This is a genomic window from Sphaerisporangium rhizosphaerae (assembly GCF_042665155.1).
Taxonomy (GTDB): Bacteria; Actinomycetota; Actinomycetes; order Streptosporangiales; family Streptosporangiaceae; genus Sphaerisporangium; species Sphaerisporangium rhizosphaerae.
In genome coordinates this window covers 1-55,788 of the sequence record NZ_JBHTCG010000044.1, presented here as the reverse complement: position 1 = coordinate 55,788, position 55,788 = coordinate 1, and the positions used below count along the sequence as shown (strand labels likewise).

Below are 55,788 nucleotides of genomic sequence, written 5' to 3'. Positions count from 1 at the left end.
TCTCAGGCCGCCGCCCGCGTGCGTGGCCGACCGGCGCGCGGCCGTCCACACGGTCGTCCGCGGCGCGCCGGGTGCGCTCCGGGTCGTCACCGCCGCGGCGTCGGCCGCGGCGACCGAGGAGCCGCGGCCGGGGCCGCCCGGCGCGCCGGGCCGGAGGGGACGGCGCGGACCTGCGCCGATCGTGCCGCCGGACCGGGCAGAGAGCCTGCGGCGGGACGCCGCCAGGCTCTCTGCCGGGCACCGGCGGACCGAGCGGCCCCCGCCCCAGTGGCGGACCGCGGGCGGCCCCGCCCCGGGCCGGCCGGTGCCGCGACCGGCCCCTCCCGCTCCGAAGGCGTCCCCGTACGCCGCCCCGCTCCCGTTCCCGGGCGACCCGCCGTCCCCGCGGCGTGCGGCAGGCGACGGGGACGGGCCGGGCGCGCCGCCGGCCATCGACGTGGAACGGCTCACCGACGACGTGGTGCGCCGCATAGATCGGCGCATCGTCGCCCACAGGGAACGCCTCGGGCTCATCTGACCGGACTCACGAAGGGAGGTACGCCATGCCGCAGCAGGCGCTGACCATCACGCCGCTCGACGCCGCCGGGCGCGAACGCACCGACCGCAAGGTCACCGTGGCCTACAACCCCGAAGAGTTCACACTCGGCAAGGACAACAACTTCGCGGTGCAGGGCATCCCCGGGCTGGGCGCGCCGCTGGTGCAGTTCGTGAACGGCAACCAGCGCACGCTGGAGGTCGAGCTGCTGTTCGACACCTACGACACCGCGGAGATGCCGAAGCAGGATGTGCGCCGGCAGACAGGGCCGCTGGCCCGGTTCATGGAGTTGGACTCCGACCTGCACGCGCCGCCGATCCTGATCGTGGCCATGGCGGGGTTCCGGTTCCGCTGCGTGCTGACGCGGATCAGCCAGAAGTTCGTCCTGCTCATGCCGGACGGCACCCCGGTGCGTGCCAAGGTGGGCTGCACCTTCGCCGAATGCCTCGATCTGGAGCAGGAGGCCAAGGCGGCGAACCTGCAGACCGCCGACTTCACCAAGGCGCACGTGGTCCTCGCCGGGGAGACCATCAGCTCGATCGCCGCCGAGCTGTACGGCGACCCGCGCATGTGGCGGCCGATCGCGCTGGCCAACGGGCTGGCCGACCCGCGTCTCATCGCGCCGGGCGACACGCTGCTGGTCCCCGCCCTGCCTTACACCAACCCGGCGACGCTGGAGGTGGAGACGTGACCGGCCGCTATGCCCCCGCGTACGCTCTGACCGTCGACGGCGAGCCGCTGCCGCTCCCCCTGCGCGCGTGCGTGACCGGCGTCCGCTACGCCGACGCTCTGGAGGGCGCGAACCGGGTCGAGATCACCCTGGCCGACCAGCGGCCGGGCCTGCTGGACCACCCGCTGCTGCGCGTCGACGCCCGCCTGGAGCTCGCGCTGGGATACGCGCCGGACCCGCTGGAACCCATGTTCACCGGCGAGATCACCGGCGTTGACGCGTCTTTCCCCTCCGGCGGCGTGCCGACGATCACCGTGGTCGCCCACGACTTCATGCAGCGGCTCACCATCGGCGCGAAGGACCGCGCGTTCGCGCTGAGCCTGCCGTGCATCGGCCGGTTCCCGCTGCCCGACCCGGTCATCGCCGCGGCGGTCGGCGCGACGAACCTGCTGGTCCCGGTCGTCGACCCCGTCGGGGCGGCCCTGTCGTTCCTCGCTCTGCTCGCGACGTACGCGATCGACCCGGCCGACGCCAAGCGCTCGATCCGCATCCAGCAGGGGCAGAGCGACTTCGAGCTGCTGACCGGCGTGGCCAGGGACAACGGCTGGGACATGTACGTCGACCACACCGCCGAGCCGCGGGGGTACGTGCTCCGCTTCCAGTTCCCCGGCGGTCACGCGGCGCCCGCGGCCGTGCTCAAGTGGGGGGAATCCCTCATCGACTTCAACCCCCGGATCACCACCGTGGGGCAGGTGGCGTCGGTCGCGACCCGGATCTGGGTGTCGGCGATCAACGCGGAGTTCGTGATCGCCCTCGCGTGGGACTACGACCGGGGCGCGTTCGATCTGCAGGTCTACCCGGGGCTCGGCGACCTCGACGCGATCGGCGCGGGACTCGGCGACGGCGGCGGCGGCCGCGGAACGCTGATCGTGGAGGCCGACGGGCCCGCGACCGCGCCCCGGCGCGTTCTCGGCGAGCTGCTGCCCCGGCTGAACAACCGGCTGACCGCGAGCGGGACGACGGTCGGCGACCCTCGGCTGAGGGCGGGGCGGGTGATCGCCGTCGAGGGCCTCGGTCCGCGGTTCGGCGGTCTCTACCGGCTCACCTCGGTCACCCACACCATCGACGGCAGCGGCTACCGCTCCGCCTTCGAGGTGCGCAAAGAGGTGTGGTTCACCTCGCCCGTCCCCGGCCTGCGCGCGCAGGGCGTCCGGATCTTCTGAGAGAGGCGACCATGACGATACGGCTGTACGACTCGGGAGAACGCCGGTACCCGAGGTCCCCGAGCCGGCTGCTGTCCGGCGTCGTGGTCAACGACCTGGAGCTGGCCACGCACGGCAACATCCTGGTCCGGGTGCCGGCGCTGCATCTGGAGGTCTGGGCCCGGCTGGTGTCGGCCGGGGGCGGGCAGGGCACCGGCATCTTCTTCCAGCCGCGGGTCGGCGACGAGGTGCTGGTGGCGCTGAGCGGCGAGGACGCCTTCGTCATCGGCGGAATGCACAGCCCCTCGAAGTCGCCTCCCGTGAGCGACCCGCTGGAGGCGAAGACCAAGCGGGTCATCCAGACAGGGCTGGCCGGCGGCGTCCCCGGGCACCGCGTCGAGTTCGACGACGCCGAGCAGACCATCACGATCGAGAGCTCCACCAGACAGAAGATCACCGTCAGCCCGACCTCGATCGAGCTGGCCAACACCGCCGGGACCCTCGTCATCTCCATGTCGAACACCGATCAGACCATCTCCATCACCGGGGTGAACGTCGAGATCACGGCGCGCGCCCGGCTGAGCCTGTCCGGCCGGATGGTCGAGATCGCGGGAACCGGGCCCGTCACCATCTCCTCCGCGGCCCCGTGCACGGTCAAGGGCAAGCCCATCCAGCTCAATCCCCCTGTCTGAGGAGCCCGCCATGCCCGCAGCGGCCACGATCGGCGACCCCACCTCGCACGGCACCCCACTGGCGCCGAGCGCCCCGCCCGCCGGAAGTCCCGACGTGTTCATCGGGGGACGGCCCGCTTGGCGTGCCCTGAACGGCCCGCACGCCTGCCCGCTCACCACGCCCGCCGCGCACACCGGCGGCGTGGTCGTGGGCGGCAGTTCGACGGTCTACGTGAACGGCATGCCGGCCGTACGGCAGGGCGACAAGATCGTGGAGGCGGCCGGGCCGCCCAACGTCGTCATCGGCGGCCGGCCCGACGTCCAGATCGGGGGCTGACCGTGTCCTCCCCTGCTGACGGCCGCCCCTTCCTCGGGATCGGCTGGGCGTTCCCGCCGCGGGTGACCGCCGAGGGGCGGCTCGCCGAGGCGGCCTACGCCGAGGACGTCCGCCAGGCCGTGCTGATCGTGCTGGGCACCTCACCGGGCGAGCGGGTGATGCGGCCGGACTTCGGGGCCGGGCTGTCGGCGTTCGTCTTCGACGTGATCAACGCGGCCACGCTCGCACGGATCGAGAACCGCGTCCGCGACGCGCTGGTCACCTGGGAACCCCGGATCGACGTGGAGTCCGTACGGGTGGACGCCGCGGACCGGCGGGAGGGACGGCTGCTCGTGGAACTGGACTACCGGGTGCGCGCGACCAACACCCGGCACAACCTCGTCTACCCCTTCTACGTCCGGGAGGGCGCGTGACACCGGCAGAGCGGACGGCATCGGGCGGGCGCGGCGACTTCGTCGCGGAGTTGCTCGCCCGTGCCGCCGGGTTCGTACCGGAATGGCGGCCCGCACCGACCGGTCCCGACGCGGCCATCCTGGAGGTCGCCGCCCGCTACCTCGGCACGATCGCCCACCGGCTGGACCAGGCTCCCGACAAGGGCTTCGCGGCCTTCGCCGGCCTGCTCGGTCTGGCGCTCACCCCGCCGCGCCCGGCCAGGACCGTGGTGTGCTTCCAGCTTGCGGAGCGCTCCCCCGCCGTACGGCTGCCCGCCGGGACCAGGGTCGCGGCGCCCCCGCCGCCCGGCCGCGACGGCCAGATCTCGTTCGAGACCGAGCACACCGCCGGCGTCGGCGCGGCCAGGCTCACCGACGTCGTCGCCCTGTGGCCGGGACGCGACCAGTACGCCGTGCTCACCGGCGCCGCCCCGATGCGGCCCTTCGACCGAAGCGGGCTGGGCGACACCCCGCACGTGCTCTATCTCGCCCACGACCGGCTGCTCGCGCTGCGAGGAGACGCCGAGATCGTCGTGAGCCTTGAGCTGACCACACCCGGCAGTGACCCGCTCGGGGTCCGCTGGGAGTACTGGGATGGCACACTGTGGCGGGAGTTCGACGGCGACGACGGCACCGCCGGGCTGCGCCACAGCGGCAGCTACCTGCTGCGCGCGGGATGCGCGCGGACCAGGCCGGTGACGGTCGGCGGCACCGAGGCCCACTGGATCCGCGGCCGTCTCGACGAAACCCTGCCCCCGGATCCGGCCCGCGTCCTGCCCGAGGTGGACGCCGTGCGGCTCAGCACCACCGTCGACCGCGCCTACACCTCGATCTGGACCGTGGCCGCCGCCTCCGGCCCCGGTCCGGGCGTCGACGTCAACGTCCGCGACGCCACCGGCCTCGGCCTGGGCGGCGTCCAGGTCACCCTCGAGGAAGCGGGATCGACCCAGCCGACGGACGCGGAGGGCCTCGCCCGGTTCGCGGGGGCACGGCCAGGCGACACCGTCTCGGTCGCGCTCGGCGCGACCCGGCAGGCCGAACGCCTGACCGAGGGCACCGCGGGGCTCACCTTCACCCTCGCCATGCCCGCCGCCGACCAGGCCGTCGCCGAGGCGGCCCCGGTGGACCTGACGCGGCCGTTCCAACCGCTCGGCGGGCAGCCGCAGCCCGGCGCCGCCCTGTACCTGAGCGGCGAGGACGCCCTGGAGCGGCCCGGCGCGCGGCTGCGCGTGTACATCCAGCCCGCGGCGGTCGAGACCGTGACCGGCGGGGACATCCTGTCGCACACCGTGAGCTGGGAGTACTTCAACGGCCGGAACTGGGTGTCGATGCTCACCGCGGGCATGGACGAACCAGGCGCGTTCGACCGCCTCGGCGTGCTCGACCTCGTGGTGCCGGACGACCTCGAACCGGCCGAGGTCGGCGGCGTTCAGGGGCGCTGGCTGCGCGCGCGGCTGACCGCGGGCGCCTACGCGTCCCGGCACACCGTCAACGGCGTCACCTACCTGGTGCCCCGCCCGCCGATCCTGGCCGACATCCGGCTCGGCCACCTGTGGCAGGACGGCCCGGTGGCGGCCGAACGGGTGCTCGCCTGGAACGACTTCACCTACACCGACCGCACGGAAGAGGCGGCCTGGCCAGGCGGGGCGTTCCTTCCGTACTCGCCGGTCGGCGACCCCTCGCCGGCGCTGTACCTCGGGTTCGACGGCCCCTTTCCCGAGGATCGGCTCGGCATCCACCTGGAGGTCACCGAGGTCCCCGACGACCCGCGAGGCCCGGCGCTTATCTGGGAGTACTGGAACGCCGCCGGCTGGCGGCGGCTGCCGGCGGAGGACGAGACGGCCGGGCTGCGCCGGCCGGGGCTGGTGTCGCTGGCCGTCCCCGCCGACAGCGCGCCGCTCGCCCGCTTCGCCGGACCGCGCCACTGGCTGCGGGCCCGGCTCACGCAGGACGGCCCGCCCGGCGACCCCGAGATCCTCCAGATCCGCCCGTACGCGGCGTGGGCCGTCCAGCGGGAGACCATCACAGGTGAGCCGCTCGGAACGGCGGACGGCACGCCGGGCCAGGCCCTCGCCTTCCGCCGCATCCCCGTGTTGTCCGGCCCCGCCGTCGAGGTGCGCGAGCTGGCGGGCATGCGGGCGGAGGTTGAGTGGCGGCTGACGGCCGCCGCCGTGCTCGGCGCCGCCGCGCTGCCCGGCCTCGACGCCCGCCTCGGCGAGAGCCGCGGCGACGTCGCGCAGGGCCCGCTGCGGCTGGTGCGCGACCGTGACGGGCGCGTGCGCGAGGTGTGGGTGCGCTGGGATGAGCGAAGCGACCTGTACGGCTCGGGTCCCGGCGACCGCCACTACCTGCTGGAGCCCGTCCGCGGGCTGATGGTGTTCGGAGACGGGCGGCACGGCCGGATGCCGCCCCCCGGCGCGGCCGTGGTAGCCGCGCTGTACCGGACGGGGGGCGGGCGCGCGGGTAACGTCGCCGCCGGGGCCGTCACCCAGGTCCTCGGCACGGCGGCGGCGATCGAGCAGGTCACCAACCCCCGGCCTGCCACTGGGGGCACCGAGGCCGAGACCCTCCGCGCGCTGCTGGCCCGCGCGCCGGGGACGATCAGGGCGCACGGCCGGGCCGTCACCGGAGACGACTACGCGGTCCTCGCCGCCGCGGCCTCTCCCGCGGTCGCCCGGGCGTGGCCGGTCCCCGGGCCACCTGGGTCGGTGACCGTCGCGGTCGTCCCGTACGGCGAGCCGCTGCCTTCCCCGGGGCTGTGCGAGACCGTCCGCCGTCACCTCGCCGCCCACGCGCCCGCCTGGGTGCGGATCGCGGTGACCGGACCCGCGTACCTCTCCGTCGGCGTCACCGCCACGCTCGTCCCGGCCGACCCCGACCTGGCCGGTGAGGTCGAGGCGGCGGCCAGATGGGCGATCACCCGCTTCTTGGACCCGGTGAGCGGCGGCCCCGGGCGTCAGGGCCTCGCGCCCGGCGCGGACCTGCACCTGTCCGATGTGGCCGCCGCGCTCGCCGCCGTGCCCGGCCTCGAGCAGGTCACCGGTCTCGCCTTCCTGCCCTGGGGCGACGCCGTACCGGGGCGGCCCGGCCGGGTCCCGGCCGCCGGCGAGATCCGCCTAGAAGTGTCCGGAGGCTAGCCATGGTCCTCACTCCGCCCCGCCTGGACGACCGCCGCTGGGACGACCTGGTCGAGGAGGCACGCGCGCTGATCGTGCAGTACGCCCCCGGCTGGACCGACCACAACGCCTCCGATCCCGGCATCACCGTCATCGAATTGCTGGCCTGGCTGACCGAGATGGAGATCTTCCAACTCGACCAGGTGTCGGACCGGCACCGGCGGGCCTTCCTGCGGCTGGCCGGGGTGCCGACCGCGCCGCCACGGCCGGCCCGGGTGATCGTCCGCCTGGACTCCCCGGTGACCTTGCCCGCCACGACGGAGTTCGGCGACTCCATCAGGTTCCGCTCGCTGCGGCGGCTGACCGGCACGGGAGCGCGGATCACCCACGCCCCCGGCTGGCGGCTGCCGTTCGGCGACGACCCGCGGCCGGGCGCCGCCCTGACCCTGAGCGTCTCGGGCGCGGTGCCCGCCGGGACGACGTTGTCCCTGGCCGTCGCGACCGGCACGCCGCCGGGCCCCGAACCCGCCGAGCACCATTCGGCACGTACGGTCTGGGAGCACGCCACGGCGTCCGGCCTGTGGCGCCCGCTGCCGGCGGTGGACACGACCCGGGCGCTGACCCGGGACGGCACCGTGGAGCTGACCGCTCCGGCGGGCGGCCTGTCCCGAGTGCGATGCCGCCTCGCGAGCGGCCGTCATGACGCGGCGCCCGAGCTCACGGCCCTGGTCGCGGACGGCGTGTGGGCCGCGCAGTCGCCACCGCTCGGCACGCTGACCTGGGCCGTCCGCCCGGACGCGCGGATCGCCGGCTCGATCAGGCCAGGCCGCAGGACCTTCCTGCGCGTGGAGGTCGGTGACGACGGCGCGATCACCGCGCTCGTCGCCACCGGCGCCGGGGAAGGCCCGTCACTCTACGTGTACGGTTACACGCCCCCCGGACCTGGGTGGGGTGAGCTGTCGGTCGAGGCCGCCGCGCTGGGCGTCGCGGACGGCCGGCCCGAACTGCGGCTCACGGCGCCTTCCGCGCCCGTCGAGCGGCTGCGGCTGTGGACGCTGGAGGAAGGCGGCCGGTGGCGGCGCTGGTGGCTCCGTCCGGACCTGGCCGCCTCCGGGCCGGCCGACGCCCACGCGGTGCTGGACCGGGAGAGCGGCGCGCTGTCCTTCGGTGACGGCGCGAACGGGCTGGTCCCGCCGCAGGGCGCCCACGTCGTCGCGGTGGCCCGCACCACGGCCGGCGAGGCGGGCAACATCCCCGCGGGTGCCCTCACCGCCGTCGCCGACTCCCCCCACAACCGTGCCCTCCTCACGAGCGGCGGGCCCGTCCCGCCGTACGCGGTGAGCAATCCGGTGACGGCGGCCGGAGGGGCGCCAGGGGAGACGACGGCGCAAGGCGAGCGCCGGATGGCGGACCTGCTCGGCCAGACCACCCGGGCGGTCACCGCCGCCGACATCGAGGCACTGGCCCTGTCCACCCCCGGCACGCGGGTGGCCCGCGCCGTCGCGCTGCCGGGCGTCCATCCGCGCATGCCCTGCGTCGTGGCGGAGGGCGTCGTCACGGTCGTGGTCGTCCCCCACCTGCCGAAGGGCCGGCCGGAGCCGTCGGCGGAACTGCTGCGGACGATCGCCGCCCGGCTGTGCCGCCAACGGCTCGTCGGCACCGCGATCGAGGTCGCCGGTCCCGTCTACACGCGCGTCACCGTACGCGCGAAGGTCCGCGCCGAGGCGACCCACCAGGGCGCGGAGGTCTCCCTGCGGGCCGCCGAGGCACTACGGGCCTTCTTCGACCCGCTCACCGGAGGGCGTGACGGGCGCGGGTGGCCGCTCGGCCGCGACGTCTCCCGGGCCGAGGTGCTGGGAGTGGTCGCCGCCGTCCCCGGCGTGGCCTACGTGACCGGCCTGGAGGTGACCGCCGCCGGCTGCCGCGGCGCATGCGGCGACGTCCGCGTCGGACCGCTCGGCCTGGTCGAGCCGGCCGTACACGAGATCGAGGTGCTCCCATGACCGACCCCAGGTTCCGGCTGCGGTACGCGCGCGGGCAGCGGATACTCGCGCGGGACCTGCGCGACCAGGCCGCGTTCGACGCCCAGATGCGCTGGTGGCACAACCGCGCCGCGCACCACGCGGGCGGCGTGGCATCCGGCCTTGAGGTCAGGCTGGCGGGCGGGACGGCCGAGATCGAGCCGGGGGTGGCGTACGACAGGCGCGGACGGGAACTGGTGGTCGGCGCCGTCCGGACGGTTTCGCTTCCCGCCGGCCTCGGCCCTGCCTGTCTGGTCCTCTACCTGTGTGCGGGCCGCCCCGAACTGGCCTGGGAGGCCGGCGACGGGACGGCACACCACCACGACGGCGTGACGCTGGCGCGGCTCGGCGTGGACGAGCAGGGCGAGCCTCACCTGGTGGTCGCCGGCGCGAGGAGCAGGCGCACGCCGTACATGGCACTCGGCGGCACTCCGCCCGGCGCCACCGACTGGCGGCCGTGGAAACCCGCCGCCACGGGGTTCCTCGAACGCCCGCTCGGCGTGCAGGTGACCGTGGACACCACGGCGGCGGGATTCGGCGGCGTCCCGTGCTACTTCGCCTGGCCGGTGTGGCCGGATCCGGCCGCGCGGCCCCCGCACTGGCTGGCCTGGGCACTGCCGAACGTCGTCGAGCCGGGGCCCACCCGGTTCGTGTTCCGCCTGGCCATGCCCCAGATCTCCAGGGCCGAGCGGGCCGCGGATCTCGACACGACCGTGGTCCGCCTCGTCCAGGCGCAGGCCATGTGCGTCCGGTGGATCGGCATCGGCCCGGACACTCTCGGAGGTTCATGATGGATCCGTTGTTCGACACCCGCTACGTGGAACGGCTGCGGTTCTTCGACGGGCAGCCACTGGACGCCGAGGATCTGCAGAGCCTGGAGGAGTTCAACCGCGAGCTGCGCTGGCTGCACAACCGCAGCCTGCACCAGCCGGGAATCGGCAACGGCCTCGCGGCGCGTGGGGACAAGGGAGATCGGCAGGTGCTCGTCCAGGCCGGCTACGCGCTCAACGCGGCCGGGCAGGAACTCGTGCTGACCGGCACGCACCACCAGCCGGTGCCGTCGGTGGGCGGCGACGAGGACGGCGGGCCCGCCGTCTTCGACCTGGTGATCTCCTATCCGCCGGACGAGGACCTCGACGAGGCGGAGGTCAGAGACGGGATCTGCGCGCCACGCGGCGCCGTGCGGCTACGGGAACGGCCGCGCTTCGACTGGGTCAGATTGCGCCGCGACCCCGCGGGAGGGCTGCGGCCGGTCGACGACGCCGAGCGGCAGGCCGTCCAGGCGGGTGAGCTGATCGTCCTCGCCCGCGCGCAGGTGCGTGACTGCGCGCTCGCGGCGCCGCTGTCCGTCGTCCCGCGAAGGAGCGCCCGCCCACCGCAGCGTCCGCGCGTCGTGTGCGGAACCGTCGCGGCTGAATGGCGCTGGTCGCCCTCCCCGCCCGCCGCCGAAGCCTCGTTCGCGTGGATCGAGACCCGGATCGACACGCGTGCCGCCGGGTTCGCACGCACGCCGTGCTACCAGGCGCGGCTCGCGGGCCCCCGGCCGCTGCTCGCGACCTGGCAGGTCGCCTTCGAGACCACGGCCACCCTCGCCCTGATGGACGGCGTGGCGTACGTGCAGGAGCCGGCGGTGGCCGGTTTCCGGTGCCGTGTCCCGCTTCTCACGATCGGCGGCGGGTTCACCACCGACGCCCTGCAGCCGGTGCTGGACGCGGCGAAGGCGACGCTCGGCGTGACCTGGCTGGGAATCGAGGACTGAGCCGTGCGCGAGTACCGCTATCTCAACGTCGAGGGTCGCTGGCGCGGCATGCACCTGTCCGGGCTCGACCTCGGCGCGGACGGCTCGCTGCGCCTGGCGTCCCTCCCCCTCGCGCCGGAGGTGACGGTCATCCCGGGCGACGCCGCGAGGACGGCGCCCGCCGGGATCGTGGTCCTGCCGGATGGCGACGTCCTTTTCACCGATCCGGAGCGGAACCGGCTGCTGTGCGTGCGCGGACGCGAAGGCGCACCGTACCCGCTGGTCTACGGGACACCGCGCACCCCGCGCGGGCTCGCCTACCATCCTGCGCGCCGCGCCGTGCTCGTGGCGGACGCGGGCAGCGGTCGCATCGTGCTGCTGGACGCCCGTACCAGGCAGGTCTCGGAGGTCTGGGAACGGTTCGCCGCGCCGGTCTCCCTGGCGGCGGGCCCGGCGGGGGCGGTGGCGGTCGTGGACGACGGCCGCGTGCGGCTGCTGGACCAGTGGGGCCGTGAGGCCGGCCGCGTGGACGGCCCGGCGGCGACCGCGGTGGCCGCCGCGCCGGGCGGGCTTCTCGTGCTGCGCGCGAGCGGGCTGGTGCAGTCCGCTGACTGGACGGGAGCGATCACCTCCGAGTGGGACACCGGTCTCGCGCGGGCCACGGCCCTGTGCTTCACCGGGCACCGGGTCCTGGTCGGGGACGGCGAGCGCGGCCTGCTCGCCGTGTACGAGGACGATGGGCGCCTGGTGGGCACGGCTGCCGGGTTCCGCGGACCCGTCGCGGCGATCGCGGCCGACGACCGGCTCGGCATCCTGCTCAACACCGGTGCGGGCGAGCCGCCGGCGCGTCTCACCCCGGCCGGGGCGTGCCGCACCAGCGGCTCGCTGTGGGGCGGGCCGTACCGGGACCCGCTCGGCCGCCGCGACCGGCCCCGGCTGGTGCGCGCCCACGTGGCCGGGACCGGATACACGCTCCACGTGACGGGATCCCCGCCCGCCGGTCCACCGGGGACCGACCCGGCCTGGACGGCGCTTCCCCCGGACACCGGCCACACCCTCCTCACCGCGTCGTCCTTGCCGGGACCGGACCTGTGGGTGGGAGTCTCCTTCTCCTCCACCGGGACGGCCGGTCCCGTGCTGTCCCAGATACGCGTCGACTTCGGGCCGGAGGGCTATCTGCGCCACCTGCCCGCCGTCTACGGCGAGCCGGGAGCCGCCGGGGGGCCCGCGGACTTCATGGCGCGATGGCTGGCGGTGTTCGAGAGCACGTTCGGCGACCTGCACGAGGAGATCGAGGACCTGCCTGCGCTGTTCGATCCGTCGGCGAGCCCCGATCCGGGACGGCTCGCCGGGTGGCTCGGCCTCGAAGCGGGCGCTGGCCGGGAAGCGATCCGCGACGCGTTCGCGGCGCACGCCCGCCGGGGGACCCCCGGCGGGCTGCGCGCGGCCCTGGAGGCGGCGGGCGCGGACGCCGTCGTCGAGGAGTCCGCGCGGTCCTGCGGATGGTGGTCGCTTCCCGAGGGGCCGGAGGCAGGAGCCCTCGTCCAGCGCCTCGGGGTGGGAACGGTGCTCGGCGCGATCGAACCGCCCGTGCTCGGGAGGGGCGCGACGCTCGACGCGTCGGTGCTGGGGTCCGCGCCCTACCGGATGCCACCGACGGCGGAGACCGCCCACCGGTTCACCGTCCGGGTGCGGCGGGGTCCGGGCTTCCACGACGGCCTGCCCGGACGCGTGCGGGCCGTGGTGGAACGGGAGAAGCCGGCCCACACGGCGGCGCACGTGTGCGTGGTCGAGCCTCGGATGCGGGTGGGCGTCCAGGCCATCCTCGGGGTGGACACGGTCCTCGGCGGGCCGCGGGCGGCCACCGCGCTGGGCGACCTCGGTCCCGGAGGGCTCGTGCTCGGCGGCGAGCCGCCCCCGCGACTCGGCGGCACTTCGGTCGCCGGGCACGCGCAGATCTGATGCACCTGTTCACCGGACCGTCCCATAGAGCGGCTCCGGGCCGACACTCGGGAAATTCGCGAAGCTGAGGAGCGACGGCGATGGATCTGGAGATCCCCACCAGGAACAACTACTTCTACGGCCGTCTGCTCGGGGTCGACACGTTCAAGGCCGAGACGGGCTACTTCCTGCAGCAGAGCCGCCGGTACGCCCGGCTGGCCGCCGGGCACGGCGTGGTGTGCGGGCTCGATGTCACCCTCACCAAGGACGGCGGAGGCCTGCGGATCAGTCCGGGGCTGGCCGTGGACGGATGGGGGAGGCAGGTCGTGGTGCCCGAGCGGTCGCCGCGGATCGAGGTCCCGCAGGACACCATGGCCGCCGTCGTGGACCGGGCGGCCGGCTGCGCCGACGACGCGAGGATTCGCGTCGTCCTGCGCTACCACGAGTGCCTGGGCGACCCCGTCCCGGTGTACGCCGGCAACTGTGACGACCCCGATCCGTGCCTGCCCGGCACGGTCAGGGAGGGGTACCGGATCGAGTTCCGCGAGGAGGCGCCGCGACCGCCGGCGTCACGGCCGCCGCACGACCTGGTCAGGCACGGCCGCGTCGACCATGCGGCGCTGGCCCGCTGGGTCACCAGGGACTGCCGGGCGCGGCCGCACGACCCGTGCGTGCCGCTGGCCGATGTCCAGGTCACCGACGATCTGCGCTGCGCCCCGGATGGCGTGGACATCACGGTGCGCCCGATCGCACCCACCAATCGGGTGCTGCTGGCCCTGCTCACCGCGCTCGTCGACGATCTCGCCGACTGACCTGACGGCACATGACGAAAGACCACTACATATCCGGCAACGCGCAGAGAAGGTGCTGTGGTGAACCACGTCGACCGCGACCCGCTCGGTGAGCTCATGGAACGGCCCCGTTATTTTCCCCGGCAGCTCGTCACCCACGCGGAGCTCAACCAGGGGGACGGCTACCTGCTGGAGCGGATGCGCCGCCACAACCGCATGCTGCACGGCTGGGGTGTCGTGTGCGGCGCGCTGGTGTGCCGCACGGGCGAGCCGTGGCACATCCGGATCACACCCGGGTACCTCCTCTCCCCTTACGGCGACGAGGTGTCGATCCCGTCCGAGCGGGTCGTCGACGTGCGATCCGACGGGGTGAGCGTGGATCCCGGCGACGCCTTCGGCGGGACGCCCGACCCGTGGTGCGACGACCCTCCGGAGGAGCCGAGGACCGGACGCATGTGGGTGGCCGTCCGGTACGAAGAGCTCGCCGTGCGGCCGGTGCGGGTGCACCCCGCCGGATGCGGCTGCGACTCCCCGTGCGAGTACTCCCGCTGGCGGGACGGTTACGCGATCGGCCTGCTCACCACCTGCCCCGCCTCGCACCAAGGCGAGCCTCCGCCGTTCCCGCCCTCCGCGCCCGCGGTCGGCCCGTGCCCGTCGCCGCCCGCCGATCCGTGGGTCGTGCTCGCCTCGATCGAGGTCGCGGAGGACGGCACGATCACCGAGATCGACAACCGTTCCTGCCGGCGCCTGGTCCTCTCGCTCGCCGACGCCTGGCTGCGCTGCCCGCCCTCCCCCATGACGATCAAGACGGTGTCCGTGACGCCCTCCGGCCCGCAGGCGCCGGGCACCGCGGGTGTGACGGTCACCGCCACGGCGGGCGGCCTGGCCGGCGGCGTCCGTGCCGACCTCGGCCTCGGCGTCCGGGTCGACGCGACGGAACTGAAGGCGGACGGCACGACGCTGATGTTGACCGTCCACGTGCTGAACAGCGCCGCGCCGGGCCCGCGGGCCCTGGTCCTGACCAACCCCGACCACTCCACCTCGACCTACCCCGACGCGCTGACCGTGTCGTGACCCCGTGACCTCCCACGATCGCAAGGCCGAGCCGGGGCGGCGGAGGAAGCCCTCCAAGGCGGGGTCGGAGCCCTCCTCGGCCCGCGAGGAGAAGCGCCGGTTGAAAGCCATCGCCGAGCGGACACGCCGCCGCGGGCGCGACATCCTGGACGTCTTCACGGCGGTGGAGCACCGGCAGGACCGGCTGGACATGAAGGCCGAGTTCGGCGAGGAACACGCCGGCGGGCACGAGGTGGTGTCGCGATACTGGCCGGGCAACCGGAGAGAACCGGACCAGGCGGCGGCGGGACGCTTCGTCCACTCGTACGCGCGCGAGATCATCCTGGGCACGCTGAACTGGGCGCCGCCCGGCTCCAAGGAGCGCGCCGACCTCGCCCGGACCTTCGCCCTCACCTGGCCTGCGGACGTGGTGCCCAACGAGGGCCCCGGCCGTATGGTCATCACCCTGCCCGACGGCACCAGGAGGATCCCCGACGGCGTGGCCACGGAAAAGGGGATCATGGTGGAACTCAAGCCGAAGGGGAGCGAGAGAACCGGCCGCAGGCAGGCCCGCCTGTACGCCGCCTACGCCGACCTCCACTACCCGCTCGGGGAGGGCCGGAAGTGGAAATGGATGGTGGTCACCTACGACAACCGGGCCGCCGTCGAGAAGCTGGTCGCCATGGGGTACCTCCCGCCGGCGAAACGGTCCTGGCGCGGACAGCGGGCGGCCGGGCTGAAGGCGTACGGGGAGACGGGCTTCCGCGCGGTCCAGAGTGAACCCGCCGCCCCCGAGAAGCGGGCGGCCGCCGAAAAGCCTCCGCTGGCGCAGGAGCCTCCGGCCACGCAGAAACCTCCGGCCACGCGGGAGCCTGCGGCCACGGGGAAGCCTCCGGCGGCCGAGAAGCCGGTCGCCCCGTCTCCGACGGTCACGGTGGAGCATCCCGCCTCGCGACCCGCCGAGTACGCGCGTCAGCGTGGGCTCGACGGGATCGCGGAAAGCGCCCGGGGACCGGTCGGCGCCGTGGAAGGGGTCGGCAGGGCGTGGCAGTCCCGCAACATCGGCGTCATGCAGAACGAGGAACTGGCCAAGGCCGCCCGGTCCGTGGCGCGGCTCCAGCCCGAGATCGACAGAAGGCGCGCCGAAGGCGACTGGGTCGTGGTCGTCGCGGTGTTCGACGAGCCGTCGATCTTCGATTTCTTCGCCAGACTGATCGACTGGCGGGAGGAGCGGGACGTGAAGCGGTTCGTCACGTCCTATCTCCGGTACGGCCCGACCAAAGAGGACGCCTACGCGAACCGGGGCGCCCCCGCGCACGCCGCCATCTCGGCGGACGAGCCCTCCGCACGGTACAAGCCCCCCACCCCCCTCCCCGAGAAACGGCCCGGCCGGAGGTGGGTCGAGGCCGAATGGGACGTGCTTCCGCCGCACCCGGTCGTGCGGCCCTTCCAGCCGACCGTGCGGGACGTCACAGGCAGATGGCGCACCGTCGTCGACGGCCAGGAGGCGGTGCTGGACCTCGACGCCGGATCCGGCCAGGTCCGGGCGGACCTGCGATGGCCCGGCCGCCACGTCCAGGTCGAGCGGGCCGCCTGGGAACCGGAGACCCGCACGCTGCGGATGGTCGTCAGCGACGGCGGCCGCACGTGGATCCGCTCATGCACCTTCCGGTTCATCGGTCCCGATCTGCTGGCCGGGTCCTTCACCGCACACGGCCCCGCGGCCCCGGACCGTGGGACCGGCGTGTCCGGAATCACCGGCTGGTGGCGGCAGGGCACTCCCCTGGCGGGCACTGGGGGCCTCACCGGCCCGAACGGGCCACGGCCGTGAGGAGGAGACATGCGGTTCGTCGTCGACATCTACTACCACGACGGTGACGTGTCCGGCCTGCTGACGCCCGAGGGCGGCGCGACGCAGGCGTTCGACGGCTGGCTCGACCTGCTCCGGTTGCTCGAGGAGCCGTGAACCTATTGACCGGCGGGGCCGCGGACGGCAGCGTGTTAGAGGCTGCGGACGTCCTCCCCACCAGGTGAGCCGACCATGTCATCAGGCCTTGACCCCGCCTTCGTCGGCCGGCGACGCGAACTCGCGACGCTCGGCGAACTTCTGCACCAGGCCGACGGCGGCACACCTCGCCTGCATCTCATCCAGGGCCCGGCCGGCATCGGCAAGACGGCACTCGTACGGCGGTTCCTCCACGACGCGAAACGGCCGCATGTGCTGTACGCGAGCGGTGACGAGGCGGAGACCGCCCTGCCGTACGGTCTGCTGAGCCGGCTCGTCGTGCTGCCCGACCACTTCGCCGATCCGTTCGCCGCGGGCGCGTCGCTCCTCGCCGCCCTCGGCCAGGCACAGGACGGGACGCCGGTGGTGGCGGTCGTCGACGACGCGCAGTGGGGCGACCCGCCGTCCCTCCAGGCGATCGCGTTCGCGCTGCGGCGGCTGCGCCACGACCGGGTGCTCGCGATCGTGGTGACCCGTGACCTGGACGATCTCCCGGAAGGACTGCTGCGCGCGCTGGACGGGCCGCAGGCCGGCCGTACGGCACTGACCGGGCTCGATTCAGGGGAACTGGCGCGGTTCAGCGCCCAGCTCGGCGGGCCCCGGCTCGGCCGCAGGGCCGCACAGCGGCTGCACGCCCACACCAGCGGCAACCCGCTGCACGTGCGCACCCTCCTGGAAGAGGTTCCGGAGCGGGCGCTGACCGACGCGGAAGGGCCGCTGCCCGCGCCGCGGTCCTACGCTCTGCTGGTGCTGAGGCGCCTGGCCAAGTGCGGCCCGCAGGCGCAGTCGCTCGTGCAGGCCGCAGCGGTACTCGGCACCTCGTGCCCTCTCCACCTCGCCGCCGACCTCGCGGAGCTGAGGGCTCCTCTCCCCCTGCTCGAACAGGCGTGCACCGCCGGCCTGCTCGCCCATCGGCCCGGCCCCGACGGCCTCGCCGTCGAGTTCGCCCATCCCTTGGTGCACGCGTCGATCTACCAGAGCCTCCTGCTCGACCACCGTCGCCGCTTGCACCTGGCCGCGGCCGGGCTGGTACGCGACGAGAACCTTAGGCTCGCGCACCGGGTGCGGGCCGCCGACCGTCCCGACGCCGATCTGGCGCGCGATCTCGCCCACCATGGGCGCGGCCAGGCCGCTCGCGGGCTTTGGTCCAGCGCCGCCACCCACCTGGTCAACGCCGCCCGATCCAGTGAACACCCGGGCGACCAAGCCCTGCTCGCGACCGAGGCGGTGACGCCACTGCTGATGGCCGGCCGGATCGAGGAGGCGCAGGACCTCGCGGCCTCGATCCCGGCCGCCGCCCCCGCAGGGCTTCGCTCCTACGCTCTGGGCCATGTGGCCTCCGTCGAGGGGGACACGATCGGGGCGCTCGCGCTGCTGGACCAGGCGTGGAAGGAGATCGATCCAGACTGTGAACCGCAGTTGTCCGCGCGTACGGCGCAGCAACTGGCCATGCTGGCGCTGATGACGGCACGCGGAGCGGACGCGGCGCGCTGGGCGGACCGGGCGCTCGCGCTGCTCCCCCACGACACCGACCCCGACCTCACCGTCTCCATCGCGATCACCGGGTTGTGCTTCTCCGGCGGCATCGAGGAGGCGCTGGCCCGCACCGCCGCGCTGCCCGACTCGTCGGTGGCCTCCGCCGGCGAGCTCAGCGCGCTCCTCGGACGGGGCTTGGCGCGCACCGTGTCCGACGACCTCGACGGCGCGGTCGCCGACCTGTCCCGGGTGGCGGCCGCCCGTGAGCGATCGCTGCCGTTCCGGCTGCTCGCGACCGCGCTGCTCGGGCAGGCCGAATACCGGGCAGGCCTGTGGGACGACGCGCTCGTCCACACCGAGGCCGCCGCCTCGATCGCGGACGACGCGGGGCAGGGCTGGCTGGCTCCGATCTGTCATGCCCTGGCCGCCCTGGTTCCGGCCGCCCGTGGTGACTGGGAGCGGGCGGAGAACCACGTGCGGATCGCGCGGGAGCGGCTCGGCCGTGCGTCGGGGATCGCCTCGCTGGCGCACACGGCCGCCGCGGGCGCCGCCCTGGCGGGCGCGCGCGGCGATCCCGCCGGCGTCATCGCCGCCTGCGCGCCGCTCCTTGACCTGGACGTCCACGACATCGTGCACGAGCCGGGCGTCGTCCTCTGGCATGACCTGCTGGTCGACGCCCTGATCGCCGTCGGCGAGCACGACCGGGCCCAGACGATCACCACCGCCACGCTCCGGCTCGCCTCGCAGCGGCGGCGGCATTCGGTTCTGGCGGCCATGGAACGCTGCCGCGGCGCCCTGCTGGCCGCCCGCCACGACCTCGGCCCGGCGGGCCAGGCCTACCAATCCGGTCTGCGACACGCCGAGGCGTCCGGGAACCCCTACCTGCTGGCCCGGACACGCCTGGACTTCGGCGCCTTCCTGCGCAGGGCCGGGCACCGTAGGTCGGCCTCACACCAGCTCACCTCGGCCCACACGGCGCTCACCGGCATGTGCGCCGCACCGCTGCTGGAACGTTGCAATCAGGAACTGGCCGCCTGCGGGCGCGCGCGTCCCAGCGGCGCCCCCGCCGAACGCTACGGGTTCACGACGCAGGAACAAGCGGTGATCCGGCTCGCCGTGCGCGGACTGACCAACGGGCAGATCGCCCGCGAACTCGTCCTCAGCGTCAAGACCATCGAATTTCACCTCACCAACGTGTACGCCAAGGTGGGGGTCACTTCCCGCGTCGCGCTGACGGCCAAGCTCGCCGAAACCCGGGCCACCTGACCCCCAGGACCCGGACCGTACCGTCGCCGCCGTACTGCAAACCGGATCCTTCGCTCGCGGCATGCGACCTCGTGTCGCACCTTGTCAGAGGGGGCGGCGCAGCCCGTCCAGCACGAGGGTGATGACATCGTCGGCCTCGGCCCGCCAACGGGGGCGGTCATGGGCCGCACCGATGCCGTGCAGCGCCATCATCACGGCACCGGCGTCCACGTCGTCGCGAACGGCGCCGTCCCGCACGGCGGCGGCCACCATGTCGGTGACGGCCTGCTCCAGCGCCCGGCTGCCCTCGGCGAGGGCACCCGAGCGATCGGCCATGAGCGTGGCCAGCGTCCGGGCCAGGCCCTCGTGGGCATCTATGTGGTCGACCATGCCGCGCAGGAAGGTCGCCAAAGCCTCCGCCGCGGGCAGCGTGGCCTGTAGCCGGCGGGCGCGGTCGCACAGCGCGGCGACTTCCCCGTGGTAGACCGCCTCGGCCAGTGCCTCCCGGGTGGGGAAGTGGCGGTACAGCGTGCCGGTGCCCACCCCGGCCAGGCGGGCGAAGTCATCGAAGCGCAGGTCGAAGAAGTCGCCGGCGTCGAAGACCTCTCGTGCCTTGGCGACCAGGGCATCGCGGTTGCGTTGGGCGTCGGCCCGCAGCGGCTTGTCGGCGGTCATGCGCTACCTCGCGTTGACAAATGGAGATGACCTCCATATTTTTGGAAAGTGGAGATGACCTCCAATTCGATCGTACCCCACGAGGTGCAGTGTGAAGATCCTGATGTTCGGCCGAGGCGTGATCGCCACTGTCTACGGCTGGGCCCTGCAACAGGCGGGACATGACGTCGAGTTCTACGTCCGGCCGGGCCGCGCGGCGACGTACGGGGACGCAGTGGACCTCGACCTGATCGATATGCGGCGCCGGGTGTGGTGGCAGCGCGTCGTCGAGACGTGGCCGGTGCGCTACCGCGAGGCGCTGGAGCCGGACCACGACTTCGACCTGATCGTGCTCAGCGTGCCGCACCACCGCCTCGCGGAGGCGACGGCCTTCCTGTCCCCGCGCGTCGGACAGGCCACGGTGCTGGTCTTCGGCAACATCTGGACCGAGCCGCGGGCCGCGATCGGCGCACTCCCTGTCGACCAGATCGCCTGGGGCTTTCCCCAAGCCGGTGGCGGTTTCGGCGCGGACGGCGTGCTCCGTGGGGCGCTGCTGCCGTCGGTCATCTTCGGCACCCTCGGCCAGCCCCCGACCGACCGGGAACAGGCCGTGCGCCAGGCGTTCCGCGAGGCCGGGCTCCGGCTCAAGGAGCGGCCCGACTTCCGCGGCTGGCTGTGGGTCCATTTCGCGGCGAATGCCGGTCTGCACTCGCAGGGCCTGCGACTCGGTTCCCTGTCCAAGCTGGCCGGGGCAACGGGCGACCTACGCCAGGCGCTGCTGGCGGTCCGCGAGCTTCTGCCGCTCCTCGAGGCGCGTGGCCTTGACCTGCGGCGTCACCGGGGCGGTGTGCTGCTGTTCCGGGCGCCCACCTGGCTGACGGCCCCCGCGCTCGCCTGGCTGACTGCTCATGTCGCGCCCGTGCGCGTCAATTTCGCGGCGCACTCCGACCCCGACGCCGAGGAGCCGCGTGAGGTCTGCCGGGACACCCTGACCGAAGCACGACGGTTGGGCATCTCGGCACCGCGACTGGAAGCGGCGGAACCGAACTTCGCCCGTGAGGGGACGGGTCGAATCTGAATTCACCGATGTCGCCGCGTCTCAGAGGAATCTCCGCGGTGACCCTCTCCTACCTCACGACACGCCGTCCACCAGGGCTTGTCGTACACCACCTCCGTGGACGCACCCGCCGCCGGCCCGGCTCGGGGCCCGCCACCCCGTGGTCGGAATTTTGCGTACCGAAATCGTGAACCGTTGGGTGGGTTCGATTCGATGACGGGATGTGAGCGCCGTACCTGAGCAGAGCGACGCGGAGTTGCTGGCCGCGACCACGACCGGCGACCGCGCCGCGTTCGAGGCGCTGTACCTACGCTACGGGCCGTGGTTGGCGGTCCGGCTGCGGTACCGGTGCCCGGACGCCGCCCTGGTGGACGACGCGGTGCAGGAGACGTTCCTGGCGGTATGGCGCGGTTCTGCCCGGTACCGGGAGGGCGGTGACGTCGCCGGCTGGCTGTGGCAGATCGGCTTCCGACGGCTGGTCGACGCGATCCGCGGGCAGCGCGCCCGGGACAGGCTGCTGCGGCTGCTGGCCGGTCGCCGCTGGCGTACCGCGCCCTCGGCGGAGGAGGAACTGCTGCTGGGCGTGGAGCATGGCGACCTAGCTGGGGCGCTGACCCGCCTGTCCCCGGAGCTGCGCGCGGTTGTACAGGCCACGGTGTTGGACGGGCTGAGCACGCGCGAGACGGCGGCCCTGCTGGGTATCCCGGTGGGCACTGTCAAGACCCGGGCGATGCGGGCGCGGCGGCAACTGCGCGAGGACCTGACATGACGACCCCGGGAGGTGGGCGATGAGTGCCGATGACTGGCATGTCGCGGACGACGACTTGCGGGCATACGCCGACGGTGCGGCGCGGCCGCCGTGGCGGTGGTCGACCGAGGCGCACCTCGGGACCTGCCCGCGCTGCCGCCAACGGCTGGCGCAGCACGTCGACCCGGCCGCGGTCCGCGCCGGCTGGGCGCGGCTGGACGCCGAGCTGGACGCCCCCCGGCCCGGCCCGGTCGAGGCGCTCCTGGTGCGGCTGGGCGTGGCGGCGCACACCGCACGGCTGCTGGCCTGCACGCCGGGGCTGCGCAGGTCGTGGCTCGCCGCGGTGGGCTTCGCCCTCGCGGTCACCACGGGCGCCGCGCACCTAGGCCGGTCGATGACGGTACCGATCCCGCTGCTCGCGATCGCCCCGCTGCTCCCGCTGATCGGCGTGGCGATCTCGTTCGGCCCACGCGTCGACCCCAGTTACGAGCTGGCCGTCGTCGCGCCCTTGCACACCTTCCGCCTGCTGTTGCTGCGCTGCGCGGCGGTGCTGTCCACGACCACGGCGCTGACCGGCGTGGCCAGCATCGCGGTGCCGGCGTACGGCGCGGTGGTCCTCGGCTGGCTCGCCCCGTCGCTGGCGTTGACCTTGCTGAGCCTGGCCCTGATGCCTCGGTTCGGCCCGGTCGCGGCGCCCCTCGCCGTGGGGTTCGGTTGGCTGGCGCTGCTGGGGGCCACCGTGCAACGCACTACCGGCGAGTCTGTCCTGTTCACCGCGCCCGGCCAGGCCGGGCTCGCGGCCGGTGCCGCCGCGGCGGCGATGGCCCTGTGGAAGGTCCGCGCCGCCTTCGATACCACCCACCATCTGGGGCGCGTCGCCGACCCGGGCACGAGGAGGACGATGTGACGACGGTGCGGGCCGAAGGAGTGTCGCTGCGGTTCGGGCGCACGACAGCCCTGGAAGAGGTGTCGTTCGCGCTGCACGACGGGGTCACCGGGCTGCTCGGGCCGAACGGCGCGGGCAAGACCACGCTGCTGCGCATCCTCGCCACCGCCATCCCGGCAGATGCCGGGCGGTTGCGCATCCTTGGCGTGGATCCGCGCGGCGCCGCCGGGCGGCTGGCGGTCCGGCGGCGTCTCGGGTACCTGCCGCAGAACCCCGGCTTCCACCAGCACTTCACCGCGTTCGAGTTCGTCGACTACATCGCGATCCTCAAGGAGATCGTGGACGGCCGGCACGACGAAGTACGCCGGGTGCTGCACGCGGTCGGCCTGGACGACCAGCGCGGCAAGAAGATCAAGGCCTTGTCCGGGGGTATGCGCCAGCGCGTCGGGTTGGCCGCGGCGCTGCTCGACGACCCGGCACTGGTGATCCTCGACGAACCCACCGTCGGCCTGGATCCCGAGCAGCGGCTGCGGTTCCGCGAGCTCATCGCGCATATCGGCGAAGGTCGCACCGTTCTGCTGTCCACCCACCAGACCGAGGACGTGGCCACCGTATGCCAGCGCGTCATCGTCTTGAACCAGGGCCGGATCCGGTTCGAGGGCGAGCCGGTGGCGCTGGCCGGCGTGGCGCGCGGCCGGGTGTGGACCAGCCCGGCCCGCGCGGATGGCGCGCTCGCCGCGTGGCGCACCGGCAACGGTGACTACCACAACATCGGCAACCCGCCGTCCGACGCGCGGCTGGTCGATCCGAGCATCGAGGACGGGTACCTGATGTTGATCGACGCCGCGAGCCTCGCGGGGCGTGCGGCATGACCGCGGTGCCGGCCGAAGCATCCGGCACACCGGCGGTCGACGCCGCCGCGCCGCGCCGGGCCGTCCTGGCCCTGGCCCGGGTGGAGACGGTACGGATGCTCCGGCACCCGATGACGGTCGCCGCGACCCTCTTGCTGGCCGGCAGCTGGGTGGCCGCCTGGTTCGCGATCGGGACCACCCGCTACCCCGTGCTGCAGCAACTCGACCGCGACAGCGCGATGGGCATGATGATGCTGCTCGGCGGCGCCGCACTGATCGTCGGCAACCTCGCCGTGCTGCGGACGCACCGCGACGGCACCACGGGCCTGAGCCAGGTACTCATCCTCCCAGATCACGGGCGTACCCTCGCGCACCTGCTCGCCATACTCCCGCCGGCCGTGGTCGGCGCCGTCCTGATCCTCGCCCGCATGGCGGTCCTCGCGGTCTGCGCTCCGGCTGCGGGCCACCCGAACCCGTACGAGCTCGCGATCGGGCCGGCCACCGTCCTGCTGCTCGGCGCGCTCGGCGTGCTGCTGGGCCGGCTCACCCGCTCGGCGGTCGTAGCACCCCTGGCGCTGCTCGTCCTGCTCGCCGGTCTCGTCGCACTCGAGCCGCTCACCAACGGCGGCGGAAAGACCCTGTGGCTGACACCGCAGGGCGGGGCGGCCCTCGAGATGCCCACGCCGGTATCCCTGATGGCCCGCCCGGCCGCGGCCCACCTCGGCTACCTCCTCGGCCTGGCCGGGCTGCTGGCCACCGCCGCCGTGCTGGGCGCCGGTGCTCGTGGCGTCCGGGTGGCCGTGGCCGCGGCGGTGGCGCTGGTCTGCGCGGTGGCGGGCGGTACGGCACAGCTGTCCCCGCCGGATCGCGCCGTCGCCGCGGCCCGGACCGCGGTCATGAACCACCCGTCCCAGCACGAGACCTGCCGGGACCTCGGCCACGTCACCTACTGCGCCTTGGCGGGATTCAGCCGCTGGATCCCCGCGTGGAACACGGTCGTGCAGGCTGTCGTGGCCCGGGTACCCGCCACGGCCCGGTCCACGCAGCTCACCGTCCGGCAACGCATCGTGGTCCTGGCCTTCGACCGCGGGACCACGCCGGAGCAGCTGCTCGCCGCGTGGCGGGCGGACGACGCCGCCGCCGGCACCCCCAGGGCGGTCGGCATCGGCACCCAATGGGGTGACAGCCGCGCCGCCGCCGACCTCGCCGCGCAGGTCGCCTACCGGCTGGTCGCCGACGAGCCCGGCGAGCCCGGCGAGGCGCGCGACGGCGCCACCGCCTGCGGCGGCGCGGGCGTGCTGGTCGTGTGGCTCGCCGGGCAGGCCGGCACACAGGCCGGCACCGGGCTGCGCCTGCTTGCCGAGGAGGCGCGCGGTGAACGGGGTGGCGTCTCGTTCTACGAGACGCAGCTGTTCCCCACCGTCTACGTACCGGCGCCCGAACTCACTGTGGCGACGCAGGCGCTGGCCCGCCCGCGAGCCGACATCGCCGCCCGCGTCCAGCAGTCCTGGGCCACGCTGACCGCGCCCGGCACAACCGCCGCGCAGGCCGCGCAGATCCTCGGCGTACCTGCCCCGGCCACGAGCACGGCCTGCCGATGAACACCAGGACCCTATTGCCGCTGCTGCGGTCCACCGCGCACGCCATCATGTGGCGGCCGATGCTGGCCGGCGCGGCCCTGGGACCGGCCATCCTGCTGGTACCCGAGGCGCTGACCGCAAGGCTGACCGGTACCCACCTGACCAATCTGGCCCGCATCGCGGCGGTCTGCGTCGCGCTCGGCGCGGCGTTCCTCCTCGACGACCCCGCGACCCGCAGCATCCCCACGGTGCCTACTTCACGTCTGGCTCGCAACCTGGTTCGGGTCACGCTGGCCGTGCCGGTCGTCGCGCTGTGGTGGCTGCTCGGTCTCGGCCTGGCGAAGACGACCGGCCACCACGCGGCCACCGCGCACCTGCCCGTCGGCGCGTTGACGCTGGAGGCGGCGACCCTGCTGGCCGCCGCCCTGGCCCTGGCCGCCATCGCACAGCGGCGCACCGCCGACGGGAACACGGGCGTCATCGCGGCGCCGGCCGTGCTGCTACTCGCAGCCGTCGCCTGGTTCCTGCCACACCCGGTGGCCCTGATCCTCACGCCCACCGACCCGTACTGGACCGTGTCGCACTACCGCTGGGCTGCCGTTCTCGCGAGCGTGCTCGTGGCGTTCCTGTGGGCCGGCCACGAGCGGGAACGGCGGCGGGTTCCGCGCGGATGGCGGCTGCCCATCATCGCCGGTTTGGTGTCGCTGCTGGGAGCGGGTACGGCGTTCGCCTTCCGCAGCGACAGTGCACAGCGCACCGCGACGCCGTCGGGGGGCATCGGCACCGCAACGCATGCGTGGAGAAAGATCGTGCCGGGAGGCGAGTGCCAGTGTGCCGACGGTGGCGGATTCTCCTTCTGGGAACGGCAGGCCGATCCGACCAGGGTCGTGCTGTTCCTCAATGGCGGAGGCGTTTGCTGGGACGCCGAGATGTGCGCCTTCACCAGCACCGGCAAGGCGGGCGAGAACGACTTCTACGACTGGAACGACCAGGGCGGCGAGAGACCGTACGACCAGAAGTCCGGCTTCTTCGACCTGACCCAGGCCGACAACCCGTTCGCCGGATACTCGATCATCTACCTGAGTTCCTGCACCGGCGACGCGCACCTCGGCAACGTCGCCCAGGAGTACGCACCGACGCTGACCGTCCAGCACCGCGGCTATGTCAACGGCACCGCGGCGCTCGACTACCTCGCCACGCGCTATCCGAGCGCCGCCCAGGTCGTCGTCATGGGCAAGACCGCAGGGTCGATCGCCGCTCCCCTCTACGGCGGTCTGGTCGCCGACCGGCTCCCGCACGCCAAGGTCACCGTGTTCGGTGCACAGTCCGGCGCCTGGCCTGACAATCCCGACTTCAACGCCAAGGTCCTCGGCAAAGCGTGGGGTGCCTATGACGCCGTGCCCGCCTGGGCGGTCGGCGGGCTCACCGTCCGTAACTGGGGCATCCCCCGGTTCTGGATCCAAGCCGCCCATCATGCTCCTGAACTCGTCCTGTCCCGCTTCGACTACGCCTTCGACCCCGCCGCCGCGATGGAGGTGACCACATGGATGCCCGGGAACCCACCGAACCTCCTGGCCGTCATCGACGCCAACGAGAGCGCGATCGAGACCGCCGGGGTGACCCTGCACAGCTACACGGCACCCGGCGCGCGTCACGGACTCTTCGAGTTCGACAGGTTCTACGACCTCAAGGTCCACGACGTCCGCTTGATCGACTGGCTCAGACAGCTCACAACCGGCAAACGGCCCAGCGACGTCCACTGCGACAAATGCAACCAGTGATAGCCGATGTGACCGCCGAGCTTCTCCAGTGCCGGGGTGAGTCTGTGGCGGATGGCCAATCCGCCCAGGAAGTGCTCGCCGTCGGCCCACCACAAGGTGGTCATCGGCACGAATCCGGGCCGTACGCCCGATGGGTTCCGCTCCCCGAGCACGCGCGCGGTGTACGCCTCGAAGGCCGCCGAGTCGACCAGAGCCCGCGGGTCGACGTCATCGACGAACCAGGGAACCGGATGATCGGGGTCGGCGCGGAACTCCGCCAGCGCGGCCACGAACGATGTCATAAACCTGCCGGTCGGATCGACGAGTTCTGGCACGGTGACCATGATGCCCGCGAGGATGGGCCGAGCCGAACCGTTGTCGACTCTCGCCGGGACGAGCAGACGCGCCGACCGGTTGAGGTGGATGAGGCGGGCCGACGACCCGGGCCGGGCGTCCGTCGCCGGGGTCAACGTGAAGTTCCACGCCCAGGCTGCGGCAGCAGCCCACGGCCTGGGCCGTCGCCAGGACGGCAGCACCGACCGCGTATGCGTGGCGGCGAAGGCTCGGGGCGGCCGAGGCTCGGGGCGGCCGAGGCTCGGGGTGGCCGAGCGGGTGAAGGTGGTGGGCATCAGAGCGCTCTTCTTCAGGGGATGAGGATGGTCTTGCCGCTTGTGTGGCCGGCTTCGGCGTCGCGGTGCAGTGCCGGGAGTTCGGTGAGCGGGCGGGCTGCCGTGATGTCCACGCGCACCATGCCGCTGTCGATGAGGGTGATGAGTTCGGCGAGCTGGGCGGGGTCGTTGCGGGCGACGAAGTGCGTGGCCGTCACGCCGGTTCCGGCCGGGGGTTCCACCGGGATCGTGATCGAGACGATCGAACCGCCGGGACGGACGGCACGGCACAGCGCCTCCGCGGCGTCGGGCGGTATCGGGACGAGGTTGAACACCAGATCCACCGGGCGGTCCAGCGCCTGATGCGGCGGGACCCGTGTGTAGTCGATGATCTGCTCGGCGCCGTAGGCGCGGACTCGTTCGGCGCTGCGGGGGCCGGCGGTGGCGATGACGTGCGCGCCGGCATGGCGGGCCAGTTGGGCGGCGAACATGCCGACGCCGCCGCCCGCCCCGTTGATGAGGATCCGGGTGCCTGGTTCGACGCGGGCGTGTTCGAACAGTCCCTGCCAGGCGGTGAGGCCGGCGACCGGGATCGCCGCGGCATGGGCGATCGGAAGCGTGGAAGGAGCGCGTACCAGCCGGGCAGCGGTGGCGGTGAGGTAGTCGGCCGCCGCGCCGCCTTCGTCGAGACGGCCGACGACGTGGTCGCCGATCTTGAAGTGTTCGACGCCGTCTCCGGTCCGGACGACCGTCCCGGCGGCTTCGGAGCCGAGGGTGAACGGCAGGTCATGCGGGACGAAGTCCTGCATCATGCCGGCACGGAAGCCGACGTCCGAGAGGTTGAACCCGGCGGCGGCCACACGCACCAGCACCTCCCCCGGTCCAGGGTACGGGCGGGGTACCTGCTCATGGCGGATCACGTCGGGCCCGCCGAAGGCGTGGACGCGCGCCGCCATCATCGACGCGCCCGGACTCTTAACGGGCCGGTCCGATACGGGTTCTGCTGTCATGAGTTTTCCTGTCTGCAGCGGCACCAGGCCCTCGCTCCGCACGGGTACCGCTCCTTGCTGATCTTTGAGTGATTCGACCGTAGGACCGATGCCTGAGACGGACAATGCGCGTTCATCTCGAATTCTTAAGAGAGCGTCTTCGCGGTGAGAAGCGTCGCTAGGCTCCGGGGATGGATGTGCTGAGCGATGTGATCGCCGTGATGCGCACCGGTGAGCCGCGATCTGCCCTGGTCGAATGGCCGGTGCCGTGGGGGCAGTGGTTCCGGACGGTGCCGGGAGCGGCGGGATTTCAGATCGTCTTGCGCGGCCCCTGCTGGTTCATCCCGGAAGACGGTGCCCCCTTCCCGCTGGCCGTCGGCGACGTGGTGTTCCTTCCGCATGAGAGCCGGCACGGCCTGGCCGACGCTCCGTCCACGCCCGTGGCCGACCACGTCTGTGATCCGCAGGAGGACGTCAGGTTCGAACGCAGATATGCCGCCGCACCGGCCGGCCGGGCGCGCGCCGGCTTCCCGGTCACGGTGACGTTGTGCGGGGCCTACCAACTCGACGCCGCTCGCGCTCACCCGCTGCTGAACGATCTGCCTCCGCTGCTGCACCTGCCCGCACGGCCCGGGCGCCATCCCCGGCTGCGCGCCGCGGTCGATCTGCTCCGCGCGGAACTCGAAGAACCCCAGCCGGGCACCGGCGCCCTCGTGCCCGCTCTGCTGGACACGCTGTTGCTCTACATCCTGCGGGCATGGCTCGCCGACCAACCGGTGGGCGGCGGGGCCACCGGATGGGCGGCCGCGCTCGCCGACCCGGCCATCAGCACCGCCCTTGAGGCAATCCACCGCGATCCCGCGCACCCTTGGAGCGTCGCCGGCCTGGGCGCACACGCGGGACTGTCGCGCGCCGCCTTCTCCCGTCGTTTCACAGCGCTCGTGGGGCGGCCACCGCTGGCTTACCTGACCTGGTGGCGGTTGACGACCGCGATGCGGCTGCTGCGCGACTCCGACGCTCCGCTGAGCGTCGTGGCGGAACAGGTGGGATACGGCTCGGAGTTCGCCTTCGCCAACGCGTTCAAACGCGAATTCGGCCTCGCGCCCGGACGCTACCGGCGCGACAGCCGCTCGTCCGACCGGCCGAACCTGGACGCGACCGACATGATGATCTAGTAGCATGCCGGCTCAGCGGACCTTGGCATGTCAGAGGAGAGGGCGGGACGCGCTGCCTTCGGTGTCTCGAACCGCCTGACCGGAGGAGCCGATGCTGGGATGACGGCAGAGCGACCGATGCCCACACAGGACGACGTGGTCGGCTACTTCGACACGCTGTCGAACTGGGGACGGTGGGGTGAGGACGACGAGCTCGGCACTCTGAACCACATCACCGACGACGTCCGGCTGGCGGCGGCGCGGGCCGTGCGCCACGGCAGGAGCGTCTCGTGCGCGTGGGAGGTCGCCGTGCCGGAGGAGATGGAGCGGTCGACGACCACGTGCCCGTGCGCCGCCGACATGCCGGGCGCCGAGAACATGCCGGCGCCCGGGTTCCGCAACGACCGGCGCTGGGGCTTTTCGACCGAGCGTCTCGGCATCACCTTCCACGGCAACACCCTCACCCACCTCGACTCGCCGTGCCACATCTACTGGGACGGCACGATGTACAACGGGCGGCCGCACTCGCTGGTCGACGCCGCGACGGGATCGTCGTGGGCGTCCGTCACGGCGGCGGCGAACGGGATCATCACGCGTGGTGTCCTGCTGGACATCGCGAGCGCGCGGGATGTGCCGTGGCTGGAACCGGGGCAGGGCGTGTTCCCCGACGATCTCGAGGAGGCCGAGCGCCGCCAGGGTGTGCGGGTGCAGGCCGGCGATGCGGTACTGCTGCGGACCGGCCATGGCCGCGTCCGGCACGAGACCGGTGCGGCCGGCGGTTTCACGCAGGCCGGCTGGCACGCGTCCTGCCTGCCGTGGCTGCATGAACGGCAGGTCGCGCTGATCGGCGCCGACACCCCTCAGGACGTGCAGCCGTCGGGGTACGAAGAGGTGTTGATGCCGGTCCACGCCGTGAGCCTGGTCGCCATGGGTCTGTGGATGCTCGACAACTGTGACCTGGAGGCGTGCGCGACGACGGCCGCCGACCTCGGCCAGTGGGACTTCCACCTCGCGGTCGCGCCGGTCCGCTTCGCCGGTACGTCCGGCAGCCCGGTCAACCCGATCGCCACATTCTGACCGCGGCCCGCGCCGACCGGACCTGTGCGGCACATCCGATCGGCGCGGCCGGCTACGCGCGAAGCCGGTGGTCGGTTCCGGTCACGGCACCAGGCCCCGCCGCTCGAGACGGGTCCGTGGACGCCGTGGGTGAGGACGGCGACGGATCGCCGACCGGTGATCATCGCTGATGCCCTGGCCGGTCATGGCGTCACGACCAGTCGCCTGCCTTTGAGGTCGGTTCGCTGCCAGGCGGTCTCGATGTCGCTCAGCGGGACCTTCTCCACGTCGAAGGTGAGCTCGCCGGACCGCGTCCACGTCACGATCTGCTGGTACACCTCTTCCATGGTCTGCGGGTCGAGCCCCTTGGCCGCGCCGTAGATCTCCACGCCGGACGTGCGCAGGCTCGAAGCGGCGAGGGCGAGCTCACTGCCGGCCGACTCGCCGATCTGGACCACCCGGGTCGGCTTGCCGAACGCGAACGACCTCGGCACCAGCGCGCGCAGCAGGATCTCGCTGGGCCTGCCCCACAGGTAGTCCACGACGACGTCGTAGCCGCCGTCCCCCTTGGCGTCGAGGTACGCCTGCGCCAGAGCCTCGTCGGAGACCGCGGTGTTGATCACCGTGTCGGCCCCGATGTCCTGTACCTCGCGCAACTGGTCGTCGTCGCGGCCGGTGGCGACGATCCGGCCCGCGCCCAGCAGCCGGGCCACCTTGACCGCGAGCCGCCCGGCCACCCCGGTGGCGCCCTGCACCAGCACCGTCTCCCCGGGAACGAACCCGGCGGCCGCTTTCATCGACATCGCGGTGATGGCCGAGGCCATCACGGTCGCCACGGCCGGGTCGACGTCGTCGGGGATCGGCACGTAGGAGCCCTGGGATACCACGGCCTTCTCGGCGAGCGCGCCGTAGGGCAGGCGGATGTCGCCGAACCCGACGAGCGTGCCGTCCGGGAGGGCGCCGATGCCGTCGAAGGCGGGGATCACCGGGAACCGGCCGAGGTACTTCTCGCCGGCGTAGTGCGTGCCCGCCGCGATCGCCTTGTCGACGTTCTCGACGGCGACCGCCTTGACGTCGATGATCACCTCGCCGTCGCCGGCCACCGGATCGGGGAAGTCCTCATAGCGCGGGATGCCGCCGGCCTCGTGGAGCACCGCCGCCTTCATCCCAGCTCCTGACCGAATAAACGGGCGATCCGCGTCTGCCACGCCGCGAGCACGCGAGGCGGACGGGCCGGAGCGTGGTTGAACCCATGGTGGTGCGCATGGTGGTGCGCACTGTGGGGCGCGCCACCGTGCGAACGGTGGTGCGGGAGCGAGTGCCGCCACCCGTGGTCGTGGCGGACCCGGCCCTGATGGCCGGCCGGCCGCTCGGTGTGCACGGGGATGCCAGGTATGCGATGGGTCGCCCAGTGCAGCAGGCCGCGGAGCGAGTGCCGGTGTCTCATCGTTGCCTCCTCTGACGCGTCTCTCTATCACTGATAGAGAACTCTATCACTGATAGAGTGCGCAAGGGAGGTAGCGGAATTGGTTCTGGACAAGCAGCGGATCGTCACCGAGGCCGTCGCGCTACTGGACGCCGAGGGCCTGGACGGCGTGACGACGCGCAAACTGGCCGCCCGGCTCGGCGTACGGTCGCCGACGCTCTACTGGCACATTCCGAACAAGGCGGCGCTGGTCACCGCGATCGCCGAGGCGATCCTCGATCAGCAGTTCCCCGAGCTGGCATCGCCCGCGCCGGAGGAGTGCTGGCAGGACTGGCTGATCGGCCTGGCCGGGCGGCTGCGGCGTGCGTTGCTGACCCACCCGGACGGAGCCCGGATCATCGCGGCCTCCCAGTTGTCCCTCAAAATGGCCGCCATCTCCGAACTGGCGATGAGCACACTGGTCGGGCGGGGCATTCCCCTGCGGCGGGCTCGCCTGATCGTGTTGACGGTGTTGCGCTTCACCGTCGGCTACGTCCTGGAGGAACAGGCCGGCCGCCCCGACGCCGACGCCCTGGACGGCTTCGACATGGCCGCGTACGCCACGGCGTACCCCACCGTGATGGCCGGAGTGGCCGAGTACTTCCAACCCGGCCGCACCGTCGACGATCTGTTCCGCGACTGCCTGGAACAGATCATCCATGGCCCTGCCGCACAGTCCGGCCCCACGTCCTGACCGGTCGGCCGCTCCGCAGGCGAGTGAGCCCTGACACGAGCGCCCCGGGTCGCCCAGCAGAGCAGGCCGACATCGCCGCCGTCTCCATAGGCACTCGTCCGCAGGACGGCCGTCCCGGCGGGGAACATGCTGGACTTCCTCCGCAGGACTGGCACCTCAGGAAGTCGGGGGCCTCGGCGCCATAGTCGAACCGCAGGATCTCGCGAGCGTGGACGGCGGCGCTGCTGGCCAGGAGCACCTCGCCATCGACCGGGGTGGCCGGCCGGGTGATGGGTCGTTCGACGGCGGTGACGCGCAGCGCGTCGATGCGGTGCCGGAGCCGGGAGGGCATGACCTGCCGGATGGTGTTCAGTGCCCGTTCGCTCGGTCGCCGCCCCGTACGCCGGCTGACCACTGTCGCACGCATCCAGCGACGTGCTCGCCGGCGCCGGCACCACCCTCGACGACGAAGGGACGTCGAACCTGGCCGTAGCTGTCGGAACAGGGGCGAATCCTCACGCTGTCGCGGTGAGGAACTGCGTCTGGATCTGGATGGGGCGATCGGCCACGGTCACGTGGAAGTGGTCGACCGCCGCCACCTCGTCCGCGTCGTCCGCGTTGTCGACCCGCCAACCGGTCTTGGCGAACAGTGCCAGCCAGGCGTCGCGGGATTGGATCGTGTGCAGCGGTCCCGCGCCGCCGAACATGACGTCGTCCACAGTGGAGACGACGAGGTCGGAGTCGAGGTCGGCAGGGTGCACCTCGGCGGTCATGGCCAGGGTGCTCCCTGCCGCCGCGCGGTCGAAGAGCCCCGCCAGGAGTGACGCGACGTCGCCGGGTTGCAGGAACAGGGCGAGGTGCTCGGCGAGGAACAGGGTGGGCCAGTGGGCGTCGTGCCCGGCGCGCGCCAGGACCTCGGCGACATCGTCGGTGTGGAGGTCCACCGCGACCAGGGTGAGGTGCCCGGTGTCGGTGCCCGTCGCTTGCAGGCGGCGAGCCTTGTCCGCGACGATGCCGGGCAGATCGAGGTCGAAGAAGCGCACGCCGGAGTGCCGCAACCGCAGGGCGCGGTCGTCGTAGCCGGCGCCGAGGTTGACCACCTGGGTGACCCCCGCCGCGATGGCGTGCAGCACGAGTTGGTCGAAGTACGCGGCGCGGGGCGCCAGGAGTGCGAGGGACAGCGAGATGTCGCTGGGCTCGCCGTCCGGGCCGATGGCCCGCAACCCCTGGACGAGCGCACGCCCGGCGTCGGGGTCGCCTTCGGCGGTGGACGGCCGCTCCAACTCGGCGCGCCCGAGGGCGCACACCTCGCGGATCATCGTCAGCAGCGGATTCTCCCGCGTCATGGTCTGCTCCTTCGGTGCTGGACGCGTGCGTCCGGGCAGGTGCGATCGCGCGGCGGCACATGCCGCCACGGCGAGGAACGAGGAATAGGGAATAGGGAACGAGGAATGCGGTCCGACGGGCCCGGATCGGGCGGGCTACGCGTCACCCGGATCCGGCAGACCGGCGGTGATCTTGTCGAGCAGCGCCTGGAGGGTGGCTCGCTCCGACTCGGTCAGCGGCGCGAGGATCGATTCGTCCGCCGCGGCCATGGCCTCGTCGCGTCCGGCGATGAGCGCGACCCCGGCGTCGGTCGCGAAGACACGCTTGCTGCGTTCGTCGCCGTTCTCGAAGCGGCGTTCGACGAGTTCTCGCGCTTCGAGGCCGCGCAGGACGCCGGAGACGTTCGCCGCGGTCGTACGGGTCGCCCGCGCGATGTCGCGCTGGATGGCGCCGGGATTGGCGGCGAGATGGCTCAGCACGAAGGCCTGCTGCAAGCTGAGTCCTCGCGCGCGGATCCACTCCTGCCCCGCCCGCACCTGGGCCCAGTTGATGACCCTGAGACTTTTCAGGGGACTGGCGGGGAGGTCTTCGGGCTGATCCATACCTCGACCGTAACCATTAAGTGCTTAACAGTCAACTCCTTAAGCAACCCGGGCCATGCGGGACACCCTGCGGCGCTGCCCGCCGAAGCGGGGGTGCCGGCCCGTTCCGGGATGAGGTGCTTGCCCCCGTCGCCGGGACCCGGCTCCCCCAGGCCGCCGCCGCGATGCTCCGGCGCGATGAGGCGAGCCGCGCTCTGGCGCCACTGGAGAACGTCAGGGCTTCTGCCATCGAGCGAGACGTGGAAACCCAGGAAGCAATTGGCGTACACGAAACGGCGGCACCTGGAGCCCGGATTCGCCGGCATGCTCGCCGAATGGCGACGACAGGACAGGGAGATCGTCGCCGGACGCCAGGTCGGCAATGCGGGAGATCACCCGAATTCGGCGTGTTCATCGTCTTTTGGCCGTTACCGCCTCTTCGCCGGTTGCTACGGAAACCCCTGTAATGCGCAAGGTGCCCTTGGCGATACGAAGGGGAGTCTTTCGCTGGTCTACTCCCTAGGGGCGATCATGACGTTCATTCCCCAGCCCGGCTGCCGGACCAACATCACTCAGCCGTCCACTCTGCCCGGGGACCCCACGGTCGTCCGCTGGACCAACGACGATGGCACCTACCGGCAGTTGACCTATGACGGCGGCGGGCGCCTTGTGCGGGTGCAAGAAGGCGGTGTGTCGGAGGGATCAGGCAGCACCATCGACCAGTACACCCTGCGGAACATCGACCCGGTCACGTGCGGCACGATCTCGACGGGGTCTGGATCGTGGATCCGCACCGCGGTCCCCGGTGGCGTGGACTCGCTGGAACGGCGCGAGATCACGACCGACAGGTCCGGCCTGGTAACCACGTCACAATATTCCCAGAAAGAAAAGACGGACTCGGATGGTCGCTATCACATTATCGGCGACAAAACGGTCACCACGATCGACGACGTCGGCAAAGTGGTCACCGACCGATATGAGGACGACCGGGCGATGCTTTCAGGGGGCCTGATCGAGGGAGAGAGCCTGCTGGAGGTCAGAGAGCATTTCGTGAACGGGAAAATGACCGACCGCAGCGCCAGTTTCACCGACAAGCCCGACAACCCAGGCCAAGGCAATCAGAGCACGACCGCGGTCGAATATCACAGCGACGGCGGTGCGACCATCCAGACGATCAGCCGAGAACCGGGTCGCCAGCCCGATGTGAAGACCACACGGGTGGACAAGGACGGCAACCCTTTGGAGTCTCCGCTGCCGGACGACGATGACCGCCCACGTCCTGCCCAGCCCAACCCGCTGGCCCTTGGTGACGATGACCAGATAGAACCCTCCGCGGAGTTCGAAGACAGAGCCAACTCCTTCACGGCGCCCGAGGAGGTGGTCAAGCAGAGCACGGCCCCAGGTTCAGGATGGCCGACGTCGGCGAGAGCCGGACGACAGGCCCTGTCTCACGAAGAGATCGTCGCCCGCGCCTTCGAGGGCCTCTATCCTGACCGGTGAGCGTCAGGGCGGGAAGGTGCCCACCCGCTTGACGGTGCGGATCACGGGCGCGGTCTCCAGTTCGCGCACACCGTGGAGCGGCGCGACCCGCTCGGTGAGGTAGCGGTAGAGGTCGCCCGTGTCCCGGCAGGTCACACCCGCCATGAGGTTGGTGGGGCCGGTGGTGGCCGCCACCACGTCGGCCTCGGGGTGGGCGGCCATGGCTTCGCCGACCGAGGCCAGGGCCGACGGCTCGACCTTCATCCACAGCCAGGCCTCGGCGTGGTAGCCCAGGGCCCGCGAGGAGATCTCGACGTCGAACCTGAGCATGTCGCCGGACCGCAGTTCGCCGAGGCGGCGTCGCACGGTCGTGTGCGACCATCCGGTGGCCGCCGCCAACTCGCCGTACCCGGCCCGCCCGTCCTGGGCCAGCACGCGCACCATGGCGTGATCCCGCACGCTCAGCGAGACCTCTTTCCGCTGCGGCAGAGCGGGCCGGATCCGCTCGGCCTGCTCGTCGGTGAGTACCGCGACCCGGCTGCGCCACCCGGCGAACATGTGCAGGGTCGCGTGCGCGGACATGCCCACGATGCGCGGCGTCCGCGGCAGCTTCTTCAGCAGCAGGGCGTCATCGTCCTGCTCGCCGCCCGCCTGGACGCCGCAGGCGATCTCGGTGCCGCCGGACAGCAGGCGGACCCAGACGGTGTCGTCGCGCCGGGCGATGGCCTGCGCCACCTGGCCTGCCGCGTCGGGAGTGCACACCAGGCGCACCGACCAGGAGGTGCGGCCGAAGCGCCGGCCGTCGAGCCAGCCGGCCACCCGCAGGACGCCGTGCGCGCGGAGCTTGCGGTAGCGGCGGGCGACGGTGTGCTCGGAGACGTCCAGCGCGTCGGCGATCGTGCGGAAGGAGGCGCGACCGTCGATCTGCAGCGCGTGCACGAGAGCGTAGTCCATCGCATCCAGCGTGCTAGTTATCGCCATATTTCATTCTTACAGGCTATTTATCGCGACGAAGTGGCACGTGAGGTGCGTGGTCGCCGGCATGACGGGACTCTTGGCGCATGAGCACTTACCTAGTTTTCGGCGCGACCGGCAACGTGGGCAGGAGGGTGGCCGAGCGGCTGGCCCGCGGTGGTGCCGCCGTACGGGCCACGAGCCGTACCCCTGAGGCCGCGAAGCCACCCCAGGGCGTCGAGGTGATCACTCCCGACCTGGAGGCGCCGGGCGCCCTCGACGACGTCGACGCCGCGTTCCTCATGTGGCCCTTCCACTCGGCCGAACCCGCCCGCCCCCTCGTCGACGCGCTCAAGCGCCGCGTCCGCCACGTCGTCTTCATGACAGGCGGCGGCGCACTGCCCGGAGTCGCGCCCGAGAAGCAACCCAACCCGGTCGCCCGCTGGCACGCCACCGTCGAGCGGCTGATCGAGCGGTCCGGCATGGACTGGACGGTGCTGAGCCCCAGCACCTTCATGGCCAACGCCCTGTGGTGGAGCACGCAGATCAAGGCGGGCGACAGCGTCCGCGGGGCCTTCGGCTCGCTGGCGATGACGCCGATCCACCAGGACGACATCGCGGCGGTAGCCGTACACGCGCTGACCGAGCCCGGGCACGAAGGACACCGCTACACCCTCACCGGGCCCGAGGTGCTGACCCAGGCGGAGCAGGTGCGGCTGATCGGCGAGGCCATCGGGCGCCCACTGCGCTGGCAGGAGCTGACGTTGGAGCAGGAACGCGCCAGGCTGCAGGCCGATCCCGGCTTTCCCGCCGGCTTCGTCGACGAGCTGCTCGACGGCTACACCACGATGGCCGCCGCCCCGCGTCCGCGGGTCACCTCCGCGGTGCCCGACATCACGGGGGCACCCGCCACGACACTGTCGGCGTGGGCCGCCGAGCACGCCGCCGCCTTCGGCGGGGCCCGGCGATGAAGGTGATCGTCACCGGCGCCGGCCTCGGCGGGCCGGCACTGCCTCACTTCGGCCGGCTCATCCCCGCGCTGCGCCTCTGCGAGCAGGAAAGAACGCTGGAGGCGTCACCCTCTGGCGGTCGCACGTCTCACCGAGGGTGTGGCACTACGCCGGGAACAGCCACCGCAGTGCGGTGAGGCTCTTGGTGAGGTAGCTGCCGTGGCCGGTGTCGATTCCGTAGGCCATGTCCTCGAAGACGCTGCACCTGGCGTAGAAGGCGGCGCGTGCGCTGATCGCCTCGGCCTCGTGGGCGCCGGTGCGGTACCTGCTCAGGGCCGCACGTACGGCGAGGGGCCCGAGGTCGCGGTGGATGAGGCCGAAGTCATAGGCGGGATCGACGATCGCGGCGTCGCTCCAGTCGATGACGCCGGTCACCGCCCGCCCGGCCGGGTCGACCAGGACGTGTTCGATCCCCAGGTCGTTGTGGGAGAACGCCAGAGCGTGCCCGTCGGCGGGCGGCGGCGCGTCGAGGAACGCCTCCACCGCGTGGCGGTACACCGGCGGCACCTGGCCGGCGACCATGGCGTAGGTCTCTGCGGCCTCACGTAGCCACAGCTCCTTGGGCTGGTCATCGGTGTCCACCAGTTCGGCCATCCGCCCGATCGGAACACCGTGCAGCGCGTTCAGCAGCTCGCCCAGCGTCGCGGCGATGGCGGCGGTATTGGCGGTGTCGGCCGATCGCCGCGACGCGGGGAGGTCGATGAGCGGTGTGCCGGGGAGTTTGAAATAGGCCAGGCAGCCCTCCTCCGCGACCGTGAAGCTCGGCGCGGGGACGGGCAGCGGTGAGATGTCCGCGACGGCCGCCAGAAGGCCGGCCTCGTCCCTCACCTGCGCCGCCCGGACCGCCGGGTCCGGCTCCTTGGAGAAGCGTACGATCAACTCGCCGTTGACCTCGTAGGCGATGTTGTCCTGACCTTCGCCGAGGAGCACCACCGAGTGGACCCGATAGCCGGGCAGCCGCATGGCCACGACATCCTGGACGTCTCCGGCACGATCGCGGCTCCGGCTCTCCATCCCGCGACTCTAGTACGGCGCCGGGAAGCCGGAGTACAGCCATCAACGGTGAGCAGATGATCCGCGGTCTGCGGAGGGACGGCCTGTTCCACCGAGACCGGCGGCCCGTGGGGGCCGCCGGTGTGTGGGTCACGCGTCGACCGGTCCCATCAAGTCGACGTACGGGTCGCCTCGGTCTGCTCATCGTTGCGGGATTCGCCGACGGTTCCGTTCAGGAGGCGTGGCTGGTGTAGGAGAGGGTGGTGCTGCCCGGGTACGGCGCGCCCAGGTTGAGGTCATCCTTCGCGGCGTCGGTGAAGCCGCCGGTGGAGGGGGGCCAGTACAGCGTCAGCTTGCTCTTGTCGTGGACATTGGCGTTGGCGGTCTGGCCGCTGCTGACGAGCTTCAGGTGCCTTTCCACCGCCCAGGCGTAAGCGGCGCCGTAGGTGAGCTTGACAGCGCTCACGCCCACCCTGACGGTGAAGACGGCGTAGTACCTGCCGACCGACTGGCCGCTCTCTGGGGCGTTCAGGATGTGGTCGTGGAACTCTCCGGGCGCTAAATCGTCGTGCCAGGTGTAACCGAAGCACCTGGACAGGCTCAGCCCGGGATCGTTGACGCAGACGGTCGCGGCCGAGTCGACCGCCTTGACCGTGGCGGCGTGGGCGGCACCGGCCGGTCCGGCGAGAACGGCTCCGGCGGCCATCACGGCGGCGGCCAGGGACATCAGCGGGGATTTGACGGACATGAATTCTTCTCCATTCGATGCGTGTCCGATTCGACGTCCCCGACGGTAGGCGCTTCTAGAACTTTGTTCGGTGTCGAAATGCGCACTGCAGATGTGACGCCGGTCACAGCGGGACACACCTCCGCACTCCCCGGCTACACGCCGACCGGCGCTGATCCTCTGTCCGCGATCGTTCCGTCGTCGCGGCGGATCTCAGGCCGCCGGCAGGTGCCGGGCGAGGAAGTCGCGGATCAGCGCCGCCACCTGCTCGCCGGCGGTCTCCAGGAGGAAGTGGCCGCCTTCGAACAGGTGGATCTCCGCGTTGGCGGTGTCGCGGGCGAACGCGCGGGCCCCGTCCGGGCCGAAGAACGGGTCGTACTTGCCCCACGTGGCCAGCACCGGCACCTGCTTGCTCCGCAGCCACTCGTGCAGCGCCGGATACAGGGGCGGGTTGGTGGCGTAGTTCAAGAACAGGCTCAGCTGGACCTCCGCGTTGCCCGGCCGCGACAGGTAGGAGTGGTCGAGGTGCCAGGTGTCCGGGCTGACGATGCTCGGGTCCTCGACGCCGGTCACGTACTGGTCCCGGAGCGCCTCGAGGGTGAACAGCCCGCGCAGCGCCGCCTCGTTCTCCGGGGTCTGCTCCCGCTGGTAGCGCCAGATGCCCTGCCAGGTGTCGGCGACGAACCCCTCGTCGTAGCCGTTCCCGTTCTGGCTGATCACCGCGACGACCGCGTCGGGGTCGCGGATCGCCAGCCGCCACCCGATCGGGGCGCCGTAGTCCTGGACGCCGATCGCGTAGCGGGTCACACCCAGTTGCCCGAGCAGTCCGGCGGTGAGGTCCGCCAGCGCGTCGAAGCTGTAGTCGAACTCCTCGACCGGAGGCGCGTCGGAGAGCCCGAACCCGAGGTGATCGGGGGCGATGACCCGGTAGCCCTCCAGCCGAGGAATCAGGTCGCGGAACATGAACGAGCTCGTCGGGAAGCCGTGCAGCAACACGATCGTCGGCATGCCCGCCGTTCCGGCCTCGCGGTAGAAGAGTCGATGCCCCTCGACCGTCGCGTACCTGTGGTGCACCATCGCACTCATCGCCCTAACCCCCATAGTCACCTTTGTTGGTTAGACGGTAGGCATGGGAGTGTAACCTTGTCAAACAAGAATGGAGGTTAGAACGACGATGAAGGTCGAAAGCCTGGACGAGGGGCTGCTCCTGGCCCTGCTGAACACGACCCCGACCGTCGCCGGAGAGGTGACCGATCGTCTCGCCGACCCCGAGGAGGCCGGCGCCTGGATCGCGGAACACGCGGGCGAAGCGCATCTCGGCGAAGACCTCGCACTTCTGCGCTCGACCCGCGACACGCTCCAGGCACTGGTGCACGACCAGGCCACGCCGACGGCGCTCGCCCCGGCGCTCCACGGCGTCAGCTACCAGCCGTTCATCAGTGACACCGGCATCAGCTGGCGGCTCGCGACGCCTCGCGAGCACATCCTGGCGGCCCGAGCCATCGTGGCCTGGGACGCCCTCCGGCACACCGCCCCGGGCCGGCTCCGCGCCTGCGAGAACAAAGACGAGTGCACGCTCTTCTTCGTCGACCACTCCAAGAGCAACAGCGCCCGATGGTGCTCGATGGCCGGCTGCGGCAACCGCATGAAAGCGCGCCGCCACTACGAACGCCGGAAGAACGCCCCGACCATCACCTGACATCCCACCGCCATGACGGCCATGGCGCTCGGAGGCGGGCTGAACGTTTCAGCGCCGCGGCCCGGGCTCTTCTCGGTCGCCGATCGGCTCGCCGGGACCGCCAGGCGGTGGCGTTCGCCCAGGCTGAGGCGGGCGTCGGCGCGGCACGCGACCGGCCGCCGCGCGAAGGGTGATCAGGCGGCGTCTCACCCGGCGGACGCCGTGACGGGCGACCGATCGCGACCCTCCACCTAATCTTTGATCCCGGGACGTCGGTCGGCGGTGCGCCGCGTGGCGTGCCGGTGGACCCCGTCCCCGACCGGCGCTCTGAGGCGGGCGGCGGCTGCCCGTCGTCGTTGCCGAAAGGACGCCCAGATGAGACGGAGTCTCGCCACTTTCGCGGTCACCGGACTGGCCGCCGCGCTGGTCGTCTCCGGTGGAGTCGCAGCGGTGACGATGCCGGCGGCGGCCGCCGCCGGGTGCAAGGTGACCTACAAGATCGTCAATCAGTGGGGCGGCGGCTTCCAGGGCGATGTGGCCATCACCAACCTCGGCGACCCGGTCAGCAGTTGGAAGCTGGAGTTCGACTTCCCCGACTCCGGCCAGAGGATCGGGTCCGGCTGGAACGCCACGTGGACGCAGTCCGGCGCGCACGTGACCGCGACCAGCATGTCCTACAACGGCTCCATCGCCACCAACGCCACGGCCAGTGGCATGGGGTTCAGCGCGAGCCTCACGGGCGCCAACCCCGTGCCCAACACCTTCTGGCTCAACGGCGTCATGTGCAGCGGCCCCGTGACCCTCACCCCCACCCCCACGGTCACGCCCACCCCCACCCCGACGCCGACGCCCACACCGACCGTGACACCCACGCCGACGCCCACGCCGACCGTGACGCCCACGCCCGCGCCCACACCGACGCCCACACCCTCGCCGGGGACGCCGCGTCCCGGCGTCGGGCCGTGCACGCCGGGCACGAGCTACCCCAACCCGCTGCCGTCGACGTCGGTGTCCGCCACGAAGATCCGCGACGGGTTCAACTTCCTGGAGGGCCCGGTCTGGGACGCCACCACCCAGACCCTGCTGCTGTCGCTGATGCGTGACGGCACCGGGTCGGAAGGCGTCCAGCCCGCGGACGTGCTGCGCTTCACCGAGCCGAACACCTTCGAGACCTTCATCGCCGGTTCCGGTAGCAACGGCCTGGCGCTCAGCCGGGACGGAGGCACGTTGCTGGCCGCGACGCACGACCAGCGCAGCGTCTCCTCCTTCCGCCTGTCGGACCGGACGCGGGGCGTGGTGGCCTCCTCCTACCAGGGGCACGCCTTCAACTCGCCGAACGACCTCACCGTCGGAGCCGACGGCACCGTCTACTTCACCGACCCCGACTTCCAGCGCGCGAACCGCACGGACCAGATGTCCGGCCGCACCGGCGTGTTCCGGGTCAAGAACGGCGTCGTCTCGCTGATCGACGACACCATCCGGGAGCCGAACGGCATCGTGCTCTCCCCCGACGGCAAGACGCTCTACGTCGGCGGCAACGGTTCGGGGAAGGTCTACAAGTGGCCGGTCAACGCCGACGGCAGCGTCGGCACGCGCGCCGACTTCGCGTCCCTGAACGGTTCGGACGGCGCGACGATCGACTGTGCCGGCAACCTCTACCAGGTGTCCTACAACGACGGCAAGGTTCACGTGTACGCGCCGTCCGGGGTCCAGCTCGGCACCATCTCCGCCGGGCTGAACACCACCAACGTCGCCTTCGGCGGCTCCGACGGCCGGACGCTGTACATCACCTCGGGCACGCCCTCCCGGGGCGGTAACAGCGGCAACTTCGGCCTCTACCGCGTCCGGCTGAACGTCCCCGGCTGGCCGTACTGACCTCGCCGTCCCCTCGCCCGGGCCGGATGCCCTGCCCGGGCCGACGGTCGCGCCTGGTCAGGGCATGGGAGGGGATCTCGCCGCGCTGATGGGCGCGCCGGTCGCCGCTCGTCCGCGGTGTCGGACCACCTCGCCGCGATCGGGTCGAGTGCCCGCTGAGCTTTCTCCGCTCCGCCCGTGATGGATCCCGGTCCGGCGGCCCGCATGGTCGTGCGGTCCCCGAGGAGCCTCGGCCGGCCCGGGCGAGCCGAGTGCTCGTATGTCGCCGCGAGCCCGGCGCGGGCGGGGTGGGCCGGCTGATTTTCTCGCGGGTTCTGTCACAGGGCCGGTGGGCTGTCCTGTCTTAGCTGGCGATCGGGGTCCGGCGTCCAGGTGCGTGACCCGTCCCGAGCGTCCCTTTGGCGACGGTGCGATCCGCCCCTTCCCGAACACCGAGGTAGGACACCCATGGAACACCCGCGACCGCCAGAGTCCGCCGCCGCCTCGGCGGCACGGATCGACACGCTCGACAGTCTCCGCGAGCACCTGCAGTGGGCGATCGAGCTGGAGCACGCGACCTTGCCGCCGTACCTGTGCGCGCTCTACTCGCTCGACCCGGACCGCAACCCGGAGGCCGCCGAGGTGGTGGGCGGCGTCTTCGTCGAGGAGATGCTGCACCTGGTGCTGGCCGCCAACCTGCTCAACGCCGTCGGTGGCCGGCCACGGCTGGACAGGCCGGAGATGCTGCCGCCGCACCCCCGGCGGTTGCCGCACGGCGACAGGTCCCTGGAGCTGTCGCTGCTTCCCTTCGGCGCCGAGGCGCTGGAGATGTTCCTGCGTCTCGAACGGCCGGCACCGCCCGGCGGTCCGGCGGAGGGAGACGCCTACGAGACGATCGGGCAGTTCTACGCCGCGATCGAACAAGGACTGCGCGACCTGTGCGACCGGCTCGGCGAGCAGGCGGTCTTCTGCGGCGATCCGTCCCGCCAGGTGAGCGCCGGCCACTTCCGGCACACCGCCGGGCGGCTGGCGGCGGTGGACGGTCTGAAGTCCGCGCTGGCGGCGCTGGAAGAGATCGTCGAGCAGGGCGAGGGTGCGGCGGGCGGCGAGGTCTGGGACGGCGACCAGGATGTCTTCCACCCCGAACGGGACGAGGTCGCGCACTACTACCGGTTCCAGGAGCTCAAGGCCGGCCGACGCTACCGGCGGGGCGACACCCCGCAGACCGGGCCCACCGGCGAGACGATCTCCGTGGACCCGGCCGGCGTCCTGCCGATGCGGCGGAACCCGCGGCTGGACGACCACGCCCCGGGCAGCCCGATACGCGCGGCGCAGGAGGAGTTCGGCCACGGCTACCGCGACCTGTTGCAGGTGCTGCAACAGGCTTTCAACGGCCACCCCGAGCTGCTCGGGCAGGCCACGCGCGCCATGTACGCGCTCAAGGCCCAGGCCCAGGCCCTGATGCGAACGCCCGACGAAGACGGCACCACGGCCGGGCCGATCTTCGAGTACCTACCGCCCGAGTCAGACTGACCAAGCGCGCACCTCGACGGCGCGCACAGCCCGCGGCGGGATGATCACTGGCCGATGCGGCCGTCGATGCGCTCGCGCAGCAGGTCGGCGTGGCCCATGTGGCGGGCGTACTCCCAGATCATCCCGACCAGCACCTCGCGCAGCGACATCAGCCCCCCGCCGCTGCCGTGCAGGTTCTCGGGGTCGTCGGCGGTGACGTCGAGATCGGGCGCCCCGGCGACGTACCGCTCGGCGAAGTCCACCTCGGCGCGCCACGCCTCCCACGCCTCCGCCACCACCTGGGGGTCGGGAACGGCGCCGTCGAAGTCACCGTCACGATCGGTGTCGGAGCAGTACAGCCGGGGCACGTCGTGACCGGCCATCAGCACCCGGAACGTCGCGCGCTCCACCTCGGCCAGGTGTCGCACCAGCCCGAGCAGCGACATCGTGGACGGCTCGACCGACCGCCGTGCCATGGCCTCCGCGTCGAGATCGGAGCACTTCATCTCCAGTGTGAGGCGTGCGCAGCGCAGGTTCTCGATCAGTGTGGTGCGCTCGTCGCCCAACGTCGGCCCGTTCTCCCGCGGGTCGTCGTCGGAGGGCTTGCCGTCCGCGGTGAACATGTCCGCTCGTCGTGTCGTGGCCATGGCGGCCATCATCGGTGACGCGCCCGGCGGCCGACAACGGATTTAACGCACCACACAGGCGCGTGGCGGGGCACACGCTCATCGCGCGCATCACCGTGCCCCGCCGCCGGCCCGCGCGATCAGCCCTTGGAACGGCCGGCCGGAGACCAGATCAGCAGGCCGAGGCACATCTCGTCGCTGGTGCCCTCACCCCACACGACGTACCGGGGCGGCAGGCCCTGCAGAGCGGGCAGCATCCCGCGCAGCCCCGCGTCGTGGGTGCAGGTCACCCGGAGGGTGTCTCCGGCCTTGACGGCGAGGGGCTTCGGCAGCGGCCGGATCGCCTGGTCGTCGAAGTTGTAGACCGGGATGTCGAGCAGGGTCCGTTCGCCGGGCTTGCCGGGGTTGAGCTGGATCGTGATGGACCGGCCGAGCAGGTGCATGTGCCCGGCGACGCCGTAGATGGTCGCCGGCCCCGGGATCGGGCGGTCGCAGTGCTGGGTCGGGCCGGGGGGAACGGCCGCGCCCTTGGCGCAGAACTCGCTGAGCATGCCGAGCGTCTGTTCGGCCTGTGCCCCGAAGCGGTGGGTCAGGTCGCCGACGGCGGCCTTCCGGTCGCACAACGGGCCGGACTCGCCGCTCGCGCAGGGGAGTTCGACGGGGGCCGGGAGCCGCGCGGTCTGCAACGGGGTGTAGCCCTTCTCGCCGTCGGCGACCCGCAGCCGTATCCCCGACCGGTCGCTCTGGCCGGGCTTGCCGTCGGTGGCGAGCAGGTTGTAGTGCACCTGCATGATCAACCGGCTGCCGGCCGCCATCGCGTATCCGACCTTCTGCGAGAACAGCGTCTCGTTGGCCCCCGGCGCCCAGTGGCCGACCCAGGCGCCGTCCTGGACGCCGGCGTCGCCGAAGCACGTCCATCCCTCGCCGGGCGTGCGGGCGTCGAGGTCACGGGCGGCCTTCGCCTTGTCCGGGCCGATCTGGAAGATGATCGCGTGGTGCACGATCGCGGTGTTCTGCGGCAGGAACTGGCTGCCGGTGAGGAACGCCGGACCGGTCAGGCCGGGGTCGAGCAGGAAGCAGCGGTATTCGTCGGTTCCTCCCGAGGGGGCGGCCGGGGTGTACGGCTTGGGCGGCTTCAGGTCGACGAACCGCTCGGACGGGCGTAACGGCTGGGGCGGAGGCGCCTTGAACGGTCCCCCGTGGCCGGCGTGCGTGCCGGCGGTCGTGCCCGTGCTCGCCTGCGACGAGCCGGATGGGGTCCCGTGCCCGGCCACCGAGGATCCGGTGGTGGGTGACGGTCCGCATGCGGCGACGAGAAGTGTCGTGGCGAGTGCGACGGCTGCTCCGGTCAGCGCCGTGTGCTTCACTTCGGGCTCCTGCTCTCCACCGGGATGGCCCCCGTGAGCTCACGAACCGGCACCGGGAATGCCGGTCCTGTTGGCTCCAGCCTGCCGCGCGGGACCCTCGTTCCTCCATACGCCGTTCGGCTGAGCCGCTCCTCCGACCGGCGGAGGGCATCCCTGAGATCACCCCTGACTTCCGCCCCGGCGGACCATACGACGACGACCGTCCTTCGGCCGGTTCGGGTCACGGCCGCGGTGGCGCGCACCCCATGGCCGGGCGAGGTCGGACGATCACGCCAGGCGCTCACCCGGCGCCGTCACGGGGCTCGAGCAGCAACCCTGCGGCCGATGGCGTCAGCGAGCCGATGGTGCAGGGCTTACCGCCACTGACCGGTCCGATGTGGTGGACGCTAACACCGGCGGAGCCGCCGGCGCCGACGTCGCCGGCTCAACGAGTTACCCGGACAGTCGCAACACGGGGTCGCGGTACTAGCCTGCGGTGGTGACCGGAACCGAACTGGACGAGTTGATCGTGGCTGACAGCGCGGCGCTGCGCGCGTGGCTGCTGGCCAACCACACCGCCTCTCCTGGCGTGTGGCTCGCCCTCGCCAGGAAGGGCGGCTCCGTCACCACGCTGACCTGGCAGCAGGCGGTCGACGAGGCACTGTGCTTCGGCTGGATCGACGGGCAGGCCCGCAAGCGCGACGAGGAGAGTTCCTGGAGGCGGTTCACCCCGCGCCGGTCCCGCAGTGTCTGGTCCCAGCGCAACGTCGCCAACGTGGCCCGGTTGGAAGCGGCCGGCCTGATGCTGCCCGCGGGCCGTGCCGCGGTGGAAGCCGCGAAGGCCGACGGGCGGTGGACGGCCGCCTATGCGCCGCCGTCGGAAGCGGAGGTCCCGGCCGACCTGCGAGCCGCGATCGCCGCCGACCCAGCGGCGCAGGCGATGTTCGAGGTGCTCACCAAGACCAACCGCTTTTCTCTCATCACCCGGGTCAATGCCGTCAAGCGGGCCGAGACGCGCACCCGGAAGATCGCCGAGTACGTGGCGATGCTGGCCCGGCACGAGACGATCCACCCTCAGCGAGCCAGGCCGACGGACCCGCCGACGTCGTGACCGGATGTCCGCCAGAACAGACGAACCCACGTTGCTCACCAGAACCGTGCTGTCGGAACTCCGTCTTGTCCGCTTCAAGAAGCGTGAGGATCTCCGCTGGTGCGCGGTCCGAGAAGTGCGACAGCCGCAGGTCGCGTCGGCGTACCCGCGCTTCGGTGAACCGTAGGCATCGCAGGAAGATGACGGAAAGGCGATCGGCGATACCTAGGTCGGGGAAACTGGCAGAGTTCGTGCCCGACGTGGAGGTGGTCTGCCTGGACTGCGGCCACTGGATCCAGCAGGAAAAACCCGAAGAAACAAATCAGGCCATTCTCAAATGGCTGGACAAGCGGGATGACGCTTAACGTAGCTGACGCCACTGGCCGCAGGGTTGCCGCTCAAGTCCCGTCACCCGGCCGACCGGCAGGGGTGACGATGTACTGGTCGTCGCCGCGGAAGACGCCGGCGTGGCGGCGGGCGAACTCGGCGAAGGTGGTCGGTTCGACGCCGAAGCGCTCGTGGGTGCCGAGGTCGACGGTCGAGCGGCCCAGCCTGCGGCGCTCCGCGAAGAGCTGCCCGAACGCCGTCACGCGCGGCGCGGGGTACCCGGCCTCGGTCCAGGAGCGCTGCTTGTCCTCGAGGGAGACGTCGCGGTAGCGGACGGGCTTGCCGATGGCGTCGGAGATGTGCCGGGCGGCCTCGGTCATGGTGAGGGCCTCGGGGCCGGTCATGGGGTAGATCGCGCCTTCATGGCCCGGCGTGGTGAGCACGGCGTAGGCCACCTTGGCGATGTCGTCGATGTCCACCGGGGCCAGCGTGGTGTCGCCGAGCGGGAGGCGCAGTTCGCCGGAGGCGACGATGTCGGGCACCTCCTCGAAGTACACGTGCATGAACTGGCTCGGCTGCAGCACCGTCCACGCCGCGCCGGAGGCGTACAGGTACCGCTGGATCTGCTCGTGGCTGCGGCTGGACCGGAACCTCTCGTTGTCGAACCCGTCGGTGGAGTCCTTGCCGGAGAACTTCACGATGTGGCCGACACTGGCCCTGACCGCGGCGTCGATGAACGTGCACTGGGTCTCCAGCATCAGCGGACCGGCACCGGAGATCATCAGCACCCGGTCGACCCCGGCCAGCGCCGGTTCCAGCGTCTCGGGCCACAGCATGTCGCCGTGGACGATCTCGACACCCGGCAGGCCGCGCAGGCCTTCGGCCTTCGCCGGCTCCCGCACGAGCGCCCGGACGGGCCGGCCGCGCCGCGCGAACTCCCGCACGACCGCCGAGCCGGGACGCCCGTTCGCGCCTGTGATGAGGATCATCGCTTCTTCTTCCTGTTCGGAGGACGGCCTCCCGCCCGAGGGGGCCTGCGATGCACAGTACATATCGATACCTGTTAGTACAACTTCGGAACTAGAAGGTTCTCTTCGGTCCGGAAGCTCGGTTAGACTCGGCGACGTGGGAGGCACGCGGAACTATGGCGACGCCTGCGCCGCCGCGCACGCCCTTGACCTGGTCGGCGAGCGCTGGGCCCTGCTGGTGGTGCGCGAGTTGCTGCTCGGCCCCAAACGCTTCAGCGACCTGCGCGCCGGGCTGCCGAACGCCGGCCCCAACCGCCTGTCGCAGCGGCTGCGCGAACTGGAGGAGTCCGGCATCGTGCGGCGCCGCAAGCTCGGGCCGCCCGGGCGGTTCTGGGTGTACGAGCTGACCGAATGGGGGCGGCAGCTCCAGCCGGTGCTCGTCCACCTCGGCCACTGGGGCCGGCTGTCCCCGTTCCGCGACCTCGACGCCGGCATCAGCGTCGACGCGCTCATGCTGGCGCTCCAAGGCGACTTCGACGCGGAGGCGAGCGGCGGCCTGACCGCGACCTACGGGCTGGTCTTCGGCGACGACCACATCACGGTGCGCGTCTCCGGCGGCCGCATCGACGTCGCCCGCGGCGAGCCGTCCGCGCCCGACGCGACCCTCACCGCCGACACCCGGACGTTCGCGGGCCTGATGACCGGCAGGCTCGGCGTCCAGGAGGCCGCGAGCGCCGGTCAGGTCACCGTGTCCGGCGACCTGACCGCGGTCGAGCGCCTGTTCGCCTCACTCCCCCGGCCCAGCACCGTCGCGGCACCGCCCGCATAGGCGGCGGGTGCGGGGGACGGGGCGAGCCGGGCACCGCGGCGAGGTCGGGGAACGGCACGAGACAGGCGCGCCCGGAGCGCCCGGAACGGGCGGGCCGCGGGTCAGCGGCTCAGCGCGGTCTCCCTGTCCACCCGCGACAACTTCTCGGGATTGCGCACGGCGTAGAGGCCGGTGATGAGGCCGTCGTCGATGCGCACCGCGATGAGGGTGTCGATCTCGCCGTCGAGCCGGAGCGTCAGCGCCGGGTAGCCGTTGACCTGCACGGGTTCGACCGACATCTCCTGGCCGATCTTGCGCACTCCGGCGGTCAGCACGCGGGCCACCCGGACGGCCCCGACGATGGGCGACAGCGCGGCCTTCCGGACCCCGCCGCCGTCCCCCAGGAAGACGACGTCCGGCGCGAGCATGTCGAGCAGGCGCTGCAGGTCACCGGTCTGGACCGCCCGTTGGAACGCCTCCAGGGCGCCGCGGGTCTCGGCCGCGGAGACGACTCCGCGCGGCCGGCGCGCGGCGACGTGGGCGCGTGCCCGGTGGGCGATCTGGCGGACCGCGGCCGGGCGCTTGCCGACGGCCTCGGCGATCTCGTCGTAGTCCAGGTCGAACACCTCGCGCAGCACGAACACCGCCCGCTCGGTCGGCGCGAGCGTCTCCAGCACCAGCAGCATCGCCATGGAGACGCTGTCGGCCAGTTCCACGTCCTCGGCCACGTCGGGAGTGGTCAGCAGCGGTTCGGGCAACCAGGGCCCGACGTAGGACTCCTTGCGCCGGCCGAGGGTGCGCAGCCGGCTCAGCGCCTGCCGGGTGGTGATCCGGACGAGGTAGGCGCGGTGGTCGCGCACGGCGCCGAGGTCGACGCCCGCCCACCGCAGCCAGCTCTCCTGCAGGACGTCCTCGGCGTCGGCGGCCGAGCCGAGCATCTCGTAGGCGACGGTGAACAGCAGGTTGCGGTGGGCGATGAACACCTCGGTGGCGGAGTCCATGCGGTCGCCGCGAGCGGGCGCCTCCCCTGTGCCCGTCGTCGGCTCGCTGTCCTCGTTCATCGCCGGCTCCCGCCTGTCGGTTCTCGACTGTGCCACACGCACAAGACGCCGGCCCGCACCAATGTGTGACACCCGCGGCCGGTGGCGCACGTCACACGGGCGCGCTGTCACAGCGGCCGGACCGCCGGCATCTGGTGTCCGTCAGGACGCCGCGCGAACGATCCGCGCGGCACGCGGCTTCACGCGGCTTCACCTGACTTCGCACAGACGGACACGCTCGGACGGGAGCTCGGTCATGAACGAACACACCACACAGCGGCGGGTGGCACTGATCACCGGGGCGAACAAGGGGATCGGCCACGCGACCGCCGGACGGCTGGCCGCGCTGGGCATGACGGTCCTGGTCGGCGCCAGGAACCCCGGGCGCGGCCAGGACGCCGCCGCGGCCCTGCGCGCGGCGGGCGGCGACGCGCACGCCCTCACCCTGGACGTCACCGACCCGGAAACGATCCGGCGGGCCGCCACGTGGGTCGAGGAGCGCTTCGGCCGCCTTGACGTGCTGGTGAACAACGCCGGAATCGCCGGCGCCGGGATGGACCAGGTCGCGCCGGAACTGGCCCGCGGGGAGATCCCGAGCTCCGTGGACACCGGCATGGTCCGCGCGGTGTTCGAGACCAACGTCTTCGGGGTGATCGCGGTGACCAACGCCATGCTCCCGCTGCTGCGGCGCTCACCGGCGCCGCGCGTCGTGAACCTCAGCAGCACCGGCGCGTCCCTGACCATCACCAGCGACCCGGACGGCCCGCTGGCGGGGCTGCCGCAGTCGGCCGCGTACGTGCCGTCCAAGACCGCCCTGAACGCGCTGACCGTGCAGTACGCCAGTGAGCTGCGCGAGGCCGGAATCCTGGTCAACGCCGCCTGCCCGGGCTTCTGCGCCACCGACATCAACAACTTCCGCGGGCACCGCACCGCCGCGCAGGGCGCCGCGGTCGTGGTGCGCCTGGCCACCCTGGGCGCGGACGGCCCGACCGGCGGCTTCTTCAGCGAGGACGGCCCGGTGCCCTGGTAGTCGTCGGGCGAACTGCCCGGCCCTGCGACCGGCCCGCCCCGCGTGGGCGGGCCGACGCCGGTGGCGCCGTCGTCCGGCGGCTCATCGCTCGCTCCGAAGGACGCCGGGCCCGTGGCCGCCGGCGTCGGGAGCTGTACGGCTCACCGACCTCAGGAGGTGAAGTTGGCGAAGGCGGTGCCGACCGCGTTGATGGTGCTCGTCTCGTCGAGGGTCTGCTTGTCGACGGCGAGGTTGGGTGCGGCCGCCGCCGCTTTGTTGGTGTCGTAGGTCTGCCGCTTGAGCGTCTTGCCGTTGAAGTCCTGGATGGTGATCTGGGAGATGCGGAAGACGGGCCGGGCGTTGTCGCCCAGTTCGCTGGCGACCCGCATCGTGATCTTCCGGAAGCCGGCGTCCACGGTGACGCTGTCTCGGAAGGCATGGCGGGTCGGGGTGAGTTCGTGTTCGAACTGCACCGTCTGGCAGGTGAAAGCGGTGTAGCAGAGCTTGGCCTCGCCGTGGATGGTGGCGGTCGCGGCGTGCGCGCCGCCCGCCGTCCCGGCTAAGCCGGCCACCGCGGCAGCGGCGCTCACCGCCAGTGCCGTCATTCGCCGCCGAACAGTCATGATCGCTTCCTTTCTCAGGGGGACTGTTCTCTTGCAGTCCCGATGAGCTCAAGGTAGGAGCGTCCGGTCCTGCGTTCCGTGCCGAAGTACGCGCTGTCGTTGTGACCTCCATCACCTGGACGGGGCCGGCGGGAGGGCGGCGCAGGACACCTGCGCCAGCGCCGCGGTCAGCTCGCCGGCGGGCCGGGCGGGCAGGTCGCGGGAGCGCCAGGCGATGTAGCCGTCCGGCCGGACCAGGCTCGCGCCGTCCGGGCCGACGCCGAAGGCGCGGGGGAACTCCTGCGGCTCCCGCGGCCGCAGCCGGTCGCCGATCCGCCGGCATTCCAGGGGTACGCCGGTCCGTTCGCTCGCCCGCTCGGCCGCGGCGGCCCAGTGGTCGTGGCCGGCCAGCAGGACCCACCCGCGCTGGAACAGGTCCAGTGTGGACAGCCGCTCGCCGTCCCCGCTCAGCCACAGGTGCGGCGCGCGGGTGCCGGGCTGCCCGGCCCACCGCTCGGGCCGCGCCGCGGGCGGCAGCTCCTCGCCGGCCGTCAGCGCCGCGGCCGACCGGTACAACTGCCCGAACTCCATGGCCTCCTCGTCGAGGATCGGCGTACCGGCGTCGCCGGGGGCCTCGGTGAACCGGCGGTGGTCGGCCCGGGCGAAGATCTGGTCGTGGCGCAGCCACGCGACCGGGCGTCGCTCGGCGTCGTAGGTGCCGAGCAGCCGGGGGGCCGACACGCCCGAGAGCACCGAGGACAGCTTCCAGGCGAGGTTGTGCGCGTCCTCGATGCCGGTGTTGGCGCCGTAGCCGCCGCGGGAGGGGGGCAGCGTGTGCGCCGCGTCCCCGGCGAGGAAGACCCGGCCGGAGGCGAAGCGGTCCGCCACCAGGGCACTGAGCTCCCAGCGGCCGGTGGTGATCAGCTCGACCGGAAGGTCGGTCCGGCCGATCGCCTGGAGCACTGTGGCCTTGAGCGTATCCGGGTCGCGTTCCCGGTCGTCGGCGAACATCAGCACCCAGCGGCCGTCGCCGTAGGTGGTGAGGAACGCCTGGAGTCCCGGCTGGTCGATCTGGAACTGGCTGACCCCCGACTCCAGGTACTCCTCCAGCGGGGCCCTGAACAGCACGCTGCGCGAGGTGCTGAGATGGCCCCGGCCGCCTCGGCCGATCCCCAGCGCCTCCCGGACGGGGCTGCGGGTCCCGTCGGCGGCGAGCAGGTAGCCGGCCCGCACCTGACGCTCGTCGCCGTCGCCGGTGCGCAGCACGGCGAGCACCCCGTCGTCGTCCTGGCGCCAGGTCAGCAGTTCCGTGCCGAACCTGAGGTCGGCGCCGAGTTCGGCGGCCCTGTCGCGGAGCAGGGGTTCGAGCCGGTCCTGGGCGATCGCCGCGCCTCTGCACGGCGAGTACTCGATCGCGGGCGCCTCATCCGGGGGCCCGTCATCGCCGCGCGGCGTCCAGGGGGTCTCCTCCGACCACGGCCCGGCCAGGCTCTGGACCCGGGCCCGGCGCAGCCGCGCGCCGGGCGGCACCTGCGGCACGTGCGAGCCCAGGCCGACCGCCCGGAGCAGTTCCATCGTGCGGGGCGTGAAGCCGACGGCGCGTGGGTGCGGCGAGCTCGCGGCATGGCGCTCGGCCACCAGCGTGGGGACCCCGTGCCAGGACAGGAACACCGCCGCCGACAGGCCGACCAGCCCGCCGCCGGCGACCAGCACCGATGTCTCTTCCGTTCGCATGACCCTCCTCGGCCCGCGTGGGTGGGTGAACCGTCAGGGGTTGCCGGACGGGCTGTCCGGCCGGGCCGCGTCGCCGAGGCCGGTGTGCAGGATGTCCAGCGCCCGGCCGACGGTGTCGGTGAGGGTGGCGGCGATCCGCTCCGGCGACGCTCCCGCGCCGCGCAGCCGGGCCGCCTCCTCGATCATGGCGCCGACGGTGGTCAGGATGTAGGCGGCGATCGCCCGCGCCGCGACGGGCCCCAGGTGGGCGGGCACCCGGTCGGACAGGATCGCCGCCAGGTCCTCCTGGTAGCGGGCGCCGCGCAGCCGCAGGGCGTCCTGCAGCGCGGGGCTGTTCTGGACGATGGCGAACACGCCCGCGAGACGGTCGTCGGCCGCCGCCCGCGGGTCTTCGCCGTCCGGCGCCTCCGGAAGGGCGGGCAGGGCGGCGAACATGCGCGGCAGCTCCTGCTTGAGGAACTCCGGCAGCGGGGTGCTCAGCGGAAGCTGGTCGATCATGTCGATCAGATCGGCCTCGACCGGGCGGTGCCAGGCCAGCAGCAGGTCCTCCTTGGCCGGGAAGTGGTTGACGACGGTCTGTTTCGCCACGTCCGCGGCCTGGGCGATCTCGGCGATGGTCACCGCGTCGTACCCCCGCTCGGTGAACAGGGCCAGCGCGGTGCGGGCGATGCGGTCTCTGGTCTGGCGCCGGCGCCGTTCGTGCCGGGACGGCGCGGACGCCTCCTGTGGCCGCGCCTGGTCGGCGCCGCCTGCGTTGTCCTCCATAGTGGTACCGTACCATCTTTGTACTGGTACTAACAATGGCATGAGTCCACACTAGTATGCGACGCGCTGTACGGGCGGAAGGATCCACCGGCCGGGAACCGGGCGATGTCGGCGCTCATTTGCTAGTTTCGTTAGCGTCCTGGTCTACGTCAGGAGTGTTGATCCCTGTGCTCAGTAGGGACGATCCGGCCGCGTACGAGCGGCTGTGCCAGGAGTACGGCGATCGTCTCCACGACTACTGCCGATCGGCGCTGGACGACGACGAAGCCCTCGCGGCGACGGCCGGGGCGTTGCAGGCGGCCCTCGCCCACTCCCATCGGCTGCCCGACGTGACGCGGCTGCGTGCGTGGCTGTATTCGCTGGCCCGCGCCGAGTGCCAGGCCCGGCAGGACGGCTCGGGGCACAAGGGCGCCTCCGCGCGCCGGGGGCGTGACGGCGGTCCCGAGGTGGCGCTGGAGGTGCTGGCCAGCTTAGAGCCGCGTGAGCGGGAGATCCTTGATCTGACGCTTCGTCATGGGCTGAAGTCCGACGAGGTGGCCCGGGTGCTGGACATCTCGGTGGAGTCGGTGGAGTCGGCGGCGCGTGCGGGGCGGCGTCATGCCGAGCAGTGGCTGGCGGCGGTCATGGACGCCCGGGGCGCCGAGCC

50 protein-coding genes and 1 pseudogene are annotated in these 55,788 nt (G+C 72.3%); 34 read left to right on the top strand and 17 right to left on the bottom strand.

Features of this window, described 5'->3' with window-relative positions; all coding sequences use genetic code 11:
* From ACFQSB_RS36830 to ACFQSB_RS36755, 16 genes and pseudogenes are all read left to right on the top strand, one after another.
* Window positions 1-517, top strand: a pseudogene (locus ACFQSB_RS36830) (hypothetical protein); the annotation flags it as partial.
* 25 nt (window positions 518-542) lie between these two features.
* Window positions 543-1,226: a CIS tube protein gene (locus ACFQSB_RS36825; RefSeq protein ID WP_380831716.1), complete on the top strand. Its 684-nt coding sequence runs from the start codon at window positions 543-545 to the stop codon at window positions 1,224-1,226.
* Entirely contained in the window at window positions 1,223-2,428 is a 1,206-nt protein-coding gene (locus tag ACFQSB_RS36820) for a phage late control D family protein (RefSeq protein ID WP_380831714.1), read from the top strand. The genes ACFQSB_RS36825 and ACFQSB_RS36820 overlap by 4 nt, the downstream gene beginning before the upstream one ends.
* A gap of 11 nt (window positions 2,429-2,439) precedes the next feature.
* Window positions 2,440-3,099, top strand: coding sequence for a phage baseplate assembly protein V (locus tag ACFQSB_RS36815; RefSeq protein WP_380831712.1), 660 nt, complete (start codon window positions 2,440-2,442; stop codon window positions 3,097-3,099).
* Between the two features lie 10 nt (window positions 3,100-3,109).
* Window positions 3,110-3,415, top strand: coding sequence for a PAAR domain-containing protein (locus tag ACFQSB_RS36810; RefSeq protein WP_380831710.1), 306 nt, complete (start codon window positions 3,110-3,112; stop codon window positions 3,413-3,415).
* Window positions 3,416-3,417: 2 nt separating this feature from the next.
* Window positions 3,418-3,828 carry a GPW/gp25 family protein gene (locus tag ACFQSB_RS36805; protein WP_380831708.1) on the top strand — a complete coding sequence of 137 codons (411 nt, stop codon included), beginning with the start codon at window positions 3,418-3,420 and terminating at the stop codon, window positions 3,826-3,828.
* Entirely contained in the window at window positions 3,825-6,983 is a 3,159-nt protein-coding gene (locus ACFQSB_RS36800; RefSeq protein WP_380831706.1) for a putative baseplate assembly protein, read from the top strand. Before ACFQSB_RS36805 ends, ACFQSB_RS36800 begins: the two co-directional genes overlap by 4 nt.
* 2 nt (window positions 6,984-6,985) lie before the next feature.
* Window positions 6,986-8,965, top strand: coding sequence for a putative baseplate assembly protein (locus ACFQSB_RS36795; RefSeq protein WP_380831704.1), 1,980 nt, complete (start codon window positions 6,986-6,988; stop codon window positions 8,963-8,965).
* Window positions 8,962-9,774 carry a hypothetical protein gene (locus ACFQSB_RS36790; protein ID WP_380831702.1) on the top strand — a complete coding sequence of 271 codons (813 nt, stop codon included), beginning with the start codon at window positions 8,962-8,964 and terminating at the stop codon, window positions 9,772-9,774. The genes ACFQSB_RS36795 and ACFQSB_RS36790 overlap by 4 nt, the downstream gene beginning before the upstream one ends.
* On the top strand, window positions 9,771-10,742 hold the full coding sequence (locus ACFQSB_RS36785) for a hypothetical protein (RefSeq protein WP_380831701.1): 972 nt from the start codon (window positions 9,771-9,773) through the stop codon (window positions 10,740-10,742). Before ACFQSB_RS36790 ends, ACFQSB_RS36785 begins: the two co-directional genes overlap by 4 nt.
* A gap of 3 nt (window positions 10,743-10,745) precedes the next feature.
* Window positions 10,746-12,683, top strand: coding sequence for a phage tail protein (locus tag ACFQSB_RS36780; RefSeq protein ID WP_380831700.1), 1,938 nt, complete (start codon window positions 10,746-10,748; stop codon window positions 12,681-12,683).
* A gap of 80 nt (window positions 12,684-12,763) precedes the next feature.
* Window positions 12,764-13,474 (top strand): hypothetical protein, encoded by a 711-nt coding sequence (locus ACFQSB_RS36775; protein WP_380831698.1) that lies wholly within the window; start codon window positions 12,764-12,766, stop codon window positions 13,472-13,474.
* A 60-nt stretch (window positions 13,475-13,534) separates the two neighbouring features.
* A complete protein-coding gene (locus tag ACFQSB_RS36770) occupies window positions 13,535-14,527 on the top strand; it encodes a hypothetical protein (protein WP_380831696.1) in 993 nt (330 codons plus the stop codon).
* Window positions 14,528-14,531: 4 nt separating this feature from the next.
* Window positions 14,532-16,337, top strand: coding sequence for a hypothetical protein (locus ACFQSB_RS36765; RefSeq protein ID WP_380831694.1), 1,806 nt, complete (start codon window positions 14,532-14,534; stop codon window positions 16,335-16,337).
* Between the two features lie 9 nt (window positions 16,338-16,346).
* Window positions 16,347-16,472 carry a hypothetical protein gene (locus tag ACFQSB_RS36760; RefSeq protein ID WP_380831692.1) on the top strand — a complete coding sequence of 42 codons (126 nt, stop codon included), beginning with the start codon at window positions 16,347-16,349 and terminating at the stop codon, window positions 16,470-16,472.
* A gap of 75 nt (window positions 16,473-16,547) precedes the next feature.
* Entirely contained in the window at window positions 16,548-19,253 is a 2,706-nt protein-coding gene (locus ACFQSB_RS36755; protein WP_380831690.1) for an ATP-binding protein, read from the top strand.
* An 84-nt stretch (window positions 19,254-19,337) separates the two neighbouring features.
* Here the strand turns inward: ACFQSB_RS36755 and ACFQSB_RS36750 are convergent, their stop codons facing one another.
* Complete coding sequence (locus ACFQSB_RS36750) at window positions 19,338-19,907, bottom strand: TetR/AcrR family transcriptional regulator (RefSeq protein WP_380831688.1); 570 nt, start codon at window positions 19,905-19,907, stop codon at window positions 19,338-19,340.
* A 91-nt stretch (window positions 19,908-19,998) separates the two neighbouring features.
* Here ACFQSB_RS36750 and ACFQSB_RS36745 point away from each other — a divergent pair, with 91 nt between their 5' ends.
* The 6 genes from ACFQSB_RS36745 (at window position 19,999) to ACFQSB_RS36720 (ending at window position 26,789) form a co-directional block, all read left to right on the top strand.
* Complete coding sequence (locus ACFQSB_RS36745; RefSeq protein ID WP_380831686.1) at window positions 19,999-20,964, top strand: ketopantoate reductase family protein; 966 nt, start codon at window positions 19,999-20,001, stop codon at window positions 20,962-20,964.
* 202 nt (window positions 20,965-21,166) lie between these two features.
* Window positions 21,167-21,712, top strand: a complete 546-nt coding sequence (locus tag ACFQSB_RS36740; RefSeq protein ID WP_380831685.1) for an RNA polymerase sigma factor — start codon at window positions 21,167-21,169, stop codon at window positions 21,710-21,712.
* Window positions 21,713-21,731: 19 nt separating this feature from the next.
* Window positions 21,732-22,598 carry an anti-sigma factor family protein gene (locus ACFQSB_RS36735; RefSeq protein WP_380831684.1) on the top strand — a complete coding sequence of 289 codons (867 nt, stop codon included), beginning with the start codon at window positions 21,732-21,734 and terminating at the stop codon, window positions 22,596-22,598.
* A complete protein-coding gene (locus ACFQSB_RS36730; protein ID WP_380831682.1) occupies window positions 22,595-23,449 on the top strand; it encodes an ABC transporter ATP-binding protein in 855 nt (284 codons plus the stop codon). The genes ACFQSB_RS36735 and ACFQSB_RS36730 overlap by 4 nt, the downstream gene beginning before the upstream one ends.
* The gene (locus ACFQSB_RS36725) at window positions 23,446-25,029 is read left to right on the top strand and encodes a hypothetical protein (protein WP_380831681.1); all 1,584 of its coding nucleotides are present in this window, start codon (window positions 23,446-23,448) and stop codon (window positions 25,027-25,029) included. The genes ACFQSB_RS36730 and ACFQSB_RS36725 overlap by 4 nt, the downstream gene beginning before the upstream one ends.
* Window positions 25,026-26,789: a pectin acetylesterase-family hydrolase gene (locus ACFQSB_RS36720; protein ID WP_380831679.1), complete on the top strand. Its 1,764-nt coding sequence runs from the start codon at window positions 25,026-25,028 to the stop codon at window positions 26,787-26,789. Before ACFQSB_RS36725 ends, ACFQSB_RS36720 begins: the two co-directional genes overlap by 4 nt.
* Here ACFQSB_RS36720 and ACFQSB_RS36715 read toward each other — a convergent pair.
* Window positions 26,687-27,397, bottom strand: coding sequence for a GNAT family N-acetyltransferase (locus ACFQSB_RS36715; RefSeq protein WP_380831677.1), 711 nt, complete (start codon window positions 27,395-27,397; stop codon window positions 26,687-26,689). The genes ACFQSB_RS36720 and ACFQSB_RS36715 overlap by 103 nt on opposite strands.
* 14 nt (window positions 27,398-27,411) lie before the next feature.
* Complete coding sequence (locus ACFQSB_RS36710; protein ID WP_380831675.1) at window positions 27,412-28,386, bottom strand: NADP-dependent oxidoreductase; 975 nt, start codon at window positions 28,384-28,386, stop codon at window positions 27,412-27,414.
* A gap of 170 nt (window positions 28,387-28,556) precedes the next feature.
* Between ACFQSB_RS36710 and ACFQSB_RS36705 the strand changes: the two genes are divergently transcribed.
* Both ACFQSB_RS36705 and ACFQSB_RS36700 read left to right on the top strand, forming a co-directional pair.
* Entirely contained in the window at window positions 28,557-29,540 is a 984-nt protein-coding gene (locus ACFQSB_RS36705; protein WP_380831673.1) for an AraC family transcriptional regulator, read from the top strand.
* Between the two features lie 99 nt (window positions 29,541-29,639).
* Complete coding sequence (locus ACFQSB_RS36700; protein ID WP_380831671.1) at window positions 29,640-30,596, top strand: cyclase family protein; 957 nt, start codon at window positions 29,640-29,642, stop codon at window positions 30,594-30,596.
* A gap of 182 nt (window positions 30,597-30,778) precedes the next feature.
* Here ACFQSB_RS36700 and ACFQSB_RS36695 read toward each other — a convergent pair whose 3' ends face one another.
* Entirely contained in the window at window positions 30,779-31,741 is a 963-nt protein-coding gene (locus ACFQSB_RS36695) for a quinone oxidoreductase family protein (RefSeq protein ID WP_380831669.1), read from the bottom strand.
* A 360-nt stretch (window positions 31,742-32,101) separates the two neighbouring features.
* Here ACFQSB_RS36695 and ACFQSB_RS36690 point away from each other — a divergent pair, with 360 nt between their 5' ends.
* Window positions 32,102-32,734: a TetR/AcrR family transcriptional regulator C-terminal domain-containing protein gene (locus ACFQSB_RS36690; protein WP_380831667.1), complete on the top strand. Its 633-nt coding sequence runs from the start codon at window positions 32,102-32,104 to the stop codon at window positions 32,732-32,734.
* A 494-nt stretch (window positions 32,735-33,228) separates the two neighbouring features.
* Here the strand turns inward: ACFQSB_RS36690 and ACFQSB_RS36685 are convergent, their stop codons facing one another.
* Together ACFQSB_RS36685 and ACFQSB_RS36680 are read right to left on the bottom strand one after the other, a co-directional pair.
* Window positions 33,229-34,059, bottom strand: a complete 831-nt coding sequence (locus ACFQSB_RS36685) for a class I SAM-dependent methyltransferase (RefSeq protein WP_380831665.1) — start codon at window positions 34,057-34,059, stop codon at window positions 33,229-33,231.
* A 135-nt stretch (window positions 34,060-34,194) separates the two neighbouring features.
* Window positions 34,195-34,641, bottom strand: a complete 447-nt coding sequence (locus ACFQSB_RS36680) for a MarR family winged helix-turn-helix transcriptional regulator (protein WP_380831663.1) — start codon at window positions 34,639-34,641, stop codon at window positions 34,195-34,197.
* 303 nt (window positions 34,642-34,944) lie between these two features.
* Between ACFQSB_RS36680 and ACFQSB_RS36675 the strand changes: the two genes are divergently transcribed.
* The gene (locus tag ACFQSB_RS36675) at window positions 34,945-36,120 is read left to right on the top strand and encodes a hypothetical protein (RefSeq protein ID WP_380831661.1); all 1,176 of its coding nucleotides are present in this window, start codon (window positions 34,945-34,947) and stop codon (window positions 36,118-36,120) included.
* 3 nt (window positions 36,121-36,123) lie between these two features.
* Here ACFQSB_RS36675 and ACFQSB_RS36670 read toward each other — a convergent pair whose 3' ends face one another.
* Complete coding sequence (locus ACFQSB_RS36670; protein WP_380831659.1) at window positions 36,124-37,053, bottom strand: Lrp/AsnC family transcriptional regulator; 930 nt, start codon at window positions 37,051-37,053, stop codon at window positions 36,124-36,126.
* A 107-nt stretch (window positions 37,054-37,160) separates the two neighbouring features.
* Here ACFQSB_RS36670 and ACFQSB_RS36665 point away from each other — a divergent pair, with 107 nt between their 5' ends.
* The gene (locus tag ACFQSB_RS36665; RefSeq protein WP_380831658.1) at window positions 37,161-38,024 is read left to right on the top strand and encodes an NAD(P)H-binding protein; all 864 of its coding nucleotides are present in this window, start codon (window positions 37,161-37,163) and stop codon (window positions 38,022-38,024) included.
* Between the two features lie 144 nt (window positions 38,025-38,168).
* Here ACFQSB_RS36665 and ACFQSB_RS36660 read toward each other — a convergent pair whose 3' ends face one another.
* The 3 genes from ACFQSB_RS36660 to ACFQSB_RS36650 form a co-directional block, all read right to left on the bottom strand.
* Entirely contained in the window at window positions 38,169-39,026 is an 858-nt protein-coding gene (locus tag ACFQSB_RS36660) for a phosphotransferase family protein (protein ID WP_417774571.1), read from the bottom strand.
* 262 nt (window positions 39,027-39,288) lie between these two features.
* Window positions 39,289-39,804 (bottom strand): hypothetical protein, encoded by a 516-nt coding sequence (locus tag ACFQSB_RS36655; RefSeq protein WP_380831654.1) that lies wholly within the window; start codon window positions 39,802-39,804, stop codon window positions 39,289-39,291.
* A 192-nt stretch (window positions 39,805-39,996) separates the two neighbouring features.
* The gene (locus tag ACFQSB_RS36650; RefSeq protein WP_380831652.1) at window positions 39,997-40,869 is read right to left on the bottom strand and encodes an alpha/beta fold hydrolase; all 873 of its coding nucleotides are present in this window, start codon (window positions 40,867-40,869) and stop codon (window positions 39,997-39,999) included.
* Window positions 40,870-40,957: 88 nt separating this feature from the next.
* On the opposite strand from ACFQSB_RS36650, the gene ACFQSB_RS36645 reads away from it, so the two are divergent.
* The 3 genes from ACFQSB_RS36645 to ACFQSB_RS36635 all read left to right on the top strand — a co-directional run bounded on the left by ACFQSB_RS36645 (window position 40,958) and on the right by ACFQSB_RS36635 (window position 44,848).
* On the top strand, window positions 40,958-41,482 hold the full coding sequence (locus ACFQSB_RS36645; RefSeq protein WP_380831650.1) for a CGNR zinc finger domain-containing protein: 525 nt from the start codon (window positions 40,958-40,960) through the stop codon (window positions 41,480-41,482).
* Window positions 41,483-41,836: 354 nt separating this feature from the next.
* Window positions 41,837-43,336: an SMP-30/gluconolactonase/LRE family protein gene (locus ACFQSB_RS36640; RefSeq protein WP_380831649.1), complete on the top strand. Its 1,500-nt coding sequence runs from the start codon at window positions 41,837-41,839 to the stop codon at window positions 43,334-43,336.
* Between the two features lie 447 nt (window positions 43,337-43,783).
* Window positions 43,784-44,848, top strand: coding sequence for a ferritin-like domain-containing protein (locus ACFQSB_RS36635; protein ID WP_380831647.1), 1,065 nt, complete (start codon window positions 43,784-43,786; stop codon window positions 44,846-44,848).
* Between the two features lie 44 nt (window positions 44,849-44,892).
* Here the strand turns inward: ACFQSB_RS36635 and ACFQSB_RS36630 are convergent, their stop codons facing one another.
* Window positions 44,893-45,474 carry a DinB family protein gene (locus ACFQSB_RS36630; RefSeq protein WP_354930663.1) on the bottom strand — a complete coding sequence of 194 codons (582 nt, stop codon included), beginning with the start codon at window positions 45,472-45,474 and terminating at the stop codon, window positions 44,893-44,895.
* 119 nt (window positions 45,475-45,593) lie between these two features.
* Window positions 45,594-46,820, bottom strand: coding sequence for a monooxygenase (locus ACFQSB_RS36625; protein WP_380831645.1), 1,227 nt, complete (start codon window positions 46,818-46,820; stop codon window positions 45,594-45,596).
* 478 nt (window positions 46,821-47,298) lie between these two features.
* Between ACFQSB_RS36625 and ACFQSB_RS36620 the strand changes: the two genes are divergently transcribed.
* The gene (locus ACFQSB_RS36620; RefSeq protein ID WP_380831643.1) at window positions 47,299-47,910 is read left to right on the top strand and encodes a YdeI/OmpD-associated family protein; all 612 of its coding nucleotides are present in this window, start codon (window positions 47,299-47,301) and stop codon (window positions 47,908-47,910) included.
* 377 nt (window positions 47,911-48,287) lie between these two features.
* On the opposite strand, the gene ACFQSB_RS36615 is transcribed toward ACFQSB_RS36620, so the two are convergent.
* Window positions 48,288-49,205 carry an SDR family oxidoreductase gene (locus ACFQSB_RS36615; protein ID WP_380831641.1) on the bottom strand — a complete coding sequence of 306 codons (918 nt, stop codon included), beginning with the start codon at window positions 49,203-49,205 and terminating at the stop codon, window positions 48,288-48,290.
* Between the two features lie 136 nt (window positions 49,206-49,341).
* Between ACFQSB_RS36615 and ACFQSB_RS36610 the strand changes: the two genes are divergently transcribed.
* Complete coding sequence (locus tag ACFQSB_RS36610; RefSeq protein ID WP_380831639.1) at window positions 49,342-50,013, top strand: winged helix-turn-helix transcriptional regulator; 672 nt, start codon at window positions 49,342-49,344, stop codon at window positions 50,011-50,013.
* 101 nt (window positions 50,014-50,114) lie between these two features.
* Here ACFQSB_RS36610 and ACFQSB_RS36605 read toward each other — a convergent pair whose 3' ends face one another.
* Window positions 50,115-51,053: an RNA polymerase sigma-70 factor gene (locus ACFQSB_RS36605; protein WP_380831637.1), complete on the bottom strand. Its 939-nt coding sequence runs from the start codon at window positions 51,051-51,053 to the stop codon at window positions 50,115-50,117.
* 235 nt (window positions 51,054-51,288) lie between these two features.
* On the opposite strand from ACFQSB_RS36605, the gene ACFQSB_RS36600 reads away from it, so the two are divergent.
* Window positions 51,289-52,062, top strand: a complete 774-nt coding sequence (locus tag ACFQSB_RS36600) for an SDR family oxidoreductase (protein ID WP_380831636.1) — start codon at window positions 51,289-51,291, stop codon at window positions 52,060-52,062.
* Window positions 52,063-52,211: 149 nt separating this feature from the next.
* On the opposite strand, the gene ACFQSB_RS36595 is transcribed toward ACFQSB_RS36600, so the two are convergent.
* The 3 genes from ACFQSB_RS36595 to ACFQSB_RS36585 all read right to left on the bottom strand — a co-directional run bounded on the left by ACFQSB_RS36595 (window position 52,212) and on the right by ACFQSB_RS36585 (window position 55,142).
* Window positions 52,212-52,664, bottom strand: a complete 453-nt coding sequence (locus ACFQSB_RS36595) for a hypothetical protein (protein ID WP_380831634.1) — start codon at window positions 52,662-52,664, stop codon at window positions 52,212-52,214.
* 111 nt (window positions 52,665-52,775) lie between these two features.
* Entirely contained in the window at window positions 52,776-54,377 is a 1,602-nt protein-coding gene (locus ACFQSB_RS36590; RefSeq protein WP_380831633.1) for an FAD-dependent monooxygenase, read from the bottom strand.
* A gap of 33 nt (window positions 54,378-54,410) precedes the next feature.
* Window positions 54,411-55,142 carry a TetR/AcrR family transcriptional regulator gene (locus ACFQSB_RS36585; protein ID WP_380831631.1) on the bottom strand — a complete coding sequence of 244 codons (732 nt, stop codon included), beginning with the start codon at window positions 55,140-55,142 and terminating at the stop codon, window positions 54,411-54,413.
* 167 nt (window positions 55,143-55,309) lie between these two features.
* Between ACFQSB_RS36585 and ACFQSB_RS36580 the strand changes: the two genes are divergently transcribed.
* Window positions 55,310-55,788, top strand: a 479-nt coding sequence (locus ACFQSB_RS36580; protein WP_380831629.1) for an RNA polymerase sigma factor, incomplete at its 3' end; no start/stop codon positions are given.

Bases quoted from the DNA above. Each gene is read 5' to 3' on its own strand.
- ACFQSB_RS36795 (WP_380831704.1), top strand. From the start codon at position 6,986: ATGGTCCTCACTCCGCCCCGCCTGGACGACCGCCGCTGGGACGACCTG.
- ACFQSB_RS36725 (WP_380831681.1), top strand. From the start codon at position 23,446: ATGACCGCGGTGCCGGCCGAAGCATCCGGCACACCGGCGGTCGACGCC.
- ACFQSB_RS36685 (WP_380831665.1), bottom strand. From the start codon at position 34,059: ATGACGCGGGAGAATCCGCTGCTGACGATGATCCGCGAGGTGTGCGCC.
- ACFQSB_RS36700 (WP_380831671.1), top strand. From the start codon at position 29,640: ATGACGGCAGAGCGACCGATGCCCACACAGGACGACGTGGTCGGCTAC.
- ACFQSB_RS36635 (WP_380831647.1), top strand. From the start codon at position 43,784: ATGGAACACCCGCGACCGCCAGAGTCCGCCGCCGCCTCGGCGGCACGG.
- ACFQSB_RS36615 (WP_380831641.1), bottom strand. From the start codon at position 49,205: ATGATCCTCATCACAGGCGCGAACGGGCGTCCCGGCTCGGCGGTCGTG.
- ACFQSB_RS36605 (WP_380831637.1), bottom strand. From the start codon at position 51,053: ATGAACGAGGACAGCGAGCCGACGACGGGCACAGGGGAGGCGCCCGCT.
- ACFQSB_RS36650 (WP_380831652.1), bottom strand. From the start codon at position 40,869: ATGAGTGCGATGGTGCACCACAGGTACGCGACGGTCGAGGGGCATCGA.
- ACFQSB_RS36695 (WP_380831669.1), bottom strand. From the start codon at position 31,741: ATGAAGGCGGCGGTGCTCCACGAGGCCGGCGGCATCCCGCGCTATGAG.
- ACFQSB_RS36640 (WP_380831649.1), top strand. From the start codon at position 41,837: ATGAGACGGAGTCTCGCCACTTTCGCGGTCACCGGACTGGCCGCCGCG.
- ACFQSB_RS36585 (WP_380831631.1), bottom strand. From the start codon at position 55,142: ATGGAGGACAACGCAGGCGGCGCCGACCAGGCGCGGCCACAGGAGGCG.
- ACFQSB_RS36755 (WP_380831690.1), top strand. From the start codon at position 16,548: ATGTCATCAGGCCTTGACCCCGCCTTCGTCGGCCGGCGACGCGAACTC.
- ACFQSB_RS36825 (WP_380831716.1), top strand. From the start codon at position 543: ATGCCGCAGCAGGCGCTGACCATCACGCCGCTCGACGCCGCCGGGCGC.
- ACFQSB_RS36735 (WP_380831684.1), top strand. From the start codon at position 21,732: ATGAGTGCCGATGACTGGCATGTCGCGGACGACGACTTGCGGGCATAC.
- ACFQSB_RS36630 (WP_354930663.1), bottom strand. From the start codon at position 45,474: ATGGCCACGACACGACGAGCGGACATGTTCACCGCGGACGGCAAGCCC.
- ACFQSB_RS36815 (WP_380831712.1), top strand. From the start codon at position 2,440: ATGACGATACGGCTGTACGACTCGGGAGAACGCCGGTACCCGAGGTCC.
- ACFQSB_RS36670 (WP_380831659.1), bottom strand. From the start codon at position 37,053: ATGGACTACGCTCTCGTGCACGCGCTGCAGATCGACGGTCGCGCCTCC.
- ACFQSB_RS36655 (WP_380831654.1), bottom strand. From the start codon at position 39,804: ATGTCCGTCAAATCCCCGCTGATGTCCCTGGCCGCCGCCGTGATGGCC.
- ACFQSB_RS36750 (WP_380831688.1), bottom strand. From the start codon at position 19,907: ATGACCGCCGACAAGCCGCTGCGGGCCGACGCCCAACGCAACCGCGAT.
- ACFQSB_RS36680 (WP_380831663.1), bottom strand. From the start codon at position 34,641: ATGGATCAGCCCGAAGACCTCCCCGCCAGTCCCCTGAAAAGTCTCAGG.
- ACFQSB_RS36660 (WP_417774571.1), bottom strand. From the start codon at position 39,026: ATGCGGCTGCCCGGCTATCGGGTCCACTCGGTGGTGCTCCTCGGCGAA.
- ACFQSB_RS36810 (WP_380831710.1), top strand. From the start codon at position 3,110: ATGCCCGCAGCGGCCACGATCGGCGACCCCACCTCGCACGGCACCCCA.
- ACFQSB_RS36775 (WP_380831698.1), top strand. From the start codon at position 12,764: ATGGATCTGGAGATCCCCACCAGGAACAACTACTTCTACGGCCGTCTG.
- ACFQSB_RS36600 (WP_380831636.1), top strand. From the start codon at position 51,289: ATGAACGAACACACCACACAGCGGCGGGTGGCACTGATCACCGGGGCG.
- ACFQSB_RS36595 (WP_380831634.1), bottom strand. From the start codon at position 52,664: ATGACTGTTCGGCGGCGAATGACGGCACTGGCGGTGAGCGCCGCTGCC.
- ACFQSB_RS36760 (WP_380831692.1), top strand. From the start codon at position 16,347: ATGCGGTTCGTCGTCGACATCTACTACCACGACGGTGACGTGTCCGGC.
- ACFQSB_RS36705 (WP_380831673.1), top strand. From the start codon at position 28,557: ATGGATGTGCTGAGCGATGTGATCGCCGTGATGCGCACCGGTGAGCCG.
- ACFQSB_RS36715 (WP_380831677.1), bottom strand. From the start codon at position 27,397: ATGCCCACCACCTTCACCCGCTCGGCCACCCCGAGCCTCGGCCGCCCC.
- ACFQSB_RS36790 (WP_380831702.1), top strand. From the start codon at position 8,962: ATGACCGACCCCAGGTTCCGGCTGCGGTACGCGCGCGGGCAGCGGATA.
- ACFQSB_RS36590 (WP_380831633.1), bottom strand. From the start codon at position 54,377: ATGCGAACGGAAGAGACATCGGTGCTGGTCGCCGGCGGCGGGCTGGTC.
- ACFQSB_RS36645 (WP_380831650.1), top strand. From the start codon at position 40,958: ATGAAGGTCGAAAGCCTGGACGAGGGGCTGCTCCTGGCCCTGCTGAAC.
- ACFQSB_RS36720 (WP_380831679.1), top strand. From the start codon at position 25,026: ATGAACACCAGGACCCTATTGCCGCTGCTGCGGTCCACCGCGCACGCC.
- ACFQSB_RS36675 (WP_380831661.1), top strand. From the start codon at position 34,945: ATGCTCGCCGAATGGCGACGACAGGACAGGGAGATCGTCGCCGGACGC.
- ACFQSB_RS36665 (WP_380831658.1), top strand. From the start codon at position 37,161: ATGAGCACTTACCTAGTTTTCGGCGCGACCGGCAACGTGGGCAGGAGG.
- ACFQSB_RS36785 (WP_380831701.1), top strand. From the start codon at position 9,771: ATGATGGATCCGTTGTTCGACACCCGCTACGTGGAACGGCTGCGGTTC.
- ACFQSB_RS36710 (WP_380831675.1), bottom strand. From the start codon at position 28,386: ATGACAGCAGAACCCGTATCGGACCGGCCCGTTAAGAGTCCGGGCGCG.